Below are 56,381 nucleotides of genomic sequence, written 5' to 3'. Positions count from 1 at the left end.
GCCCTGGGCCCACTCCTCGGCCTTGGCCTGGGCCGCGTTGTCCTGGCGGAAGTCGCGATTGAAGTAGAAGTTACGCAGTTCCAGGCTGGCCTTGCTGTCCTTGATGAACTCGGCCTGGGCAATGCCGGGCAGGGTGATACTGGCGCCAATCGTGGCCAGGGCCACAGCTCGCGCAAGCGAGGTCTTGCTCATTGTTATTGTCTCCTCGTTGGATTGCAGGTCGGTCGGGTCGTCCTGTTACAACGAGGTGACTAAAGCATTTCGTTACAGATTCTGCAGTTAGACGATGGTCGGCCGCTCACTGGACCCACTGCGGGTAGTAGCCGAGCGCGTCCTGCACCTTGGCGTCGTGGGCCGGAACCACAGTGAGCCCGGGTTCGCGCTGGAGTAGATCGTGAACCTTCTGTAGCTGGGCGCGGGTGGCTGTGCGGTCGTTGTCGACCATTCTGCGGCTGACCCAGAACTTCTCCTTCGGCCCGGTGAAGCCTTCCAGGCGCCAGCTGGCATCGCCGGTGAAAAAGAATCGTCGCCCGTCGTCCAGGGTCAGGAACAGACCCACCGAACCGGGTGAATGGCCGTTCAGCGGCACCAGCACCAGACTACGGTCGCCGAACAGGTCGAGGCTCTCTTCGAAACCCATGAACGGAATGGGCAGGAAAGTGAAGGGGTGCCATTTGACACCGTGGGCGAACTGGCTGGGCAGTATTGCCGGCGGCGTCGCGATTTCGGTGAACTCGATCTCTTCATAAGGCGCCCAGGCCGGAACTTCGGGGAAGTCCGCCAGCGCCGAGGCGTGATCCCAGTGAGCGTGGCTCAGGACGATGCGGTCGATGCGGATGCCGTCCCGGTCGAGCTGGTCGCGGGCCGGGGTTACGCTGCCGTACTGCATCAATGGTTTGTTCCACCAGGGCATCTCCCGGCTGAACTGGCTATCCACCTGGCGCCCGAGGCCAGTATCGAACAGCAGGGTGGCGGCATGGTGCTGGATCAGCAGCGCGACATGGTTGGCCTTCACCTTCTCGGTCCACTTTCCGTCGGTCACGGTAAAGGCATCCAGGGTTTCGGTTTCAGAGGTCTTCACCAGGGCGAAGCGCAGGCCCTCTGCCTGGGCGAAGAAGCTGAACGTGCTGAGTAGGAGCAGCAGGACGTACGAACGCGGGGGCATGGATTCAGTTTCCTAGGGGCAGGAAAGGGGAGGGGCGTGGCGAGTCGAAGCTCAGCGGCAGGCGGCTTCGACGCAGGTGCCAGCGGCCTGGGGTCAGGGCCACCAGGCGCTCCGCGCCGGGCAGATCTGGCAGCTCGCCCGAGCCGGTCTGGTCCGGCCAGAGGATTTCCGCACGGGCTTCCAGGTGCAGCAGGTCACCGCTGTTGAAGTCGACCCAGAGCAGGCCGCATCGGGGCTCCAGCAGCAGGTTGCCGAGGGTATTGAACATCTGGTTGCCGCTGTAGTCCGGCAGCCAGAGGCGACCGTCATCACCCAACTGCGCGAAGCCCGGCGTACCGCCACGGTGGGAGATGTCGACGCCGCCGGTTTGCGGGTCCAGGTGTTGGCTGGCAATGAACAGGGTATCGCTGCCTTCCACCAGCCCCATCCAGCGCGGATCCAGACCATTGCCTTGTTCCAGGGGGCCTGCCGGGCGCGCTTCCCAGTGCCAATCGCGAGCCTGGATGTACTTTGGGCAATTGCCGAATGACTGTTGCACGGCGACGCTGAAGCCTTCTTGGTCGCTGTCTACCAGCGGGCCGTTCAGGCGATTGCGCCTCCGTGTCGGCAGTTCCAGGCCGAGCAGGCCCAGACGTGCGGCACCGTGCAGATTGGCGGTCAAAGGGTCGTCGGCTTCCGGGCGGGCGTTGATCCGCAGCAGGCTGGGCTCTGGCGAATGAGCAAAGCCCGGCTTGCCCCAGAGCACCGAGGCCTGCGGTTGGCCGTCGCTGTCCAGACTGCCGACCAGCATCCAGGGCAACTGGGCGAAAAACTGCCGATGCTGCTCCGGCATATGGTCGCGGATCATCCGGCTGCCCATCGCTTCCACCTGCTCGAGCACACCAATACGGCTCTGAATCGCTTGTTCGCCGGGGTGGAAAGGACTGTTCATGGTGACCTCCAGATCGCTTAGAAGTGGGGCAGCTCGACATAGCCGGGCAGGGCACGAATGCGCGCGAACCAAGTGTGCAGGTGCGGGTAGGGCGCCAGATCCAGGCCGCCCTCGTTGGCCATGGCCAGGTACGGGTAGACCGCTACGTCCGCGATGGTGGGTTGTTCGCCGACCAGCCATTCACGTTCGGCCAGATGCGCGTTTACCAGTTCCAGTGTCTGGCGGCCACGGGCCTGGGCGTCCTCCAGAACAACCGGGCGACCGAACTTCAGCCCGATTCGCGCCCTTGCTACGCCGTTGTGGATCTCGTTGGCTGTCAGGCTCAGCCAGCCGGCAATCTGGGACTGGACAACGGCGTCCAGCGGGTACCAGTGCGTATCCGCGTAGCGTCTCGCCAGATAGACCAGGATGGCCTGGGAATCGACCAGCGGCTGGCCGTCGTCTACCAGCACAGGAACCTGACCGCGTGGGTTGAGCGCGAGGAACTCGGCGCACTTCTGCGCGCCTTTGGGCAGGTCCACCGTCAGTAGTTCGGCCGACTGACCAATCAGGCCAAGGAACAGGCGGACCTTGTAGCAGTTGCCGGAGAGGTAGAAGTCGTGGAGTTGCATGACGAGTCCTTCGCGTTGGATTGTGAGCTGGAGAATAGACAGACAGGTCTGTATATTTCAAGCGCAAGTTTTGCGTTGCCCTGCGATTCCGTGCCCTGTGTGGTTTGAGCCGGCCAGGGCGGATGCGCATAATGCGTCGGTTCAGGAGGCTGCAATGGCATCGAGCAAACGCGATCAACTGGTCAACACCGCCCTCGCGCTCTTCTATCGCGAAGGCTTCCATGCCACCGGAATCGACCGCATCCTGGCTGAGTCCGGCGTGGCGAAGATGACCCTCTACAACCACTTCAAGTCCAAGGATGAGCTGATCATCGCCGCCTTGGAGTCCCGCTTCGCGCCTGCGGCCGAGCGTTTGGCTTGGGCGTTCGAGCACCTGCCACCGCGGGAAGCCATCCTGCGGGTGTTCGACGGACTGGCCGAGTGGCTCAGGCAGGAGGAATTCTGCGGCTGTGCCTTTATCAACGCCGCTGCCGAATTCCATGATCGAGAGCACCCGGTGCATCGCCTCGCCGCGTCCTACAAGATCGCCACGCAAAATTACTTCCGCGATGCCCTGGTACGCCTGGAGGCCGCCCAGCCTGATCGCCTGGCGCGTCAGTTGCAGTACTTGATGGAAGGGGCGATCAGCATGGCCCACATCCAGGGGCCGGGCGATCAGGCGCTGGAGGCCAAGGACGCTGCCAATGTGCTGCTTGAGGCGGCTGGTCTTTGATCAGTCGCTGCCTGTAAGCAGCAGGGCTTCACCGGCTTCTATGGCCTGCAGGCCACCGCAGATCAGCACCGCATCACCGTCCTGCAGCAGTGTCTCGTCGGCGGACTGCAAGGGCGCGCCAAGGCGACGTATGCCCTGCACTTCGAGACCCAGTTGTTCGAGACGCAGATCGCCCAGGGTGCGGCCGCACGCATAAGCGCCTTCGTTCAGGTTCACAGCATGCAGCAGCCGCCGCGGCTGTCCATGGGCATCCGCCAGATTGGCCTGGCCGCCCGGGTAGTAACCGTGGAGCAAGCGATAGCGGTTGCGTCGCACCGCCTCCATATGAGCTTCCACCCGGTTGCGGGGCAGGCCCAGCAGTACCAGGGCATGGGAGGCAAGCATCAGGCTGGACTCCATCACCTCCGGCACGACCTCGGTGGCTCCGGCCTCCTGAAGCCTGGCCAGGTGGCTGTCGTCGCGGGTACGTACAAGTATTGGCAAAGTAGGGTGCAGCTGGCGTGCGCTTTGAACCACCTTCAAGGCGATGTCGGCATCGTTCACTGCGACCACCAGCAGTCGCGCTCGCAGGGTGCCCACAGCTTCCAGTAGATCCGCCCGGCGGGAGTCGCCAAAGTGCACGTTGCGCTCGCCGGCAGCGGCTTCTTCAATCCGGACCGGATCGTCGTCCAGTGCGACAAAGGGAATTGCCTGTTGCTCCAGGATGCGCGCGATGGATTGGCCAACGCGGCCATAGCCGCAGATCACCGCATGGTCATTCAACGTTGTGCTGTGCGCCGCGATCGCTTCCAACTGGTCGGCGCCCCTCGCGCGTCGTTGCAGGTACGCCGCCAGCCTTGGGGCGGAGCGCAAGAGCGGCGGCGTCAGGACCATGGAACAGAAGATTGCGCTGAGCAACAGGCTGGCCTGCTGCCCGTCCAGGAGGCGGCCATGCTGCGCCTGGGTTACCAGGGCGAAGCAGAACTCACCGCCCTGTGCCAGTGCCACGCCGGTGCGCCAGGAGGTTTCGAGATCATTTCCCCGCAGCCTTGCCAGCAGGGCGATGACGCTGCCCTTTAACAGCAGCAGGGTGAGCGCGATGCCGGCAATCAACCCACCGTGCTCGGCGAACTGGTTCAGGTCGATGAGCATCCCCACGCTGACGAAGAACAATCCGAGGAGGATGTCGCGAAAGGGGCGGATATCGGCTTCCACCTGATGGCGATAATGGCTTTCGCCCAGGAGCATCCCCGCCAGGAAGGCGCCGAGCGCCATGGACAGGCCCAGCAGGTGGGTGATCCAGGCTGTCAGCAGCACGATGACCAGCGCCAGCATGACGAACAGTTCTGCCGAGTGGGCCTGGGCCACCTCGCGAAACAGCCGGGGCAGCAGCCAGCGACTGACCGCCAGCAGGCCAACGAACAGCAGCAACGTCTTGCCAAGGGTGGTGGCTACCGCCCAATACCAGGCGTCCTGCCGGTCACCGGTGAGGGCGGGCACCAGCGTAAGCAGGAGCACCGCAACGAGGTCCTGGAAAATCAGTACGCCGATGGCGTTCTGGCCATGAGGGGAAAACACTTCGCCCAGGCTGCCCAACTCTTTGCCGACAATCGCTGTCGACGAGAGCGCGAGGCCGGCACCTAACAGGCAGGCCACGCCAATATCCATTCCGATCCATAGCAGCAGGCCTGTCAGTGGCAAGCCGCAGGCCAGAACCTGCAGGCTGCCGAAACCGAAAACCACCCGGCGCAGGGCGATCATCTTCGGCAGCGAAAACTCCAGTCCCAGCGTGAACAGCAGGAACACCACTCCCATCTCCGCCAACTGAGGCAGGTTGTGGTCATAGTCGACCCAGCCGAAGGCTGAGGGGCCCAGCAGCAGACCCACGCAGAGGTAGCCCAGAACCGGGGGGAGCCGCAGGCGGTGGAATAACGCAATGACCAGTAGCGAGGTCGCCAGGATGATCAGCAGGTTGCCGGGCAAGAGTGCGGCCTCCGGAGCCTATGGGGACGCTTTCAGTTATAGCCCTTGGTGATGCGGGCGGGACGATTCCTCGAGTGAGCCGGCCGTCGCCTTCGATTCAAGTTTTGCAGGGCCCGGCCGCCACAGAGGGACACCGCTGACTCCGGATGCCCCGTCATGAATGCCCTGGCTTCTCTCGCTTCTTCCGCCCAACGTTCCGCGTTTCCCGGTCTTGCTTCCGCCTTCGCGCGCAAGCAGGTGGATGCGCAAGAGACCCTGGCCAACCGTCTCGGTGAGCGCCTGGGGTTGGAGCCGGGCGCCCTCAACGAAAAGGCGTCCAATTACACCCCGGAGAAAGTCGCGGACCGTGTGCTCGGTTTCATCGACCAGCGCCTGAGCAAAGAGAAGGCTGAAGGTGCAGACCCGGCCAAGCTGCAGGGCCTGCTCGATCAGGCGCGCGCCGGGATACAGAAGGGATTCGATGACGCGCGGAAGATTCTTGATGGGCTGGGTGTGCTCGGCGGCAAGGTGGCTGAGGACATCGACGACACCTTTGGCCGTATCCAGGACGGCCTGGATAAGCTGCAGAAGACCTACACCCAGCCCGTACAGGCCACCCAGGGGGACGGGGCCGTGGCGGTTGCCGGCTACAGCGAGCGTTTTGCTGCAAAGGCTGAAACCTTCGACCTGGAAGTGAAGACCCGCGACGGCGACAGGCTGCGTATCTCAATCGCCCAGGCGTCGGCCAGTTGGTCGCGCAGCAGTGTGGTGGCGGCGAGCGATGGCAAGAACGCCCTGGTGGCCGCCAGCAGCCAATCGTCCAGTCTGCAGATCGGTGCCTGGCAGATCGAAGTCGACGGGGAGCTGGACGACGAGGAAAAAGCCGCCTTGAGTGAACTGCTCGGCCAGGTCCAGGACATCTCCAGCAAGTTCTACTCCGGCGACTTGGCCGGCGCCTTCGACCGCGCCATGGCCCTGGACATGGACGGTGAGCAACTAGCCTCCATGTCGATGCGCCTCACCCAGACCAAGGTCATGCAGGCGACCGATGCCTATGGCGCCGTCGCCCAGCAGGGCGGCCAGGCGGCCAGCGCGGTCAATGGCAACCTCAAGGACTACGCCAATAGCCTGCTGGATGCCCTGCGCAGCGCCGGTGAGCTTGCGGACAATGGCCGCGACACCCTGGAACAATTGCTCAAGGGCAGTTTCGCTCTCGACGAACGTTTCGACCCAAGTCAGCTGGCCAAGGCCGAAGCCTTCAACAGTCGCCTGCTGGACGGCCTACAGCCCTTGCTGGACAAGGCTCAGGGTCAATCCACCGACGCCTGACGCGTGCTAGAATTCGCGCCTCGCTGATCTTCGAGGCGCGTCGCAATGCTTCCTGAATGCCAACTTTTCGGCACCCTCGGCTGCCACCTGTGCGAGGTGGCGGAAGGTGTGCTCATGCCCTTCGTCGAACGCGGACTGATGGTGGAGCTGGTGGACATTGCCGACCGCGAAGAGTGGGTCGAGTCCTACGGGCTGCGCATCCCAGTCCTGCGCCGCTGTGATACCGGACATGAGCTGGGCTGGCCTTTCGATGCGACGTCCGTGGCATCCTTCCTGTCCAGCTGAACGCTTCTTCACCTTTCGGGCAGCGTGAAGGGATGGGGCGGCGAGGTTCGGCCTTTGGGCTGGACGTTCACGACCCCACAGCGCTCAGCCGGGCCGCGGCGATCGAAAAGCAATAGCCCCGGCAGCACATGATGCTCCGGGGCTTTCTTGTATCCGCGGAGCGGGAGAAATCGCAGGCAATAAAAAACCCGCCGTTAAGGCGGGTTTTTCGGGATCTGGTCGGAGCGACTGGATTCGAACCAGCGACCTTCTCGTCCCGAACGAGACGCGCTACCAAGCTGCGCTACGCTCCGTTGTGTGGCGCGCATTCTACAGAAAAACTTTTGGCCTACAAGGGGTTAGCAGAAATTTTTTTAAATTTTTGCGCTGGGAATTGGCTGACGAGTGGAAGGCTAAGAACGGCGCGGGGTCGCCGGGGGAAGGCCCGCTTCGCGATGAAGGCGGAAGCGGGCCGGGCGAATCAGAGTTCCTTGATGGTACGGACCTGATCCTTGTTCACCTTGGCGCGTTTGCCATCCAGTTGTTCGAACTCGTAAAAGCCCGAATCTTCGTCGTAGTCGGGTTTGTCCACGGCCTGGATCTCGCGCCCGTCATTCAGGGTGATCACGGTCGGCGAGGAGCAGCCGGCCAGAGTGAAAAGGCCCATTGCGAGCAGGAAAGCGGGGACTATCCGCTGGTTCATCGTCATCTCCTTGATGGTTACGCGGGTTGTACGCAGCTTCTGACGAAGAACTTCCCGGCAAAGTTCCAGGAATCTGACTCAATCCTTCAGATCCAAACCGTCGAGCAGGTCGGGGGTGTTCAGGTTCGCCAGCCGTGGATCGCCCTCCGGGCAAACCACTTCGACGGGCGCCAACTGGCGAAGGATGCGCTGCGGGCTGCGCTCTCCGGCCTGCCAGCCGGCTTCCAGCAGCGGCAACACGGCGCGGGGCAGGACGCAGAATAGTGGCTCCCAGAATGCACCTTGGCGGACCATCACGGGGCGTTCGCAGGCCGCTTCGAGAAGGCTGGTGATCAGCGCCTCATCTACCCGTGGGGCATCGCAGGGGAGGATCAGTACATGCTCGTGGCGGGCTGCCGCAAGGCCCGCGCGGATGCCGGCCAGTGGTCCTTGGTGGTCGGGGCTATCGTCCTGCACCAGTTGGTCGGCCCAGGTGGCATAGCGCTCGGCGTTGCGGTTGCAGGAGATGATGAGGTCGTCCGTGAGGGGGCGCACCCGCTCATGCAACCAGGCGATCAGGGGGCGGCCCTGCCATTCCACCAACCCCTTGTCGCGACCACCCAGACGCTGACCACGGCCGCCGGAAAGCAGCAGTACGGAGAAGAGTGGTAAAGGCTTGTCGGACATGGCGCGGTCTCTCTGGCGGCGCTGTGATATAACACCGGGCATTCACTCCTACAACTGGAAGCCTGTCATGAGTCACAAGGCCGAGGCGGTATTCGTGCCGCTCAACATTGCCGTTCTTACTGTCAGTGATACCCGCAGCCTGGAGACCGATACCTCCGGTCAGCTCTTCGTCGATCGCCTCACCGTCGCCGGTCATAACCTGGCCGCGCGGGTGTTGCTGAAAGATGATCTGTACAAGATCCGCGCCCAGGTTGCCACCTGGATCGCCGACGACGCTGTGCAGGTGGTGTTGATCACTGGCGGTACCGGCTTTACCGGCCGCGACAGTACCCCCGAGGCGGTGGCCTGCCTGCTGGACAAGCAGGTAGACGGCTTCGGCGAGTACTTCCGGCAAATTTCCGTGGCGGACATCGGCACCTCCACCATGCAGTCCCGCGCACTGGCCGGCCTGGCCAACGGCACCCTTGTGTGCTGCCTGCCAGGTTCCACCAATGCCTGCCGCACTGCCTGGGACGGCATCCTTGCCGAGCAGTTGGACAACCGCCATCGCCCCTGCAATTTCGTACCGCACCTGACCCAGGCCAACGCCTGCGAGAGCCGCGGATGAGCGGTTGCGATCATCCCGGCCTGATGCCTGTCGAGGACGCCCTGGCGCGCCTGCTCGACTTGGCTGCGGCTGCGCCGATCGACGCGCGTGAAACCGTTGCATTGGCCGAGGCCGATGGCCGGGTGCTGGCTTTTCCACTCGTGGCGGGCCTCGACCTGCCGCCGTGGGACAACAGCGCCATGGACGGTTATGCCCTGCGCCTGGCCGACTGGCAGAGTGAGCCGCTGGTGGTGAGTCAGCGAATTCTCGCTGGCAGTGCGCCCGGACCGCTGCAACCGGGCACTTGCGCGCGAATCTTCACCGGTGCGCCGTTGCCTGCGGGTGCGGACCTGGTGGAGATGCAAGAGAACGCCGAAGTCCTGGCCGATGGCCGGGTGCGTTTCCTTGAGCCGCTGAAAGCTGGACAGAACGTCCGCCCCCGTGGCCAGGAAACCCGCACCGGCGAAACCGTGCTACCCGCCGGTACCCGTCTGGGGCCGATCGAGATGGGCCTGTGTGCTTCCCTGGGCGCCGCCGAGCTGGTGGTGCGCCGTCGTCCTGTCGTTGCTGTGATATCCACGGGTGACGAACTGGTACCGCCCGGCCAGCCCCTGGGGCCAGGGCAGATCTACAACAGCAACCGCAGTCTGCTGATTGCCTGGCTGAGGCGCTTGGGATGCGCGGTGGTGGATGCCGGCATCCTGGCCGACGACCTTCAGCTCACCCGAAAGGCGCTGGCGGACCTGGGCCAGGTGGACCTGATTCTCTCCACCGGCGGCGTTTCCGTGGGCGAGGCTGATTTCCTCGGCGCGGCGCTGCGTGAAGAGGGCGAGCTTTCGCTGTGGAAGCTGGCGATCAAACCGGGCAAGCCGCTGACCTTCGGGCACTTCCGCGGTGTGCCGGTGATTGGCCTGCCAGGCAATCCGGCTTCCACCTTGGTGACCTTCGGCCTGTTGGCGCGGCCCTACCTGTTGCGCCGCCTTGGCGTGGAAGAAGTTGAGCCGCTGGGCTTCGTTGTGCCGGCCGGTTTTACCTGGAAGAAGCCCGGCAACCGTCGCGAGTACCTGCGTGCACGGCTGGAGAACGGCCGCGCGGTGATCTACCCGAACCAGAGTTCCGGCGTGCTGCGCAGCGCGGCCTGGGCTGAGGGGCTGGTGGAGGTGCTGGAAGGCACCACCTTGGCCGAGGGTGATACCTTGCGGTTCATTCCACTGAGCGAGTTGCAGGCCTGACAACCGGGCCTCGGTACAGGTTACGTGTTGCAGTCAGCTGCATGGCCCGTAGGCTGGCTTGCCTGCGAATGGCGCTGGAAAGCCAGCTCCTACAAGGCTCTTGGCTGGATGGTAAATCTCTCGCAACAGCTAACGCAGACATAGCCAATTCATTCGCCAAGCAGGCCGAAGGTCTGACCTTCAGTTGTTTGGGGCCGCTTCGCGTCCCAGGGCGAATGAATTCGTCCCTGCAGGGTTTCTGCCTTCAGCCCTGACGTTTCGCCTCGCGGTACTCCCCCGGCGTCTGCCCCGTCCAGGCTTTGAAGCTGCGGTGGAAGGATCGCGATTCGGTGAAGCCCAGGTAGCAGGCGATGTCCTGGATCGGCAGGTCGCTGCGCAGCAGGTAGTGCTCGGCCAGGTCGCGGCGCAGTTCATCGAGTATTTGTTGGTAGCTGGTGCCGGCTTGCTGCAGGTGGCGCTGCAGGGTGCGCACCGTCATGTGGAACTTCTCCGCCACGCGTTCCTTGCGTGGCAGACCGTCCTTGAGCAGTAGGCGCAAGGCGTTCTTCACCCGTTGCGGCAGCGGCTCGTCGTTATCCAGCCCCGCCATCAGTGCCAGGGCGTGCTCCTCCAGGGTGCGCAGCAGGTTGGCATCCGCCTGGCGCAATGGCACTGCCAGGTATTCGAAGGGAACCAGCAGGGCGTTGCAGGGCTGCTCGAAGCGTACCGGGCAACCGAAGACCTCTTCGTAGTCTTCGACTCGAGTCGCTTCTGGCTGGACGTGTTCAAACCAGACCTCCTTCGGTGAGCGCTGCATATCGGCGATCCAGCGGGCATAAAGCAGCCAGGAGGCGAGTACGTTTTCCACCATGTGGCGACGGATCGCCGGGTCCTGGTGGCGGCAGGTCCAGATCATTCGCACCAGCTCGCCTTCGGCCTCCATGCGGCTCACGCCCATGTCCCCCACCAGCTTCTCGTAGGGCGCAATGCGGCTCATGGCTTCGCCCAGGGTGGCGCAGTTCATGGTGATGTAGCCCAGCACGCTCCAGGAGCCGGGCTGCACGTAACGCGCCGAATGCAGGCCGAAGAGGGCGTCGCCGGATTCGCGAATCAAGTAGCCCAGCAGCCGCTCGTGGATTTCACTGGGCAGGCGCCGGCCGTTGTCCGCGAGGTCCTCCGGACGAATGCCCGCCGCGGCGAGCGTGGAAGCCTGATCCAGGCCAAGCTGTTCCGCATGGCGCAGGTACTTGAGAAGGGCGGGAACCGAGGTATAGCCGAGGGCGTGCATGCGTTTTCTTGTTATGTCCTGATTGGCGATGGCCACTGTCCCGATTCGACAGTGACGTCTTTGGGCGGCTGGCTAGTATAGGCAGCCATCGAAATCCTCCGAAACAACCCGAACAAGGAGAATGGCATGCGACGCTGGAACGGCTGGGGCGATGAGGCGACGGTGGTGGAACTGCCCGCCAATGGAGCGGCTTTCCTGGCCGAGCGCATCGGTGAAGGTCAGCCCCTGCCTGATGCCAGTCTGGAGCAGGTATTGGCCCGCGTGCCGGCCTCCCGCCTGGACGCCCACCCGCTGATCAGCCTGGATGCCGAAACACGCGTCCGTCACGCCCGTGGCCAGAGCCTGCCGGACTGGCTGGCCATGCGCGAAGGCGACTTCGGTCAGTTTCCCGATGGCGTGGCTTTTCCAGAGACTCCGGAGCAGATCCGCCAGTTGCTGGCCCTGAGCGTCGAGCGCGACTTGGTGGTGATTCCTTATGGCGGTGGCACTTCGGTAGCCGGCCACATCAATCCCCAGGCCAGTGCTCGGCCGGTGCTTACGCTTTCCCTGGAGCGCATGAGCCGCCTGCTGGAGCTGGACGAGGAAAGCCAGATCGCCACCTTCGGCCCCGGTGCCAGTGGCCCGCAGGTGGAGAGCCAGCTTCGTGCTCGTGGCTATACCCTCGGCCATTTCCCGCAGTCGTGGGAGCTGTCCACCCTTGGCGGCTGGGTCGCCAGTCGCTCCAGTGGCCAGCAGTCCCTGCGCTATGGGCGCATCGAGCAGCTCTTTGCCGGCGGCACCCTGGAAACCTTTGCCGGTCCCATGGAGATGCCGACCTTCCCGGCGTCGGCTGCGGGGCCGGACCTGCGCGAGCTGGTGCTTGGCTCGGAAGGACGCTTCGGGGTGATTTCCGAAGTGCGCGTGCGGGTGACCCGATTGGCCGAGCGGGAGTCCTTCTACGCGGTCTTCCTGCCCAGTTGGAGCCAGGCGCTCAAGGGGATTCGCAGCCTGGCCCAGGCGCGGGTGCCGCTGTCCATGTTGCGCCTGTCCAATGCCATCGAGACCGAGACGCAACTGGCCCTGGCCGGGCATCCGGGGCAGATTGCCCTGCTGGAAAAGTACCTGGCCCTGCGCGGCGCCGGGGCGGGCAAGTGCATGCTGACCTTCGGCGTGACCGGCAATCGCGTGCAGAACGCCGCGTCGCTGAAGCAGGCAAAGAGACTGCTGAAGGGCTTCGGTGGCGTGTTTACCGGCACCTTGCTGGGCAAGAAATGGGAGCACAACCGCTTCCGTTTCCCGTACTTGCGCCACGCCCTCTGGAGCGCCGGCTATGTGGTGGACACGCTGGAAACCGCGACCGACTGGGTCAATGTCGACAGCCTGCTCGGCAAGATCGAGAACAGCTTGCGCAACGGTTTGAGCGACAAGGGTGAGCGGGTGCATGTGTTCACTCACCTGTCCCACGTGTACGGCGAGGGTTCGAGCATCTACACCACCTACGTCTACCGTCCCGGGGGCAGCTACGCCGAAGCCTTGGCACGCTGGAGCAAGCTGAAGCACGCGGCCAGTGATGTGATTGCGCAGAATCGCGGCACCATCAGCCACCAGCATGGCGTCGGTCGCGACCACGCACCCTGGCTGCCGGTAGAGAAGGGCCCGCTGGGCATGGCTGCCCTGCGTACCTTGGCTGTGCATTTCGACCCCGAGGGCCGTCTCGCCCCGGGTGTGCTGCTTGAGGATTGAGCATGGGCGTCTGGAACGCCGAGTGGCGCACGGCTGCGTTGCCGGAACTGGCCAGCCGCGACTGGGACCTGATCGTGGTCGGCGGCGGTATCTGCGGCGCGGGCATCCTGCGGGAGGCGGCGCGCCGAGGCTGGAAATGCTTGTTGCTGGAGCAGCGCGACTTCGCCTGGGGCACGTCCAGTCGCTCGTCGAAAATGGTCCATGGCGGTCTGCGCTACATCGCCAAGGGGCAGTTCGGCCTGACCCGTGCCTCCGTGCGTGAACGCCAGCGCCTGTTGGCCGAGGCGCCGGGGCTGGTGGAGCCGCTGAGCTTCGTCATGCCTCATCGGGGCGGTTTCCCGGGGCCGAAGGTGTTCGGCGGTCTGCTGGCGGTTTATGACGCCCTGGCAGGACGACGCAACCACCTCTACTACCCGCTGCAGCAGTTGCGCTACCTGGTGCCAGGCCTGAGTGAAGGCGGCCTGCAAGGCGGCACCCGATTCTTCGATGCCGTGACGGACGATGCCCGTTTGGTGATGCGGGTGCTGGGCGAAGCCCGCAATGATGGCGGCGAGGCGTTGAATGGTGTGCGCGTCGTGACATTGCAGCGGGAACAGGGCCGGGTGACTGGCCTTGAGGCCGAGGACCTGGAGAGTGGTCAACGCTTTACGTTCCGCACTCGCGCCGTCGCCCAGGCGACCGGTGCCTGGGCGGATCGCCTGCGTGACACCCAGGGTACGGAGCATATCCGCCCCCTGCGGGGCAGCCATCTGCTGCTACCGGGTTGGCGTTTGCCTCTGGCCCACGCGATCAGTTTCATGCATCCGGCGGATGGGCGCCCGGTGTTCGTCTTCCCCTGGGAGGGGGCGACAGTGATCGGTACCACTGACCTCGACCATGGGGATGGGTTGGACCAGGATGCGCGCATCAGTGAAACGGAAGTGGACTATCTGCTGCAGGCTTGTGCGCTGCAGTTCCCTGCATCCGGGATTGGCCGGCGCGATGTACTGTCCACCTGGGCGGGCGTGCGGCCGGTGGTGAGCGATGGTGAGGCGCGGCTGAAACCTTCGGATGAGAAGCGTGAGCATGTCCTCTGGATCGAGCCCGGCTGTGTGACCCTGGCCGGCGGCAAGCTGACCACTTTTCGCCTTCTGGCGCTGGAGGTGCTGCGTACCTGCGCAGGCTTTGTCGGTCGCGCCCTGGAGGAGGGAGATGGCCCGGTATTCCGGCGCTGTGCGGAACCTCTAGTCCCCGCCCTGTCGCCCGCCCAGCGTCTGCGCCTGGTGGGCCGCCATGGGCGCGGCTTAGCGGAGCTGGTGCGTTGGGTCGAGCTGCTGGGTAATGAACGCGTCGGCGCCACCGATACCCTATGGGCCGAGCTGGCCTGGGCGGCTGAGGGTGAACTGGTGCTGCACCTGGATGATCTGCTGCTGCGCCGGACCCGCCTCGGCCTGCTGCTGGCGGAGGGAGCTCGTGCCGAGCTGCCGCGAGTACGCGCGCTGTGCCAGCCGCTGTTGGGCTGGGACGATGCTCGCTGGGTGCGGGAGGAGGCCGATTACCTGGCCCTCTGGCGGCGCTGCTACAGCCTGCCTGAATAACAAGAACAAGGACGCATCGTGAGCGAGAAGAGTTATCTGCTGGCCATCGACAACGGCACCCAGAGCATACGGGCCCTGTTGTTCGACCTGGAAGGCAACCTGGTGGGCAAGGGCAAGGTGCCGCTCGAGGCCTATTACTCCAGCCAGCCCGGCTGGGCCGAGCAGGACCCGGAGTACTACTGGAGCAGCCTGGGCGAAGCTTGCCGGCTGCTGTGGGAATCGGTGGACATCGACCGCAGCCTGATCCGTGGTGTCTCGCTGACCACCCAGCGCGGCACAGTCATCAACGTCGACGAACAGGGTCGACCGCTGCGCCCGGCCATTCTCTGGCTGGATCAACGCCAGGCAGAGGTGCAGGGGCGCATCAAGGGGCCCTGGGGCTGGCTGTTCAAGGCCATTGGCCTGGAGGGCACGGTGGACTATTTCCGCGCCCAGGCCGAAGCCAACTGGGTAGCGCAGAACCAGCCTGAGGTCTGGGCAAGAACCCACAAGGTCCTGCTGCTTTCAGGTTTTCTCAGCCATCGGCTGTGCGGGCGCTTCGTCGATTCGGTGGCCTGCCAGGTGGCCTATCTGCCATTCGACTACAAGCGCCTGCAGTGGGCCGCGCCACGGGATTGGAAATGGCAGTCGATGCCGGTGCGTCGCGAACAGTTGCCCGAGCTGTTCAAGCCGGGACAGCGTCTGGGGAGCATCACGGCCGATGCCAGTCGCCACACCGGCATTCCGGAAGGGCTACCGCTGATTGCCGCGGGGGCCGACAAGGCCTGCGAAGTAATCGGTGCCGGCGGGGTGGAGCCGAGCGTCGCCTGCCTGTCCTATGGCACCACCGCCACCATCAATACGACGCGGCGCAAGTACCTGGAAACCATTCCGCTGATACCGCCGTATCCGGCGGCCATTCCCGATCACTTCAACACCGAAGTGATGATTTATCGCGGCTTTTGGATGGTCAGCTGGTTCAAGCAGGAGTTCGGCCTGCGCGAGATGCAGCGGGCCAAGGAGCTGGGCGTGGAGCCCGAGGTGCTGTTCGACGAGTTGGTCAACAGCGTGCCACCCGGCTCCATGGGACTGATGCTGCAGCCCTACTGGTCCCCCGGCATCCGTGAGCCGGGTCTGGAAGCCAAGGGTTCGATCATCGGTTTCGGCGATGTACACACCCGCGCGCATATCTATCGCGCCATCCTCGAAGGGCTGGCCTATGCCCTGCGCCAGGGCAAGGAACAGATCGAGAGGCGTTCTGGTACGGGGATCACGCGTTTGCGGGTGTCGGGCGGTGGCTCACAGAGCGATGCGGCCATGCAACTGACCGCTGATATCTTCGGTCTGCCGGCGGAGCGGCCCCATGTCTACGAAACCTCCGGCCTGGGAGCGGCCATCGATTGCGCGGTGGGTCTGGGCCTGCATCCAGACTTCACTACGGCGATCCGCGCCATGACGCGGGTGGGGCAGGTTTTCCAGCCCGATCCGCAGGCGCAGCGCACCTACGAGCGGTTGTATCGGGAGGTTTACCAGGGAATGTACAAGCAGTTGAGGCCGCTGTACCGGAAGATCCGGGATATCACCGGTTATCCGGCATAGGAGCGGGCTTGCTCGCGAAAGGCGCCGCTTGGTGCGTCTTCGCGAGCCAGCTCGCTCCTGCATGAGCCCGCGTCAGGCCACATCCACGAGGACGATTTCGCTGTCCTCGCTGGCGGTGAAGCTGAGCACCTCCACATCGCGTACCGCCACGCCGTCGCGGGCTTCGGCGGCGACGCCGTTCACCTCGTAGCGACCCTTGGCGGCCACCAGATAGGCCTGGCGGCCTTTCTCCAGACGGTACTCGGCGCTCTGTCCAGTCTTGAGTGTGGCGGCTGCAAGCCGGGCATTGGCGCGGATATGCAGCGCGTCGCCACCTTCATCGATACCGCTGGCCAGGGTCACGAAGCTGCCGGCACGCTCGCCCTTCGGGAACGGACGGGCACCCCAGGAGGGGGCGGCGCCGTATTCGGTTGGCATGATCCAGATCTGGAAGATTTTGGTGGTTTCGTCTTCCAGGTTGTACTCGCTGTGGGCGATACCGGTGCCCGCACTCATCACCTGCACGTCGCCGGCCTCGGTACGGCCTTTGTTGCCCAGGTTGTCCTGGTGGGTAATGGCACCTTCGCGGACGTAGGTGATGATCTCCATATCCTGGTGCGGGTGCGGCGGGAAGCCGGAGTGGGGGGCGATTTCATCGTCGTTCCAAACGCGCAGCTGGCCCCAGTTCATTCGCTGGCTGTCGTAGTAGCTGGCGAAGGAAAAGTGATGTCGAGCATTGAGCCAGCCGTGGTGAGCACCACCCAGTTCGGCGAAGGGGCGTACTTCGATCATGTTCGAGTCTCCTGTCTGCTCGCGGAGGGGGTTCTCCGGGAGGAATGGGCGGCATGATCAATCATCATATAACGCTATAAAAGCGCAAATTATGCGCTTTTCATATCTATAAAGTTGATTGTTTGTCCGTCCAGTAGACTGCCGATGACGCCTTCGGTGGGGGCTTGCGGTCCTATACTCCGGCCATTCCCGAACGACGGAGGTGAGCATGGATGAGCGCAAGGCCTTGCTGATCCTGCATGGCAAGCAGGCGGCCAACGATGAGGTGCGGGCGGCCGTCCAGGCGCGCCGTAAAGCGGGGTGGGAGCTGGTTGTGCGGGTCACCTGGGAAGGCGGCGATGCTCGGCGCCTGGTGGACGAGGCCCTGGCGAGAGGGTATCGCACGCTCATTGCCGGGGGCGGCGACGGCACCCTGCGCGAGGTGGCCGAAGCTATGACCCTGGCAAAGGCCGACGCCAGCCTGGTGCTGTTGCCGTTGGGGACGGCCAACGACTTCGCCCGTGCGGCCGGCGTGCCCCTGGACCCGCAGGAAGCATTGGCGTTGCTCGACGTGGCACCGCGCGCGATCGATCTGGGCGACGCCGATGGCCACCTGTTCCTCAATATGGCTACCGGCGGTTTCGGCTCGAAGATCACGGCTAGCACCTCGGAAGACCTTAAGAAGGTGCTGGGTGGGGCCGCTTATTTTCTCACGGGGCTGACGCACTTTTCAGAGGTGCACTCGGCTTTCGGGCGCTTCCGTGGGCCGGACTTCGCCTGGGAGGGGGAGTTCCTTGCGCTCGGCATCGGCAATGGGCGCCAAGCGGGCGGCGGTCATCCATTGTGTCCGCAGGCGGTGGTGAATGATGGCCTGCTGGACCTCTGCATCATTCCGGCGCCGCAGGATGTGGTGGGAACCCTGGCCACGTTGCTCTCTGGCGGCATCCTCGGGCTGGAGTCGGTGTCAGTCAGCGCGCGCTTGCCTTGGGTAGACGTTGAGGCGGTGGAGGGACTGGACCTGAATCTCGATGGCGAGCCGCTGGAAACGGTGCGCCTGCGCATCGCCGCGCGTGCCAGTGTGCTGCGAGTGCATCTGCCGGAGCATTCTCCGCTGTTGCTGCCGACTTGAGCGTCGGTGTGCTGGCGTCATGGGTTTGCCTGCGGCATGATGGCTCAGTGCCATGTATTCAGGTTTCTGGCCTCCTGCCGAAATACTGCCAAGGCACTCATGCCCACCACCGCATTGAAGCAGAGGAAGTTCCATGGCCGGCATTCTCGACACCGTCGATCAACGCACCCAACTGGTGGGTGAAAACCGGCTGGAAATCCTGATGTTCCGCCTCAGCGGCCGCCAGCTCTTCGCCATCAACGTGTTCAAAGTGCAGGAAGTGCTGCAGCTGCCGAAGATGACCCTGATCCCCCAGCGGCATCCGGTGGTGTGCGGTGTGGTCAACTTGCGCGGTCAGACGCTGCCGGTGATCGATCTGTCCCAGGCCATCGGCATGCGTCCGCTGGTGCCGGATGAGCGCAGCACCATCATCGTCACCGAGTACAACCGTTCGGTGCAGGCCTTCCTGGTAGGGGGCGTGGACCGCATCCTCAATCTCAATTGGGAATCCATCATGCCGCCGCCAGGCGGCGCCGGTCGCCAGCACTATTTGACGGCCATCACCAAGGTGGATGAGCAGATCGTCGAAGTCATTGACGTCGAGAAGGTGCTGTCCGAGATCGTGCCCATGAGCACCCGTGTTTCCGCGGATCGCCTGGAGAACCCGCTGCTGCAGATGGCGGTAGGGCGCGAGGTTCTTTTGGTGGATGACTCCAATGTCGCCTTGACCCAGTTGCGGGAAACCCTGTCGCAGCTCGGAATGCGCACGCATATGGCCAGTGATGGCCTGAAGGCCCTGAAGATGCTCAAAGCCTGGGCCGATAGCGGCGAAGACATGACCGAGAAACTGCTTATGATCTTCACGGATGCGGAAATGCCGGAGATGGACGGTTACCGTCTGACCACGGAAATACGCAACGATCCACGCCTGCGCGACCTCTATGTGGTGATGCACACCTCGCTGTCAGGCAGCTTCAACGACGCCATGGTGAAAAAGGTCGGTTGCGACAACTTCCTCTCCAAATTCCAGCCCGACAAACTGGTGGATGTGGTGATGGATCGCCTCAATCGGGATCAATGAGCTTGAGCTGAGCCGGGGCGGCTGAGTATAAGGGGGGCTCGCTCGAACGCCGATCAGGAAGCTGGCCATGCTGCGTCTCTCCGCCCTCTATCGTTTTCCCATGAAATCCGCCATTGGCGAACCCCTTCAGCAGGCTCGGGTTGATGCCCTGGGCCTGGCGGGCGATCGCCGCTGGATGCTGGTGGATGCCGAAAATGGCCGATTCCTGACCCAGCGCGCCTTTTCCAGGATGTCCCAGCTTTCGGCGCGCTGGAACGATGTCGGTGGTCTGACCCTGAGTGCCGAGGGGCTGCCAGCCCTGGATGTCGCGCTGCCCGAACCCGATGCGAACCTGCGTGGGACCTTCGTCTGGGGTGCCCCTATGCATGTGCCGGATGCAGGCGACGAGGCGGCGCAATGGCTGAGTGACTTCCTCGGCAAGGCGTGCCGCCTGGTGCACGTGCCGGACCACCGCGCACGGGATATTCCCGGCAGTCTGCTGCCCGAGGAGAAAGTAGGCTTCGCCGATGGCTTTCCGCTGCTGCTGATTGGTCAGGCCTCGCTGGATGACCTCAGTGAGCGGGTTGGGCGGCCGCTGGAAATGCTGCGCTTCCGCCCGAACCTGGTGGTGGAGGGCAGTGCAGCCTACGCCGAGGACGGCTGGAAGCGCATTCGCATTGGCGATATCGAATTCAGTGTGGCCAAAGGGTGCAGCCGCTGCATCCTGACCACGATCAACCCGGTCACCGGCGAACGCAGCGCCGACCGTGAGCCGCTCACTACCCTCAAGACCTACCGCGAACGCGATGGTGAAGTGTACTTCGGGCAGAACCTGATCAATCGCAGCGCCGGCGTGCTGGATGTGGGGATGGAAGTCGAGGTTCTGGAGTAGTTCGAACCCCGTCAATGAAGAAGGGCGCTGATTTGCGCCCTTTCTCATGCATCACTGATCGTCGAAGTAGCGCTCGTGCCAATCCACCAAGGGCTGCGGGGCGTTCAGTTTGTGCCCGTAGATCACCGAGTAGGACAGCACGTTCTGCACGTATTGGCGGGTTTCGTCGAAGGGAATTGTCTCGACCCAGACATCGTAGGCCAGGTGGTCGGCCCCTTTCAGCCACTGGCGCACGCGGCCGGGTCCGGCGTTGTAAGCCGCTGAGGCCAGTACGCGGTTGCCGTTGAACTGGCCGTGCACCTGGCTCAGGTAGGCGGCGCCGAGCTGGATGTTGACGTCGGGGTTGAATGCCTGTTTCGGCGAAGCCAGCGGAATGCCGAACTTGCGCGCGGTTTCCTTGGCGGTAGCCGGCATCAGTTGCATCAGACCCATGGCGCCAACACCGGAGCGGGCATCGGCCATGAAGGCGCTTTCCTGGCGAGTGATGGCGAACACCCAGCTGGAGTGCAGGCCGCGAACCTTTGCCTGCTGGGTCAGCGCCGAGCGGTGAGCCATGGGGAAGCGGATATCCAGGTCGTCCCAGTATTGGGCCTGGCTGATGGTGCGAATGGCCGGGAAGTACCATTGCATGTCGTAGGCGATCTTGGCCTGGGCCACCAGTTCGTCGCGGTCGAACAGGCGGCTGACGTGATACCACTCGCGCCGACCGTTGACGATCTCGCCGCGATCATGGAACTCCAGCGCACGGCGGATGCCAGCGGTGTTGCGAACTTTCTGCATCACCTTGGGATCGAGGGCCAGCGGCTTGTTGTTCAGTTGGTAAGGTGCCTTGATGTGGTCGGCGGCCATGAAGCCGTAGAAGTCGCGCTCGCGAGCGACCGGCTGATAGAGCGGGATCGGTTGCTGGCTCTGTGGCTGGGCCAGCTGCAGGCTGCGCGCCTGCCAGTAGCGCCAGCGGTTGGTCTTGGCCAGGTCTTCGGGCATCTGACGGGTCAACTGGTAGGCGTCGTCCCAGCGGCCCAGGCGCAGCAACAGACGCGCGCGCCATTCGCTGACCGTGTTGTCACGCAGCTCCGGGTCGTACTGGGTCATGATCTTGAGGGCGCGGGAGTCGAAACGCTTGGCCAGAGTCAGGCCGATTTCGCGAGCGATGGCCACCTTCTCTTCCTTGGAGAAGGGCAGGCGCGCGGCATAGACCTCCAGCAGGCTCAGGGCCTTTTCCGGGTCCTGGCGAGCCAGGCGGCGCAGGCCAAGGCCGGCGGCATCCGCCGTGTGTCGGTCAGCCGGCGTGAAGCGGGCGGTCTGGCTCAGCAACTGCGGCTTCTGCGCCACTTCCACCATGAGTTTGCCCTGGGCGCCAAGGCGCGGCATGGCCTTTACCAAGTGATTGGCCAGGCCATAGTTGCGCGCTTCAGCAGCCAGCTTGGCGCGCTTCCAGCGCAGTTCCTCGCTCAACTGCCCTTCGGCTTGCCACATACCGAAGAGCACGTCGCAGGCCTCGGGTTGGGACTTGCCCACCAGCCAGAGCTTTTCGGCAGTGGCATAGCCTTCCTTCTTCATGCCGTGTTTGAGCTGGTACTGGCCGAACAGGCAGTCCAGTTCGGTGAAGTTGAGCTTGGGGTCGTAGTAGTTGACGAAGGTCTGCCATTCGCCGCGTTCGGCCAGCCAGCGCAGCCAGCGCAATTTCATCCAGCCGGCCTGCGGCAGGTCACCGTGCTCGGCGAGGAACTTCTCGATCTCCTCGTTGCTTGCCCATTTCAGACGGGCGGTCAGCTCGTCATAAGCCAGGTAGGGCTCCAGCGGGTAGTCGCTCAGGGCGTTGGCGTAGCGCTGATAGGGGCCCGAATCACCCTTGGCCAGGGCTCGCTTGGCCTCGTCGTACATCAAGCGCTGCTGGGCGAGGGGGGCCGAGGAGGCCTGAGTGGCGTGCAGGCCTACCGTGGAAAGGAGCAAGCAGGAAAACAGGTTGAACAGACGACCGCGCATGACACTTCCGGGGCAGATAGATCGTTATGAATGCCCGTTTCGGGGCATCGAATAACGCCTAGCTTAGCCGTTAGGCAGGGGCGGTTAAAGCATTGCGCCAGCAGGAGAAACCGGCGGTAAAAAATGCCTGAGAGACGGTACCGCAAGTCGGGTAGAATGCGCGCCCTGATCCAGGAGGCCCCCCATGACACTGCTCAAGTTCACCGATGTATCCCTCGCCTACGGCGCCATGCCGCTGTTGGATAAGGTGTCCTGGCAGATCGCCCGTGGTGAGCGGGTGTGCATCATTGGCCGCAACGGCACCGGCAAGTCCAGCCTGCTGCGATTGGTGAAGGGTGATCAATTTGCTGATGATGGCGAAATCTGGCGTGCACCGGCGCTGAAAATCGGTGAGCTACCGCAGGAGCTGCCGCTCGCCGATGATCGCACTGTATTCGATGTGGTGGCCGAAGGCCTGGCAGAGGTCGGCAAGCTGCTCGCCGAGTACCACCACCTGAGCCTGCATATCAACGACGAGAATGACCTGACGCGCCTGTCCCGGGTTCAGCAGGACCTGGAGGCTCGCGACGGTTGGCGACTGCAGCAGTTGGTGGACAGCACCCTGAGTCGCCTGCAACTACCTGCTGACAAGACCCTGGCGGAGCTCTCCGGTGGCTGGCGCCGTCGCGTGCTGCTGGCTCAGGCATTGGTGGCCGAGCCGGACCTGCTGCTGCTCGATGAGCCCACCAACCATTTGGATATCGGCGCCATCGCCTGGCTGGAAGAGGCCCTGCTGGGCTTCAACGGCGCCGTGTTGTTCATTACCCACGACCGTTCCTTCCTGCAGAACCTGGCCACTCGTATCCTCGAGCTGGACCGTGGTCATCTGATCGACTGGAACGGTGACTACGCCAGCTTCCTGGTGCACAAGGAGCAGCAGCTGGCAGCGGAAGAAGTGGCCAACGCCCTGTTCGACAAACGCCTGGCTCAGGAAGAAGTCTGGATTCGCCAGGGCATCAAGGCCCGTCGTACCCGTAACGAAGGCCGGGTGCGTGCGCTCAAGGCGATGCGCAATGAGCGTTCCGAGCGCCGTGAGCGTCAGGGCAAGGCTACGTTCCAGTTGGAGGCAGCGGAAAAGTCCGGCAAGCAGGTGATGGTGGCGGAAAACGTCAGCTTCGCCCATGCAGGCGGGGAGCCGCTGATCCGCGATTTCAACCTGGTGCTGCAGCGCTCCGATCGTATCGGTCTGCTGGGTGCCAACGGTACCGGCAAGACCACCCTGCTCAAGCTGCTGCTGGGCGACCTCCAGCCCACCGGTGGCAGCATTGAGGTCGGCACTCGCCTGGAAGTGGCGTATTTCGACCAGCTGCGTCACCAGCTGGATCTGGAAAAGACCGTAATCGATAACCTTTCTGAAGGTCGCGATTTCATCAGCATCGACGGCCAGAACCGCCATGTACTGAGCTACCTGGGTGACTTCCTGTTCAGCCCGCAACGCGCCCGCACGCCGGTAAAGGCGTTGTCTGGCGGCGAGCGGGCACGACTGTTGCTGGCCAAGTTGTTCAGCAAGCCGGCGAACCTGCTGGTGCTGGACGAACCGACCAACGACCTGGATGTGGAAACCCTGGAGCTGCTCGAAGAGGTGCTGCTGAATTTCCCCGGCACCGTGCTGATGGTCAGCCACGATCGGGCCTTCCTTGATAACGTGGTCACCAGCACGCTGGTGTTCGAGGGGCAAGGCCGCGTTCGCGAGTACGTCGGTGGCTACCAGGACTGGCTGCGCCAGGGCGGCTCGCCGCGTCTGCTAGGCGTGGGGGACGCGCGGGAGGCCAAGGCCGAAGCGCCCAGGGCTGCCGAGCCTGCTCCTGTTGCCGTTGAGGTACCCAAGAAGAAGCTGAGCTACAAGTTGCAGCGTGAGCTGGAGGCCATTCCCGGGCAGATCGAGGCCCTGGAAGCGGAGCAGGTGAGGGTGCAGGCGGAAGTCTCCGATCCGGCCTTTTATCAGCGCCCAGCGGAACAGACCCGCATGGTGCTGGAGCGCCTGGATGACTTGCAGAAGGAGCTGGACCGTCTGATCGAGCGTTGGGCGGAGCTGGAAGACAGTTGAGGAAGTGAGCCGGAGAGCCCATGGCCATCGAATACCGCATCAGCCTGGATGACCTGCATGAGTTCAGCTATCGCATCGAGCTGGACCGTGCGTATGACCCGGCGCGAGCAGAAGTCGCGCCGAAGTGGACGCGACTGGAGCATCAGCAGTGCAGCAACTGCCCGCTAAGCCGGAATGCCTACAGTCATTGCCCGGCGGCGGTGGATTTGCACCGGGTGATCGAGGATTTCCAAGGCCTGCCAGCCTTCAAGAAGGTACAGGTCTGGGTGCGTACCCCGGAGCGCGAGTACACCAAGCTGGTGGGGCTGGAGGAGGGGTTGCGTGCCCTGTTGGGCGTGATCATGGCCACCAGCGCCTGTCCGGTGCTGGGCAAGCTCCGGCCCATGGCGCAGCAACACTTGCCGTTCGCCAGCAACCAGGAGTTCATTCTGCGGGCCGTCTCGCTCTACCTCGCGCGGCAGTATTTCAATCTCCGCGAAGGACGCCATGCGGACTGGGAGCTAAAGGGGCTTGTACGGCTGTTCCAGCAGCTGCAATTGGTGAATCAGGCGTTCTGGCAGCGTATCCACGATACCTGCGAGGGTGACTCGAACCTCAAGGCGTTCCTGACTTTCTTTTCCATGGCTTCCAGCATGACTTACTCGCTGGAGACTCAGTTGCAGAAAATCCGGCCACTGGTGATGAGCGCGGGCGAAGGCTTCGACTGAAGCCCGCGCCCGTCAGATTGTCAATCTATTCAGGGTTCTTCAGGCGCACCGCCAGCACGTCGCAGGGGGCGCCATGGAGGACGTCATTGGCGGTGGAGCCGAGCAGCAGGGCGAGACCGTGACGACCGTGGCTGCCAACGACGATAAGGTCGCAGCCCTGTTCCTCCGCGAGGCGGTGGATTTCCTGCCGTGGCTGGCCGTACGCCAGGTGGCGCTGGTCAGCGGTCAGCTCGGAGTAGATGCCGGCGAAGGTCTGTAGCCGTTCGCGGGCCTGCTCGAACTGCTGCTGCTGGAGCATGGAAAGGTCCATGGGTACGTCACCGCCGAAGGCCATGGCCATGGGCTCGACTATGTGCACCAGCGACAGCTTGGCATGGCTGGCCTGGGCCAGCGCCTGGGCACGACGCACCACCGGATGGCATTCATCGGTCAGGTCGACAGCGACCAGAATGTGCTGGTAGGTCATGGGTGACTCCTCCTCAAGGTTGCGCATGATCACAAGTATGGCTGGCCGGAACGTTTAACACAGGCTTTTGCGCGGGGATAACCGATATGACCTTCTGGATCGTCCTATTGCTCCTCCTGGCGGTGGTCAGCCCCTTGGTCTGGCTGGTTCCGTCGAAGGGGCAGCGGGGGCGCATGGAGCTGCGCCTGCAGGCGCGGCGCATGGGGTTGGCCATGCAGCTGTCGCGCCAGGACTGGCCTCACTGGCTGGTCCAGGAGCCGCCGCATTCCTGCGCCCAGTACCACCGGCCGCGTCTGCGTGGTCGCGAGGCCTGGTGCTATTGGCAGAGCGAGCCCGGCACGTGGCTGAACCAGTGGCGTGAGCCCTGCGAGGACGCGACATTGCTGGCACATCTGGGCGGTCTGCCGAAGGATGTCTACAAGGTTGAAGCAAGTTCGCAGATGGTTGCCCTCCACTGGGGCGAGCATGGCACGGTGGAAGACCTGCAACGCATCGCCGACACGCTGAAGGCGCTGGCCTGAGGAGTGGGCGCAACGGTGTTGCCGTTGCGCCGATTGCCGGCGCTTCAGCTCTGGGTGGCCGAATAGCGGGCGGAGACGTCTTCGAGGCCGTCGATGATGCGGTCCGAGTACTTGTTGATAAGGAACGGAACGCTGTTCTCGTTGTAGTGCTTCAGCGATTTTTCGATGTAGCGCCACTTGGTACTGATGCCATCCAGCGCCTGGCGGATTTCCGGAGTGTTCTGCGGTGCCTGTTCCAGGCTGGCGAGCTGGCTGGCGAACTCTCCGGCCAGTTCGTCGATGGCCTTGCCGCCGTTGCCACCAATGAAGCTGCCACCGATGGAGGCGCTGCGTGAGGCGTAGTCCACTGCTATGGACTGCATCAGCAGACTCTGGTCGCGGCTGCGCTGGGTCAGGGGTGGTACCTGGGTGGCGCTTTCTTGTTGGATTCTCGTGTAGAGCTCGTTGGAGATATCCAAAAGGCGCTTGTTGCGCTCGGTCAGGTCGGCCACCGGCTGCAGGTCGGTATAGCCCTGCTGCTTGAGGGAGGCGACCAGGCCGGTCAGTTCACGGTTGTAGCTCTGCCATTCCTGCGCCAACTGCGCTCGCAGGGCCTTCGAGGCTTCTCCGGGCATTTCCCCCAGCTCGTTCAAGCGGGCATTCGCTTTCTGCACCGACTCGTCTATCAGGCGCGCGTAGCGCTGGTCGCCTTCCATGCCGTTGTACATGTAGAAGTCGCCAAGGCTGCGTTGGGCGGCGAGGCGCATCTGATGGAGCTTGAGGAGGCTGTCCGCGGGGGTGGTCTGGGCGGAAGCGAAGGCGGGTAGGGTAAGCAGGGTACCCAGCAGAATGGCAAGCAGGCGGCTCGTCATTAGTACGACTCCGTGGGCCATTGGCCTTGATTGTTGTTGTTATGGTGCTCGAAACCTGACGGGTGCGAGTGGCACGAATGTACCCGTGGCGCAGGCAATTTGCCAGCGGCGTTCCGGGGACTTTTCCGTCTATCAACGGTGATCGTGATAGGTCGCGATCATTCGCGTGAATCTTCGCCTGATTTCGTGTCCACCTGGTGGCGAAGCTGGGGGCAGAGCCTTTCTATCGTGGCTGGTCGGTCACGTTGCGAGATTGACAAGAGCAGACTTTTCCCTGAATCTCCGCTCACCCAAATCAAACGGGCGTATGAATCGAGCGTTTGTCTTGTCAGACGCTTCCGATGCAGCCCGAATATCGCGTCGGTGGGTGTGCCGGACCGATCGGGACTATGCTCCGGCAGCGCCGGAGGCGAGTCCGCCGGCTGGCTCCGACGCGTACAGTCCAGTTTCCCAAACCGTGGAGATCAGTTGATGATTTACGAAGGTAAAGCCATCACGGTTAAGGCTCTTGAGGGCGGTATCGTCGAACTGAAGTTCGACCTCAAGGGTGAGTCCGTCAACAAGTTCAATCGTCTCACCCTGAACGAACTGCGTGATGCAGTCGCAGCCATCAAGGCCGATGCTTCGGTCAAGGGCGTGATCGTCAGCAGCGGCAAGGACGTATTCATCGTCGGCGCCGATATCACTGAATTCGTCGATAACTTCCAGCTGCCTGACGAAGAGCTGGTGGCCGGCAACCTCGAAGCCAACAAGATCTTCAGCGCTTTCGAAGACCTCGAAGTTCCCACCGTCGTCGCTATCAACGGCATTGCCCTGGGTGGCGGCCTGGAAATGTGCCTGGCAGCCGACTACCGCGTGATGAGCGCCGTCGCCAAGATCGGCCTGCCTGAAGTCAAGCTGGGCATCTACCCAGGCTTCGGCGGTACCGTGCGCCTGCCACGCATCATCGGCACTGACAACGCCATCGAGTGGATCGCCTCCGGTAAGGAGAACCGCGCCGAAGACGCCCTGAAAGTCGGCGCCGTCGACGCCGTGGTCGCTCCCGAGCTGCTGCAGGCCGGTGCCCTGGACCTGGTTAAGCGCGCCATTGCCGGCGAGCTGGACTTCAAGGCCAAGCGTCAGCCGAAGCTGGAAAAGCTCAAGCTCAACGCCATCGAACAGATGATGGCCTTCGAGACCGCGAAGGGCTTCGTTGCCGGCCAGGCCGGTCCGAACTACCCGGCCCCGGTAGAAGCCATCAAGACCATCCAGAAGGCCGCCAACTTCGGTCGCGAGAAGGCGCTGGAAGTCGAGGCAGCCGGTTTCGTGAAGCTGGCCAAGACTTCGGTCGCCACCAGCCTGATCGGACTGTTCCTGAATGACCAGGAACTGAAGAAGAAGGGCAAGCAGTACGACGAAGCTGCCAAGGACGTGAAGCTGGCTGCTGTTCTCGGCGCTGGCATCATGGGTGGCGGCATCGCCTACCAGTCCGCTTCGAAGGGCACTCCGATCCTGATGAAGGATATCCGCGAAGAGGGTATCCAGATGGGGCTGCAGGAAGCGTCCAAGCTGCTCGGCAAGCGCGTCGAGAAGGGCCGCATGAAGCCTGAGAAGATGGCTGAAGCGCTGAACGCGATTCGTCCGACCATGTCCTATGGCGACTTCGGCAATGTCGATATCGTGGTCGAGGCTGTGGTCGAGAACCCGAAGGTCAAACACGCCGTGCTGGCCGAAGTGGAAGGCCATGTGCGTGAAGACGCCATCATCGCCTCGAACACCTCCACCATCTCCATCAGCTACCTGGCCCAAGCCCTGAAGCGTCCGGAGAACTTCGTCGGCATGCACTTCTTCAACCCGGTGCACATGATGCCGCTGGTGGAAGTGATCCGTGGCGAGAAGTCCAGCGAAGTGGCCGTTGCGACCACCGTTGCCTTCGCCAAGAAGATGGGCAAGAACCCGATCGTGGTCAACGACTGCCCCGGCTTCCTGGTCAACCGCGTCCTGTTCCCGTATTTCGGTGGCTTCGCCAAGCTGCTGGAGTTCGGCGTCGACTTCGTACGCATCGACAAGATCATGGAGAAGTTCGGCTGGCCCATGGGCCCGGCCTACCTGTCCGACGTAGTCGGCATCGACACCGGCCACCACGGCCGCGATGTGATGGCCGAAGGCTTCCCGGACCGTATGGCGGTGGAAGGCAAGACGGCCGTCGACGTGATGTACGAAGCCAATCGTCTGGGCCAGAAGAACGGCAAGGGCTTCTACGCCTACGAAACCGACAAGCGTGGCAAGCCGAAAAAGGTTACCGATCCGGTTGCCTATGAAGTGCTGAAGTCGATCGTCAAGGAGCAGCGCGAGCTGACTGACGAAGACATCATCAACTTCATGATGATCCCGCTGTGCCTGGAAACCGTACGTTGCCTGGAAGATGGCATCGTGTCGACCGCTGCCGAGGCCGACATGGGTCTGATCTACGGCATCGGCTTCCCGCCCTTCCGTGGTGGTGCACTGCGCTACATCGACAGCATCGGTGTAGCCGAGTTCGTGGCCCTGGCCGACAAGTACGCCGACTTGGGCGCGCTGTATCACCCGACCGCCAAGCTTCGCGAAATGGCCAAGAACGGCCAGAAGTTTTTCGGCTAATTGAGCGAGAGTGAAGAATATGAGCCTGAATCCTAGAGATGCAGTCATTGTCGACTTCGGTCGCACCCCGATGGGTCGCTCCAAGGGTGGCATGCACCGCAACACCCGTGCCGAGGACATGTCGGCCCACCTGATCAGCAAGCTGCTGGAACGCAACACCAAGGTCGACCCGGCGGAAGTCGAGGACGTGATCTGGGGCTGCGTGAACCAAACCCTGGAGCAGGGTTGGAACATCGCACGCATGGCGTCGCTGATGACCCAGATCCCCCACACCAGCGCCGGCCAGACCGTAAGCCGTCTGTGCGGTTCGTCCATGAGCGCCCTGCACACCGCCGTGCAGGCTATCCAGACCGGCAACGGCGACGTGTTCGTAGTGGGTGGCGTGGAGCACATGGGCCACGTGGGCATGATGCACGGCGTCGATCCGAACCCACATATGTCCCTGTATGCCGCCAAGGCCTCGGGCATGATGGGGCTGACCGCCGAAATGCTCGGCAAGATGCACGGCATCAGCCGTGAAGCCCAGGATCAGTTCGGTGTGCGTTCGCACCAACTGGCCCACAAAGCCACCGTCGAAGGCAAGTTCAAGGATGAAATCATCCCGATGCAAGGCTTTGATGAGAACGGCTTCCTGAAGGTGTTCGACTTCGACGAAACCATTCGTCCGGAGACGACGCTGGAAAGCCTGGCCAGCCTAAAGCCGGCGTTCAACCCGAAAGGCGGCACTGTGACTGCGGGTACTTCCTCGCAGATCACCGACGGCGCTTCCTGCATGATCGTCATGTCCGCCCAGCGCGCTCAGGACCTGGGCATCCAGCCGATGGCCGTGGTTCGTGCCATGGCGGTTGCCGGTGTTGACCCGGCGATCATGGGTTACGGTCCGGTGCCATCCACTCAGAAGGCGCTCAAGCGCGCTGGCCTGACCATGGATGACATCGACTTCGTTGAACTCAACGAAGCCTTCGCCGCTCAGGCACTGCCGGTGCTGAAAGACCTCAAACTCCTCGACAAGATGGAGCAGAAGGTTAACCTGCATGGCGGTGCCATCGCCCTGGGTCACCCGTTCGGCTGCTCCGGTGCCCGTATTTCCGGCACCCTGCTGAACGTGATGAAGCAGAACGGCGGTAATCTGGGCGTGTCCACCATGTGCGTGGGCCTCGGCCAGGGCATCACCACTATCTTCGAGCGCGTCTGAGCGTAGTGGAGATGAGGAAACCGGGGCCTTGTGCCCCGGTTTTTGCTTTTATGTGGAGAAACTTCGAAGGAAATTTCTCTCAAGGGCTGGCCTCGGGCCGAATGAAGCGGCACCATGCGCAACCTTTGCGGGATAGCCTGCATTCATCACTGTGAGGCAACCATGAGCCTGCAACCGGGTCTCTATCGTCACTACAAAGGTCAGCAATACAGGGTCATAGGTATTGCCCGGCACTCCGAAACCGAGGAGGCGCTGGTGGTTTACCAGGCCCTTTATGGCGAGTACGGCCTTTGGGTGCGCCCGCTCAGCATGTTCACTGAAACGGTTCAGGTGGACGGCGAGCAGATCGCGCGCTTCGCTTTGGTGAGCGCCGAGCCAGATCCCTTTCCGCAGCCCTGAGGGGCGTGGACACGGCCAGGGGCGCGCTTGACCGCGCTGCGCTGGCCACTATATATAGCGGTGCCGCGACAGGCGGCTCCCGCTTTTTACATATTTCATTCAGGAACAGACCGATCCATGGGCAAATCGCTGGTCATCGTGGAATCCCCGGCCAAGGCCAAGACCATCAACAAGTACCTGGGCAACCAGTACGTGGTGAAGTCGAGCATCGGCCATATCCGTGACCTCCCCACCAGCGGTTCGGCGAGTACCGCCAAGGAGCCGGCCAAGCGTGGCAAGGCCGCTGCCGAAGCTCCCGCCCTGTCCGCCAAGGAAAAGGCCAAGCGCCAGTTGGTTGCCCGTATGGGCGTCGATCCGGACCACGGCTGGAAAGCCAAGTACGAGATCCTGCCCGGCAAGGAAAAGGTGATCGAGGAACTGCGCCGCCTGGCCAAGGATGCCGACACCATTTATCTCGCAACCGACTTGGACCGCGAAGGGGAGGCCATTGCCTGGCACCTGCGGGAATCCATCGGTGGCGATGACAGCCGCTACAAGCGCGTGGTGTTCAACGAAATCACCAAGAAGGCCATCCAGGAGGCTTTCTCCCAGCCCGGCGATCTCGATATCAATCGTGTCAACGCCCAGCAGGCTCGCCGCTTCCTCGATCGTGTAGTGGGCTACATGGTCTCGCCGCTGCTTTGGCAGAAGATCGCCCGCGGCCTGTCCGCTGGCCGCGTGCAGTCCGTAGCAGTGAAGCTGGTCGTGGAGCGCGAGCGCGAGATTCGCGCCTTCGTTCCAGAAGAGTACTGGGAAGTGCATGCCGATCTCGCCACCACCAAGGGCGCCAAGGTGCGCTTCGAAGTGACCCGAGAGAATGGCGAGGCCTTCAAGCCGCTCAATGAAGCCCAGGCCATGGCTGCCTTGGAGAAGCTCAAGGCCTCCAGCTACACCGTGGCCAAGCGCGAGGACAAGCCGACATCCAGTCGCCCGTCCGCGCCCTTCATCACTTCTACCCTGCAGCAGGCCGCGAGCAATCGCCTGGGCTTCGGGGTGAAGAAAACCATGATGATGGCCCAGCGTCTCTATGAGGCCGGCTACATCACCTATATGCGTACTGACTCGACCAATCTCTCGGCCGACGCCATTTCCATGGTGCGAGGCTTCATCGAGGGTGAGTTCGGTCAGAAGTACCTGCCGGCCAAGGCGAATGTCTATTCCAGCAAGGAAGGCGCCCAGGAGGCTCACGAGGCGATTCGCCCATCTGATGTCAACCTGCGCCCGAACCAGCTGTCCGGCATGGAGCGTGACGCCGAGCGCCTTTACGACCTGATCTGGCGCCAGTTCGTGGCCTGCCAGATGCCGCCGGCCGAGTACCTGTCCACCAGCGTCAGTGTCAGCGCGAGCAAGTTCGAGCTTCGTGCGAAGGGCCGCATCCTCAAGTTCGATGGTTACACCCGCGTTCTGCCGCAGCAGAGCAAGCCGGGCGAGGACGATGTGCTGCCGGAAATGACAGAGGGCGAGCTGCTCAAACTGCTCACTCTGGAGCCCAGTCAGCACTTCACCAAGCCGCCAGCGCGCTATTCCGAGGCCAGTCTGGTCAAGGAACTCGAAAAGCGTGGCATCGGCCGTCCGTCCACCTATGCGGCGATCATCTCCACCATCCAGGAGCGTGGTTACGTGGCGGTGCATAACCGCCGTTTCTACGCGGAGAAGATGGGTGATATCGTCACTGAGCGTTTGAGCGAAAGCTTCGCCAACCTGATGGACTATGGCTTCACCGCCGGTATGGAAGAGCATCTTGACGATGTGGCTCAGGGCGAGCGCGACTGGAAGCATCTGCTGGACGAGTTCTACGGCGACTTCAAGAAAAAGCTGGAGCTGGCCGAAGGCGCCGACAATGGCATGCGCGCCAACCAGCCGACATTGACCGATATCGCCTGCCGCGATTGCGGTCGCCCGATGATGATCCGTACTGCGTCCACTGGCGTGTTCCTTGGCTGCTCCGGCTACAGTCTGCCGCCGAAGGAGCGCTGCAAGGCCACCATCAACCTGGTGCCGGGTGATGAGATCGCCGCGGATGATGAGGGGGAGTCCGAATCTCGCGTGTTGCGTGGCAAGCACCGTTGCCCGATCTGTTCCACCGCGATGGACGCCTATCTGCTGGACGAGACCCGCAAGCTGCATATCTGCGGTAACAACCCGGATTGCTCGGGCTACGAGATCGAGCAGGGTCAGTATCGTATCAAGGGCTACGAAGGTCCGAGCCTTGAGTGCGACAAATGCGGCAGCGAGATGCAGCTCAAGACAGGTCGTTTCGGCAAGTTCTTTGGCTGCACCAATGCCAGTTGCAAGAACACCCGCAAGCTGTTGAAGAGTGGCGAGGCTGCGCCGCCGAAGATCGACCCGATCCGGATGCCTGAGCTGAAGTGCGAGAAGGTCGACGATATCTATGTGCTGCGTGATGGCGCTTCGGGGCTTTTCCTCGCAGCCAGCCAGTTCCCGAAGAATCGTGAAACCCGCGCTCCGTTGGTGAAGGAGCTGATCCCCCACAAGGATGAGCTGGACGCCAAGTACCACTACTTGCTGGATGCGCCGACGAAAGACCCTGAAGGGCGTCCGTCGGTGATCCGATTCAGTCGCAAGACTAAGGAGCAGTACGTACAGACCGAGGTCGAGGGTAAGCCCACTGGCTGGCGCGCCTTCTACGATGGCGGCAAGTGGAAGGTCGAAGACAAGCGCTGACCGACTGCAGCGCGCCCGGCTCCGGGCGCGCATATACTGCCCGAGTCACCTGTGGAGGGTGCCGTCATGGCCCATGAGCTTTATACCCGCACCAACCAGAAACTCTTTTTCGCTGGCCTGTCGCTTGAGTCCTGGCGCAAGGCGGAAGAGGGTAGAGCGATGAATGCCCAGGCGTTGGTGCAGTCCGAGCGTGAGGCTTCGCTCTTCCACCTTTATGGTGCGTTGCTAGGTCTTTGCCATGAGATCGCGGGATACTACCGCCTTCCCGAGGCCAATTCGCCGCGCGTCGAGCTTGTATTAACCCCAGAGGTGCTGGCCGTCGCGCCCAGTCCGGAACTGGCTGAACTGGTGGAGCTGGCTCAGCAAAGCGAAACCTGGTTGGCTGAGCTTTTGGCGGCGTATCGAGGACTGTTCCAGCCGCCGCAGGCGCCAAAGCAGGCAAAAGTCGATCCCACGCTGCCGCTGATTACCGCCGTCAGTCTGGAAGAAGGGGCGGCGCCTCTGTCGCGGGAGACGCTGGAATCCTGGCGGCAGAATCTGAAATCCCTTGCCTTGCGTTTCCGCGAAACCCTGAGCGAGTGCTGATTTGATCGACGGGCTAGGGCGTACTGGCGGCTCGCTGTTACAATGGTCGCCTTTCGTGGAGATTTGAACTTATGCCTACGTCCTTTCTGGAAATAGTCGAGCTGCCTGATGGGCGCATTATTCTGCGCCGGGCTGAGGACGAGGAGGCGTTGGTGACGCTGGACTTCTCTGCCGATGCCAAGGCTTTCCTTCAGGGACATCACCTGGAAGTCGCCAAGGCCATGCTGAACGTCGGCGTGCAGATGGCTGGCCGACTGGCCGAAGGCGACATGGATCATCAAGACGGTCCGCGCGTTCTGCATTGATTTCTGGAGCTGAATCTACCTTTGATTCGGTTACCGTCTGATGTCAAAGGCCCTAGGAATCACCTAGCGCCTGCTGTCTTTATCACCCCAGAAGAATGTTAAGGCTTTGCGCGCTACCCTCGCGTGCAGCTTGGGCCAGCCTGCGCTTGGCCTTTTGCCCAAGTTGCAGCCAGCTCACTACTGTGTGGCTGCGGCCCAGTCGCAGGGCCTCGCATGCCAGTTCCAAGGCGCTTTGTTCGCCGCGCGGTTGCAGTAGCAGGATGCGTTCGCGGTTCAGGCCGGATTCGCGCAACCAGTCACGGGTCAGGCCGGAGGGGGCGCCGATCAGTGTCAGCCAGCGTGCGTCCTGTTCTTCGCTGAGTTCCCGAAGCACCGATCCCAGCAGGCTTCGGCAGTGCCCGGTGGCGCCTCGTAGCGAGAGCTCGCTGAAGGCTTCCGGTTCTTCCAGATGGGGTTCTTCCACTACATCGGTCAGCATCGGGACCACGGGGGTGGCCAGGATGGCGTCGTGGAACAGGGGGAGCTGAGACCGGCCAAGCGACTGCGGGAACTGCATAGAGCCTCCTTTAGCGGCGGATCACGCCGACACTCAAACCTTCGATCACCAGGTCCTGCTCATCCAGGTTCACTTCGATGGGGGCGAACTCGGGGTTCTCTGCGATTAACCAGACCTTGTCACCTTCGCGCTTGAAGCGCTTGACCGTGACTTCTTCGCCGAGTCGAGCTACCACCACCTGGCCGTTGCGGGCTTCACGGGTGCTGTGTACGACCAGTAGGTCGCCGTCAAAGATGCCGATGTCCTTCATGGACATGCCGCGAACGCGCAGCAGGTAGTCGGCGCGCGGATGGAAGAAGCCAGGGTTGATACGGCAGGATTCTTCGATGTTCTGCTGGGCGAGGATCGGCGCTCCAGCAGCGACCCGGCCGATCACCGGCAAGCCATCGTCTTCGTTGCTGCCAGGTTCGAAGCCAGGAATGCGGATGCCGCGAGACGCGCCCGGGGTCATCTCGATGGCGCCCTTGCGGGCGAGGGCCTTGAGGTGCTCTTCGGCGGCGTTGGGCGACTTGAAACCGAGTTCTTGGGCTATTTCCGCCCGGGTCGGGGGGAAGCCGTTATCTTCAAGGCAGCGCTTGATGAATGCGAGAATCTCGGCTTGGCGGGGCGTCAGTTTCAGCATGGCGGCGCTCTGTTTTTTTATACAGTGACTGGAATTATATACAGTGGCGTGACCTTGGCAACGCTTCTTTTTACGGAGAGAAAAGCGATTACGGTTCGGGGCCGGCAGGGCTGCTGTTGCGCAGGCTGCGGGGAGGATGACCATTGCGTCAGATAGTGGGGCGCACGACTTGACAAGCTGACCGGATGAAACGTATGTTTCAAACAAGTGTTTGTCAGGCGGAGGAGCCATGGCCCAGTCGGAAACCGTTGAACGCATTCTGGATGCTGCGGAACAGCTGTTCGCGGAGAAAGGCTTTGCTGAGACTTCGTTGCGCCTGATCACCAGTAAAGCTGGGGTCAACCTGGCGGCCGTGAACTATCATTTCGGCTCTAAGAAAGCGCTGATCCAGGCAGTTTTCTCGCGTTTCCTCGGCCCTTTCTGCCAGAGCCTGGAGCGCGAACTGGACCGCCGCCAGGCCAAGGCGGAGAGCAAGGCCAGCCTTGAAGAGTTGCTGGAGATGCTCGTAGAGCAGGCGCTGGCGGTAAAACCCCGCAGTGGCAATGACCTTTCCATCTTCATGCGTCTGCTTGGGCTTGCATTCAGTCAGAGCCAGGGGCACTTGCGCAAGTACCTCGAAGAAGTTTACGGAAAGGTTTTCCGCCGTTACATGCTGCTGGTGAACGACTCCGCTCCCAAGGTTCCGCCACTCGAGCTGTTCTGGCGAGTGCATTTCATGCTCGGAGCTGCTGCTTTCAGTATGTCGGGTATCAAGGCATTGCGCGCCATGGCAGAAAACGACTTTGGCGTGAATACTTCGATCGAGCAGGTCATGCGTCTGATGGTGCCGTTCCTGGCTGCCGGTATGCGTGCCGAAACCGGGGTCACTGACGAAGCCCTGGCTAGTGCGGTGCTCAAACCGCGTAGCAAGGCCCCGGCGCCTGCCAAGGCTTAAAACCATATGGGCGCAGGCGAGCTGATCGGCTAAGCTTGCGACCCATGCAAAACCTCGATCTTCTGCATATCTCTATCGCTGACCAACAGCTCTACGGCTTTGCCGGGGGGCAGTTGGTTCTGCGCATGTCTGTGTCTACTGCCCTGAATGGTGCAGGTGAGACGAATGGTTCCAACTGCACCCCCCGTGGGCTGCACCAGGTCCGTGCCCGGATCGGCGAGGGCCTGCCCCTCGGTGCAGTGCTTCGTGGTCGGCGCTGGACCGGTGAAGTCTGGAATGCCGAACTCCACGAGCGCTTTCCGGGGCGGGACTGGATTCTTAGTCGTATCCTTTGGCTGAGCGGTTGCGAGCCTGGTCACAATCGACTTGGCAAGGTGGACAGCTTCCGCCGTTATATCTATCTGCACGGTACGCCGGATACCGAGCCCATGGGGGTAGCCCGCTCGCATGGGTGCATTCGTCTGCGTAATGTCGATGTGCTGGAACTCTTCGACCGCGTACCCGTCCACTGTGCGGTACGCATTGACGAAGCACCTTGCCCGGTCTGGGCGACGGCACAACTCTCTTAAGGATTTTTCATGCAAGGTTCCCTGATGCTGGATATCGGCGGCACCTGGCTGACCGCCGAGGATCGGCAGATCCTCCGTCAGCCGGAAGTCGCCGGTCTTATCATCTTTGCCCGCAATATCGAGAGTCCGCGCCAGGTGCGCGAACTCTGCTCTGCGATTCGCGCTATTCGGCCAGACCTGATTCTTGCCGTCGATCAGGAAGGCGGCCGTGTACAGCGCTTGCGCCAAGGCTTCCTGCGCTTGCCGGCAATGCGTGCCCTGGCTGATAACGACAATGCCGAGCAACTGTCCGAGCAGTGCGGCTGGCTGATGGCGACCGAAGTGCTCGCAGTTGGCCTGGACATCAGCTTCGCCCCGGTGCTGGACCTCGACCACCAGCGCAGCGCCGTCGTCGGCAGTCGTGCCTTCGAGGGCGACCCTGAGCGTGCCGCGCGCCTGGCTGGCGCTTTCATTCGCGGATTGCGACAGGCGGGGATGGCTGCCACCGGCAAGCATTTCCCTGGCCACGGCTGGGCAGAGGCGGACTCTCATGTGGCGATTCCCACTGATGAGCGCAGCCTGGAGCAGATTCGCCAGACCGATTTGATTCCCTTCGGCCGCCTGGCCTCGGAACTGGACGGCATGATGCCTGCCCACGTCATCTACCCGCAGGTAGACACCCAGCCTGCTGGATTCTCCCGGCGCTGGTTGCAGGACATCCTGCGGGGCGAATTGAAGTTCTCCGGCGTCATTTTCAGTGATGACCTGTCCATGGCCGGCGCCCACGTGGTGGGCGATGCCGCCGAGCGCATCGAAGCTGCGCTGACAGCCGGTTGCGACATGGGGTTGGTGTGCAACGACCGCGCTTCCGCGGAGTTGGCCTTGGAGCGACTGCAGCGCTTGAGAGCCAAACCGCCGACCAGCCTGTCGCGAATGCGCCGCCGCGCCTTCCCTGGCACTGAATACCGCCAGGATCCCCGCTGGTTGCAGGCTGTTGCCGCCCTGCGCGAAGCCCAGTTGATCGATTGAGGAACTGACATGACCGTCTACGCCATTATTGGTGGTACAGGCCTGACCCAGCTCGATGGCCTGAGCATGAAAGCCCTGCTCAACCCTGATACCCCATACGGCGCGCCGTCGGCCGGTATCGTCCATGGCGAGTACGCCGGGCACGACGTGCTGTTCCTCGCTCGCCATGGCCATCCGCATCGCATTCCGCCGCACCAGGTGAACTATCGCGCCAACCTCTGGGCGCTCAAGCATGCCGGAGCGCAGGCGGTAATCGCGGTGAATGCCGTGGGCGGCATTCACTCGGCCATGGGCAGCGGCCACTTGGTGGTGCCCCATCAGATGATCGACTATAGCCATGGTCGTGTCGGCACCTTCTTTGAGGGCGATCTGGACCATGTCACCCATATCGACTTCAGCCATCCCTATGACGAAGCCCTGCGTGCCAAGCTGCTAGCGGCGCTGAACGCGTGCGACTACCCGCACAGTGATTTCGGCGTTTATGGCTGTACCCAGGGTCCGCGCCTGGAAACCGTGGCCGAGATCGCCCGCCTGGAGCGCGACGGCTGTGACATCGTTGGCATGACTGGCATGCCCGAAGCAGCGCTGGCCCGCGAGCTGAACCTCCCTTACGCCTGTCTGTCCCTGGTGGTGAACCCGGCTGCCGGCAAGTCGGAAGGCATCATCACCATGGCGGAGATTGAAGCTGCGCTGGCCGAGGGTATTGGCAAGGTACGCAATGTCCTTGCTCATGTGCTGAAAGGCTGAGGCCATGTCTTCCGCCGGCAGGTATCACGCGGTGATGGCTGTCGGCGGCTGTACCGTTCGCAAAGGGGCGTGTTAGCGCTCAGCCACGTGAGCTGCCAATCACGCGAGGCGGGGCAGTGGGGCGAAGAGGGCGTCGAGATCCGCTTCCTGCAGTCTCCAGCCTTCTTTCTCGCGACCGTCGAGAATACCTCGCGCCAGCGCGTCCTTCTGAGCCTGAAGTTGCTGGATTTTTTCTTCCACCGTTCCTCGTGAAATTAGCCGATAGACGAATACCGGCTTGTCCTGGCCAATGCGATAGGCTCGGTCGGTTGCCTGGCGCTCCACGGCCGGGTTCCACCAGGGGTCGTAGTGGATCACGGTATCGGCCGCGGTCAGGTTCAGGCCGGTGCCACCGGCCTTGAGACTGATCAGGAAAAGCGGCACCTCGCCCGCCTGGAAGCGCTTTACCGGCGTGCGTCGGTCCCGGGTGTCGCCGGTGATCTGCACATACTCGATGGCGCGCTTGTGAAGTTCGTCTTCTATCAGCGTCAGCATGCTGGTGAACTGCGAGAACAGCAGCACCTTGCGGCCCTCGGCGATCAGCTCCTCCAGCATTTCCATCAGGCTGTCCAGCTTGCCTGAGCTGCTGCCCCGTGAGCGGACGCCGCTTTCTTCGATCAGTCGGGTGTCACAGCACACCTGACGCAGCTTCAGCAGGGCTTCCAGGATCACGATCTGGCTGCGTGCCAGGCCCTTGCGGTCGATCTCGTCGCGCACCTTGTGGTCCATTGCCAGGCGCACCGTTTCGTAGAGATCGCGCTGGCGGTCGCTGAGTTCGACCCACTGAGTGATCTCGCTCTTGGCCGGCAATTCGGTGGCCACGGCTTCCTTGCTGCGGCGCAGCAGGAAGGGCTTGAGACGGGCATTGAGATGGGCAAGGCGGGTGGCGTCGCCATGTTTCTCGATGGGGTTGCGGTAGTTCCGCAGGAAGCTCTGGCTGTCACCCAGCCAGCCGGGCATCAGGAAGTGGAACAATGACCAAAGTTCGCCCAGGTGGTTTTCCAGTGGTGTGCCGGTGAGGCAGAGTCGCTGGCGTGCTTCCAGTTGGCGCGCTGCCTGGGCCGCTTTGCTGGTGGGGTTCTTGATGTACTGCGCCTCGTCGAGGATCAGCAGGTGCAGCGGAAGTTCCGCGAACTGCTCCAGGTCTCGGGGCAGCAGGGCGTAGGTGGTCAGTAGCAAGTCATACTCGGCCATTCGCTCGAAGGCTTTCTTGCGGCCAGGACCGTGCAGGGCTAGGGCGCGCAGATCGGGCGCGAAGCGTTCGGCTTCGTCCAGCCAGTTGGGAATCAGACTGGTGGGCATCACCACCAGGGTCGGGCGATCCAGGCGGCCGGCTTCCTTCTCCAGCAGTAGGTGGGCCAGGGTCTGCAGGGTTTTGCCCAGACCCATGTCGTCCCCGAGGATGCCTCCGGCACCAACCTCCCGCAGGGTCTGCAGCCACGCGATGCCCTCGAGCTGGTAATGACGGAGTTCGGCATTCAGGCCCTTGGGTGGATTGATAGTGGCCTTGCCGCTGTCACGCAGCTTTCGCGCCAGGTCGCGTAGCTCATCGCCGCCTTGCCAGTGCAGGTCCAGGCCTTCCAATTGGCTCAGGTGTGCTGCGTCGGGCCGGGCCAGGTGCAGACTCTGGGTTGGGTCCTGATCGCGTTGATAGAGCTCGCCCAGGGTGGTCAGTACGGGCTTGAGGCGGGAAAACGGCAGCATCACCTGCAGCGGGCGACCATCCGCGGCGCGGGTGGCGTCCAATTGTAAGCGCAACTGGTCATCGTCCTTGCGTCGTTGGAGGTTCTGCGGGTCGAGCAGCTCAGGGTTGCGTTGGATCAGGCGCAGAAGGACCGGTAACAGGCTGATGCGGCGACCCTCGACGACAATGCCCAGCTCCAGGTCAAACCATTCGCGGCCGGGCGATTCGTCCACTTCGGCGTACCAGCCTTCGACCTGAGTGAGGTCAAACTGGAATCCCGGGCGAATGTCGATGTGCCAGCCCTGCTCGCGAAGTGCGGGTAAGTTCTCTCGCATGAAGTGCAGCCAGTCTTCGTCGCTGGGCAGCTCGAACATCTCCGCGCTGTTGGCAGGCAATGCCAAGCTCTGCCGCAGGGCTTCCTTGAAGCCCAGTTGGCGCAGCGTGTCACGCCAGGCCTGCTCAGCCTTCGGGTGGCGGGCAATGGCAAGGCGCTCGCCATTGCTGCGGTGATGCAGTCGTTCCGGTTTCGCCGGCTTGCCGTGGGTGTGGGCGCCACCATAGTCGAACACCAGTCCGGCGCGGTGTTGCTGGCTGCCGACCATGCGTCCGCTGCGCAGGTCGTACTGGCTCTGGGCATGGCTGCCGAGGATCAGGTGCGGAAGTGGCTGCAGGTCGTCCACCTGGCGCTCGCTAGGTGGCGTTGGGATTTGCCAGCCCGTGGCGGACTGATTGAGCAGATGGGTGATGGCGGCGACGCAATGCTTGCAGTTGAAACTCACCGGGCAGCTGCAGCGGCCGACCACTCCGAGCCCCTTCGGTGCCAGGCGGATCAGTTGGGTGTAGACGTGGCCTGCGGAGCCTTCGCAGCTCGTCTCGATGGCCTTGTCGCTCAGGCTCAGTAGGCGGATGCGACCTTCCGTTGCGTACTTGATACCACGGGAAAGGGCGCCCGGATCGAAATCCAGGCGCCATTCCAGCTGTCTCAATTGGTCGAGCAGGGCACTCATGGTGCCTTAGAGCGGGCTAACGCGAATCAGGATGCCCAGGTTTCCGTGGTCAAGGTAGGTAAGTTCGCCGTTCTTCAGGCGAGTACCCTGGCGCAGGCGTTCGCTGCTGCTGATCAGGCCACTGCTGTCGAATTGGTTGATCCAGAAGTCGGCCTGGGCGTCGACACTGCGATCGAGGGTGAGTGCCAGGGTACCTTCCACGGGGTAATGCCCCAGCTGCGGTTCGCCGGACGTCACCGATACCGTGTTCGGAATCGCGGACAGGTTTTGCGACCAGGCCTTGTGCATTAGCACTTCGTAGCCGGCGTTGGGGTTCAGCTTGGCCGCTTCGCCATCCAGTGCGGTGCCGCGCTCGCTGCCGGAGATGGATTGGCTGCCTGCGGCCCAGTCGTCCGGTGCTGGCTGGCTGGCCGGGATGGGATCGCCTGCCTGGCGGAAGAGGATCATCTCCACCGAGTAGAGACCGTCGGCAAAGGCCGCCGGGGCCAGCAGGGCGAGCAGCAGGGCGAGGTTTCGGATAGCACGCATGGGTTGTTCCTTATAGGGGCAATCATTCCGCAGACTACTGCGGGGTCAGGCGTTCGAATAGCGCCTCGAGTGTGTTGAAGCGTTCTTCCGGGCGCTCCATGGGCACCTGGAATTTGAACAGGGTGGCGCCTTCGAACTTGTAGCGCTTGGGCTGGCCCTGGATCAGTTTGATCAGTACCAGCGGGTCGACGCAGGTCGAGGCGTCGAACTCGATGCGACCACCTTGGGGGCCGGCATCGACCTTCTTGATGCCGAGTTTCTCGGCCTGCAACTTGAGCAGGGTCGTGCGCACCAGGTGCTTGGTGGGCTCGGGCAACAGGCCAAAGCGATCGATCATCTCGACTTGCAATTCCTTCAGGCCGTCTTCGTCAGCCGCTGAGGCAATGCGTTTGTAGAGGATCAGGCGCGCATGCACGTCGGGCAGATAATCCTCGGGAATCAGCGCCGGCACCCTCAGGTTGATTTCCGGCCCGCCGCCCAGCGGCTGCTCAAGGTTCGGTTGCTCGCCCTTGCGTATGGCCTTCACCGCACGTTCGAGCATTTCCATGTAAAGGGTGAAACCGACGGCCTGGATCTGCCCGCTCTGGCCTTCGCCCAGCAGTTCGCCGGCGCCGCGGATTTCCAGGTCGTGGGTGGCAAGAACGAATCCGGCGCCCAGGTCCTGGGCGTTGGCGATGGCCTCCAGGCGCTTTTCGGCATCCGGGGTCATCTGCTTGCGCGGTGGTGTCAGTAGGTAGGCGTAAGCCTGGTGATGACTGCGGCCGACCCGACCTCGCAACTGGTGCAGCTGGGCCAGGCCGAATTTGTCGGCGCGTTCGATGACGATGGTGTTCGCGCTGGGTACGTCGATGCCGGTTTCGATGATGGTCGACGCCACCAGCACGTTGAAGCGCTTGTGGTAGAAGTCGCTCATCACCTGTTCGAGATCGCGTTCGCGCATCTGGCCGTGGCCAACGGCAATGCGCGCTTCAGGGACCAGTTCGGCCAGTTCGGCCGCGCACTTCTCGATGGTCGCCACCTCGTTGTGCAGGTAGTAGACCTGGCCGCCGCGCAGCAGCTCGCGGAGCAGGGCCTCCTTGATCGCAGTGTTCTGTCGCTCCATGACGAAGGTGCGCACCGACAGGCGGCGCGCTGGCGGCGTGGCGATGATCGACAGGTCGCGCATGCCCGCCACCGCCATGTTCAGGGTGCGCGGGATGGGCGTGGCGGTGAGGGTGAGGATGTCCACTTCGCTGCGCAGGGACTTCAGCTGTTCCTTCTGGCGCACGCCGAAACGGTGTTCCTCGTCGATAATCGCCAGGCCCAGGTCCTTGAAGCGCACGTCACCCTGCAGCAGCTTGTGGGTGCCGATGATGATGTCGATCTTGCCTTCGGCCAGTTGCTGCGCAGCGCCTTCCACTTCTTTGGCCGACTTGAAGCGGCTCATCACTTCCACGCTGACCGGCCAATCGGCGAAGCGGTCGCGGAAGCTGTTGTAGTGCTGCTGGGCGAGCAGGGTGGTGGGCACCAGCACCGCCACCTGGCGGCCGCTGTGCACGGCGACGAAGGCGGCGCGCATGGCGACTTCGGTCTTGCCGAAGCCAACGTCGCCGCAGACCAGGCGGTCCATGGGTTTGGGCGCCAGCATGTCGGCCAGCACGGCTTCGATGGCGGCCTGTTGGTCCGGCGTTTCCTCGAAGGGGAAGCCGGCGGAGAAGGTGGCGTAGTCGGCCTTCGGGTCCTTGAATGCATAGCCTTCGCGGGCGGCGCGGCGGGCATAGACGTCCAGCAGCTCGGCGGCGACATCGCGCACCTGCTCGGCGGCCTTGCGCTTGGCTTTCTGCCAGGTTTCCGAGCCAAGGCGGTGCAGCGGTGCCAGGGCATCGTCGCTGCCGGTGTAGCGGGCGATCAGGTGCAGGCTGGCCACCGGCACGTAGAGCTTGGCTTCCTCGGCGTATTGCAGGGCGAGGAACTCGGCGGCCTGGTCATCGATCTCCAGGGTGATCAGGCCAAGGTAGCGGCCGACGCCATGGTCGATGTGTACCACGGGTGCGCCCTCGCGCAGCTCGGCGAGGTTCTTGATCACGTTGTCGCCGGCGTCGCTGCGGCGTTCGCGGCGGCGTCGCTGCATCACCCGCTGGCCGAACAGTGGGCTTTCGGCGATCAGGGCCAGGCCCGGGTCGTCCAGTAGCAGCCCTTCATCCAGCGGCGCGATGGTAATGGCCAGGCGTTCGGAGCTGGCTACGAACTCCGGCCAGCCCTCGACCTCCTGTGGGCGCAGCTTGAGGCGCGCCAGCATTTCCAGCAGCACCTCGCGGCGGCCGGCGGACTCGGCGCTGAACAGCACGCGGCCGGGGAAGTCCTCGATAAAGCGACGCAGAGCTGCAAGGGGTTCGGTGGCCTTGGCCTGGATCGCCAGGTCGGGCAGGGCGCGGGCGGAGAAACGTTCGCGACCGACGCCGGGTTCGACGTCTTCCTGGCTCAGCACCAGCCTGGGCGAGCCTTTCAGGCGGGCGAAGCAGTCTTCCACCGGCAGGAACAGCTCGGCGGGTGGCACCAAGGGGCGTTCTGGGTCGACGCGACGCTCCTCGTAGCGATTGCGCACGTCGGTCCAGAACTGCTCGGCAGCCTGCTCGATGCCCGGCAGGGAAAACACCTGGGTGTCGGTCGGCAGGTAGTCGAAGAGCGTGGCCGTTTCCTCGAAGAACAACGGCAGGTAGTACTCGATGCCGGCCGGCGTGATGCCGCTGGCCAGGTCCTGGTAGATAGGGCAGCGGCGGAAGTCGACGTCGAAGCGCTCGCGGAAGCGGCCGCGAAAGTCGGTCACGGCCTTCTTGTCCAGTGGGAACTCGCGGGCCGGCAGCAGGCGGATCGATTCCACCTTGTCCACCGAACGCTGGGTTTCCGGATCGAAGGTTCGCAGGGTTTCGATCTCGTCGTCGAACAGGTCGATGCGATAGGGCAGGTCGCTGCCCATGGGGAACAGGTCGATCAGCGCGCCACGCACGGCGAACTCGCCGTGTTCGTACACCGTATCCACGCAGCGATAGCCGGCTGCTTCCAGGCGCAGGCGCATCTGCTCCACGTCCAGCTTCTGGCCGACATCCAGCACCAGGCTGGAACCCAGCAGGAAACGTGTCGGCGCAAGGCGGTGCAGGGCAGTGGTTATGGGCACCACAAGCACGCCGCGCTTGACCTCGGGCAGTCGGTAAAGGGTATCGACGCGCTGGGAAATGATGTCCTGGTGCGGCGAGAAGAGGTCGTAGGGCAGGGTTTCCCAGTCAGGAAAGTGCAGAACGTCGAGGTCAGGGGCGAAAAAGGCCAGCTCCTGTTCCAGGCGTTCGGCGGTCTGGCTGTCTGCCGTCAGCAGCAGCGTGAAACGCTTGCCGGCGCTGGCGGCTTCAGCGATCGCCAGGCTCAGGGCGGCACCAGGCAGATTGCCCCAGTGCTGCTTTCCGGCGGCGGAGGGGAGGGACGGGAGGCGCAGTACGGACACGGGCAAGAGGCTCCGGTCGGAAAAAGATCGGCGGATTGTAACTATCCCGACTAGCGGATGTCAGTGTTGAGGCTGCTGCTGATTGCCGGCTCCTGCGCGCGCCGTCATAATGTAGCCCCTTTTTTCATCCCCTACATATGTGGAAGGTACTGCCCGTGACTCAGAAGCCCGACCAGTGTCTCGGTGAATGGATCGATCGTGAAGCCCTCGCGGAAGCCATGATTCCGATGATCGGCCAGCTCTATCGCAACAACAACGTTGTGACTTCGATCTATGGCCGTGGCCTGATCAACCGCTCCGTGATTGCCATCCTCAAGGCCCATCGCTTTGCGCGTCACCGCCTGACCGACGAGGCCGAGCTGTCGGTCCACGAAACCTTCCCGATCCTCAAGGCCATGAGCGAGCTCAAGCTGGGCGCCGCTTCCGTGGACCTGGGCAAGATGGTTGCCAAGTTCAAGGCCGAGGGTAATGGCCGCAGCATCGAGCAGTTCACTAAGGACGAGCTGGTCGACGTGGTCGGCAAGCAGAACGGCGCTGCCCGCGAAGGCACCGACGTCGTTCTCTACGGCTTCGGCCGCATCGGCCGCCTGCTGGCGCGCATCCTGATCGAGAAGACCGGTGGCGGCGACGGCCTGCGCCTGCGCGCCATCGTCGTCCGCAAGGGCGCCGAGAACGATCTGGTCAAGCGTGCCAGCCTGCTGCGTCGCGACTCGGTGCATGGTCCGTTCGACGGCACCATCGTCATCGACGAAGCCAACAACACCCTGAGCGCCAACGGCAACCTGATCCAGGTGATCTACTCCAACGATCCGGCCTCGATCGACTACACCGCCTATGGCATCAAGAACGCCCTGCTGGTGGACAACACCGGCAAATGGCGTGACGCCGAAGGCCTGGGTCAGCACCTGAAATGCCCGGGTATCGACCGTGTCGTCCTGACCGCTCCGGGCAAGGGCGCGCTGAAGAACATCGTTCACGGCATCAACCACGGCGAAATCTCGGCCGACGACAAGATCATCTCCGCCGCTTCCTGCACCACCAACGCCATCGTGCCGGTGCTCAAGGCAGTGGACGATCAGTACGGCATCGTCAACGGCCACGTCGAAACCGTTCACTCGTACACCAACGACCAGAACCTGATCGACAACTTCCACAAAGGCAGCCGTCGCGGCCGCAGCGCTCCGCTGAACATGGTGATCACCGAGACGGGTGCTGCCACCGCAGCTGCCAAGGCTCTGCCGGTTCTGAAGGGCAAACTGACCGGTAACGCGATCCGCGTTCCGACGCCGAACGTCTCCATGGCGATCCTGAACCTGAACCTGGAGAAGGCCACCAGCCGCGAAGAGATCAACGAATACCTGCGCCAGATGGCCATGCATTCGGACCTGCACAAGCAGATCGATTACGTCTCTTCCCAGGAAGTGGTGTCCAGCGACTTCGTCGGCTCACGCCATGCTGGCGTGGTAGACGCCGAGGCCACCATCTGCAACGACAACCGCGTTGTGCTGTACGTCTGGTACGACAACGAGTTCGGTTACAGCTGCCAGGTGGTTCGAGTGATGGAAGATATGGCTGGTGTTAACCCGCCAGCTTTCCCGCGCTAAGCCTGTGTAATCGGAAAACGGGAGCTTTCGGGCTCCCGTTTTTCATTTTTGCGTCTGTAATCGGATAACAAGAATCGCTTGGGGATTTCCCAGATGGAAGGACATCACCTTCACCAAGGGCCGCTCAAAAGGGGTCTGAAAAACCGCCACATCCAGCTAATCGCGCTGGGCGGCGCCATCGGTACCGGCCTGTTCCTGGGCTCGGCCGGGGTGCTCAAGTCGGCGGGTCCGTCGATGATTCTCGGCTACGCCATTGCCGGCTTCTTCGCATTCCTGATCATGCGCCAGTTGGGCGAGATGATCGTCGAGGAGCCGGTTGCCGGTTCCTTCAGCCACTTCGCCCACAAGTACTGGGGCGGTTATGCGGGCTTCCTTTCCGGCTGGAACTACTGGGTGCTCTACGTGCTGGTAGGCATGGCTGAGTTGACTGCGGTAGGCAAGTACATCCAGTTCTGGTGGCCCGAGGTGCCGACCTGGGTGTCGGCTGCTGTGTTCTTCGTGCTGATCAACCTGATCAACCTGGCCAACGTGAAGGCGTTCGGCGAGACGGAGTTCTGGTTCGCGCTGATCAAGGTGGTGGCCATCATCGGCATGATCGTCCTCGGCATCTACCTGCTGGTCAGCGGTGAAGGTGGCCCGCAGGCTGCGGTCGACAACCTCTGGAGCCATGGCGGCTTCTTCCCCAATGGCCTGGAAGGCCTGGTGATGGTGCTGGCCATCATCATGTTCTCCTTCGGTGGTCTGGAGCTGATCGGCATCACTGCGGCCGAGGCCAGCGAGCCGAAGAAGGTGATCCCCAAGGCGATCAACCAGGTCATCTACCGCATCCTGATCTTCTACATCGGCGCGCTCAGTGTGCTGCTGATGCTCTATCCGTGGGACAAGCTGCTGGAGACCCTGGGGGCTGCTGGCGATCCGTACAGCGGAAGTCCGTTCGTGCAGATATTCTCGCTGATTGGCAGCGATACGGCGGCGCATATCCTCAACTTCGTGGTGCTGACTGCTGCGCTGTCGGTCTACAACAGCGGTGTCTACTGCAACAGCCGTATGCTCTATGGTCTGGCGGAGCAGGGTGATGCACCCAAGGTGCTGATGAAGGTGGACGACCGTGGTGTGCCAGTGTTGGCAATCGGTCTGTCGGCGCTGGTTACGCTGCTCTGTGTAGTGGTCAACTACCTGGTCCCGCAAAAGGCCCTGGAGCTGCTGATGGCGCTGGTGGTGGCGGCGTTGGTGATCAACTGGGCGATGATCAGCCTGTCGCACCTGAAGTTCCGCAAGTCCATGGACGAGCAGGGTGTCCAGCCGTTCTTCAAGGCACTCTGGTATCCGGTGGGCAACTACCTGTGTCTGGCCTTCGTGGCGTTGATCCTCGGTGTGATGCTAATGATTCCGGGTATCAACGTCTCGGTCTATGCCATTCCGTTCTGGCTGGCACTGATCGGCGTCTGCTATTACTTCAAGCGCTCTGCCGGGCGGGCTACCGCCCACTGATACAGCTTGCGGGTCGAATGGAAGCGGGAGCCACTGGCTCCCGTTTTTTATTGTGCACAGATTTGACCCAACGCTTCGCGGTCAAGGCGTGAATCGGTTATCGCCGTCTGACTCATTGTTCAGATTCGGACGCTTTGTTGCCTGAGGTTTCCTAAGTCGCTGAAAGAAAAGGACTTGGGTGGCAGGTGTGGGGATAGCTCTCTATAATCCGCCGCCTAACCGTTCGAAATGCAGCTCACTCGTACCAGCCGGCGCTGGGGCGATGCTGAGCATTTGGGTCTTGGGCCCAAGGCATTTCGGACAGAAATCCTGTTTCAGGCGAAACCAATGATCAGAATCAAGCGAGGGCTGGACCTGCCGGTGGCGGGTGAGCCAGCTCAGCGAATCGAGGCTGGGCGCCCGGTTCGGAGCGTTGCCGTCATCGGCTTCGACTACCACGGCATGAAACCGACCATGGACGTTCAGGTGGGGGATCGGGTCAAGCTCGGCCAGCCGCTGTTCTCCGACAAGAAAACCCCGGGGGTGATCTACACCGCTCCGGGGGCTGGTGTGATCAGCGCCATCCATCGCGGCGAGCAGCGCGTGCTGCAGTCCGTGGTGATTGATCTCGAAGGCGATGACGAGGTCAGCTTCGCGCACTATCCCGCCGAGCAACTCGACCAGCTCGACGCCCGGCAGGTGCGTGACAACCTGATCAGTTCCGGTCTGTGGACCGCCTTGCGTACTCGGCCGTTCAGCCGTGTGCCGGCCGTCGACGCCACGCCCAGCTCCATCTTCGTCACCGCCATGGATACCCATCCGCTGGCCGCTGATCCCGCCGTCGTGATTGCCGGACATGTGGCGGATTTCGAACATGGCCTCAAGGTCCTCGCCAGGCTGGCCCGTGTGTTCCTCTGCAAGGCCGAAGGCGCCGCGCTGCCGGGTGAAGGCCTGGCTCAGGTTCGCAGTGAGTCGTTTGCCGGCCCGCATCCCGCCGGACTGCCCGGAACCCATATCCACTTCCTCGATCCGGTCAGTGCCAGCAAGAGTGTCTGGTCCATCGGTTATCAGGACGTGATCGCCATCGGCAAACTGTTCACCACCGGCCACCTCTGGGTTGAGCGCGTAGTTTCCCTGGCGGGGCCCGTGGTGGAAAAACCTCGTCTGGTGCGTGCCCGCCTTGGCGCCAGTCTCGATGAGCTCACCGCTGGCGAACTGCAGCCAGGTGCCAACCGCGTGGTGTCCGGCTCCCTGCTGGGGGGGCGTACATCTCGTGGCGCCTGCGCCTATCTGGGCCGCTACCACCTACAAGTGTCCTGCCTGCGCGAAGGCAACGACCGCGAACTGCTGCATTACCTGCGCGCCGGGGTGAACAAGCACTCGGTGCTGAACATCTTCGTCTCCAAGCTGCTGGGTGGCCGCAAATTTGCCTTCAGTACCAGCACCAACGGCAGCCCGCGCGCCATGGTGCCGGTGGGCAACTACGAAGCAGTAATGCCCCTGGATATTCTGCCTACCCAACTCCTGCGCTACCTGATCGTCGGCGATACCGAGATGGCGCAGAAGCTCGGCTGCCTGGAGCTGGATGAAGAAGACCTGGCGCTGTGCAGCTATGTCTGCGCCGGCAAGTACGAGTACGGCCCCATCCTGCGGGACAACCTCAGCCGTATTGAGAAGGAGGGCTGACATGGGCCTGCGTAAATTCCTCGACCGGATCGAGCACAACTTCGAGCAGGGCGGCCGCTATGAAAAGTGGTACGCCCTGTACGAGGCGGTAGACACCTTCTTCTATCGTCCCGCCAATGTGACCCGAACCACCGCACATGTGCGCGACGGCATCGACCTCAAGCGCATGATGATCACCGTTTGGCTCTGCACCTTCCCGGCCATGTTCTTTGGCATGTGGAACGTTGGCTACCAGGCCAATCTGGTCTTTGCGCAGAGTCCTGACCTGCTGGCTGCGCAGGAAGGCTGGCGCTTCGCCTTGATCGGTTCCCTGGCCGGGTTCGACCCGAATAGCCTGTGGGACAACTTCATCCAGGGGGCCGCCTGGTTCCTGCCGATCTACGCCGTGACCTTCATCGTCGGCGGCTTTTGGGAAGTGCTGTTTGCCTCCATTCGCCGCCATGAAGTGAATGAAGGCTTCTTCGTCACCTCTGTGCTGTTCGCCCTGACCCTTCCGCCAAGCATCCCGCTCTGGCAGGTCGCGCTGGGCATCAGCTTCGGCGTCGTGCTGGGCAAGGAAGTCTTCGGCGGCACCGGCAAGAACTTCCTCAACCCGGCGTTGGCCGGCCGCGCCTTCCTGTTCTTCGCCTACCCGGCGCAGATTTCCGGCGATGCGGTCTGGACCGCAGTAGACGGATTTGCTGGCGCGACTTCGCTGAGCCTCGGGGCTGCCGGCGGCGTCGACAACATCATTGGCCACGGCATCACCTGGATGGATGCCTTCCTTGGCACTATTCACGGCTCCATCGGTGAAACCAGCACTCTGGCCATCCTGATCGGTGGTGGTGTGCTGCTGGTCACCCGCATTGCGTCCTGGCGTATCGTCGCCGGCGTGATGCTGGGCATGATCGCTACCACCTGGCTGTTCAATGCGATTGGTTCAGATACCAACCCCATGTTCGCCATGCCCTGGTACTGGCACCTGGTTCTGGGTGGCTTCGCCTTCGGCATGATGTTCATGGCGACCGACCCGGTGTCCGCGTCCATGACCAACACCGGCAAGTGGCTGTTTGGTGCGCTGATCGGCCTGATGGTAGTGCTGATCCGTGTGGTCAACCCGGCCTTCCCGGAAGGCATGATGCTGGCGATTCTCTTCGCCAACCTGTTCGCGCCGCTGATCGACCATTTCGTCGTCCAGGCCAATATCAAGCGGAGGCTGGCACGCAATGGCTAATCAGAAAGAATCCACTGTCCGCACCCTGATGGTGGCCCTGGTGGTCTGCTTGGTGTGTTCCGTATTCGTGGCAGGCGGAGCCGTTGCGCTGAAGCCGATTCAGGTGGAAAACCGCGAGCTGGATAAGCAGCGCAGCATTTTGACCATCGCGGGTCTGGCGCAGCCGGGCATGTCTGCCGATGAGGTCAAGAAACTCTACGCTGAACGCATCTCCGCCAAGGTGGTCGACTTGAACAGCGGCGACTTCTCTGTCGACATCCAGGCCGCCGGGTTCGACCCGCTGAAAGCCGCCAAGGACCCGAAGCTGTCCGACGCGCTGTCGGCTGAGCAAGACATTGCCTCCATCAAGCGCCGCGAGCGCTTTGCCACCGTTTACCTGGTGGAGCAGGATGGCCAGCTGCAGACGCTGATCCTGCCCGTACGTGGCTACGGTCTCTGGTCGACCCTGTACGGCTTCCTCGCGCTCAAGGGCGATCTCAATACCGTGGTCGGCCTCGGCTTCTACCAGCACGGCGAAACCCCGGGCCTCGGTGGCGAAGTGGACAATCCTAAATGGAAGGCGCTGTGGAACGGCAAGAGCCTGTTCGATGAGCAAGGCCAACTGGCCATCCAGATCATCAAGGGCAGTGTCGACGCGCAGTCGCCGAACGCCAGTCACCAGGTCGACGGCCTGGCCGGCGCCACGCTGACCAGCAAGGGCGTCAACAACCTGCTGCATTTCTGGCTGGGCAAGAACGGCTTCGGCCCATTCCTGGTCAAGCTGAATAACGGGGAGGCATGAGCATGGCGCAACCCACTATCCGGTCGGTCCTGCTGGACCCGATCCTGCACAACAATCCCATCGGCTTGCAGATCCTCGGGATCTGCTCGGCGCTGGCGGTCACCTCCAACCTGAAGACCGCGCTGGTGATGTCCATCGCCCTGACGCTGGTGACCGGCTTCTCCAACCTGTTCATTTCAATGATCCGCAGCCAGATCCCCAGCTCGATCCGCATGATTGTGCAGATGGTGATCATCGCCTCGCTGGTAATAGTGGTGGATCAGGTGCTTAAGGCCTACGCCTTCAGCCTGTCCAAGCAGCTGTCAGTGTTCGTCGGCCTGATCATCACCAACTGCATCGTGATGGGGCGTGCGGAAGCCTTCGCCATGGCCAACCCGCCGCTGTTGTCCTTCTTCGATGGCATTGGTAACGGCCTTGGCTACAGCGCCATGCTGATCGTCCTCGGCATCGTTCGCGAGTTGTTCGGTGCTGGAAAGTTGCTGGGCTACGAGATCCTGCCGGTGATCAACGATGGCGGTTGGTACCAACCCAACGGGCTGTTGCTGCTGCCGCCCTCGGCGTTCTTCCTGATCGGTCTGATCATCTGGGCCCTGCGTAGCTGGAAGACTGAACAGAAGGAGGCACCGGCCTACAAGATCGCGCCCCAGGTATCCAACAAGGAGGCCTACTGATGGAGCATTACCTCAGCCTGTTCGTGAAGGCCGTATTCGTCGAGAACATGGCGCTGGCCTTCTTCCTGGGCATGTGCACCTTCATCGCCATCTCGAAGAAGGTAGAAACGGCCATTGGCCTCGGTATCGCGGTGATCGTGGTGCAGGCCATCACCGTGCCGGCCAACAACCTGTTGTACAGCCTGCTGCTGAAGGATGGCGCGCTTGCTTGGGCCGGCCTGCCGGATGTGGACCTGTCCTTCCTCGGCTTGCTCAGCTACATCGGTGTGATCGCGGCCATCGTGCAGATCCTCGAGATGCTGCTCGACAAGTACGTACCCTCGCTCTACAACGCCCTCGGTGTGTTCCTGCCGCTGATCACGGTGAACTGCGCCATCATGGCCGGTTCGCTGTTCATGGTAGAACGCGACTACAACCTGGGTGAGAGCATGGTCTACGGCGTCGGCTCCGGTTTCTCCTGGGCCCTGGCCATCGCGATGCTGGCTGGCATCCGTGAGAAGCTGAAATACAGCGATGTCCCCGATGGTCTGCAGGGCCTCGGCATCACTTTCATCACCATCGGCCTGATGTCGCTCGGCTTCATGTCATTTTCTGGTGTGCAGCTCTAAGGACCGGACATGCTGAGTTTCGAAATCTTTCTCGCCATCGGCATGTTCACAGCCATCGTCCTGGGACTGGTGGTGATCATCCTGGCGGCTCGCGCCAAGCTGGTGTCCAGCGGCGACGTGAACATCGTGATAAACGGCGAGCGGACCATTACCGTGCCCGCCGGCGGCAAGCTGCTGCAGACCCTGGCATCCAACAACGTCTTCCTGTCTTCCGCCTGCGGCGGCGGTGGCACCTGCGCCCAGTGCAAGTGCGTCGTCGAAAGTGGTGGCGGTGAGATGTTGCCGACCGAAGAATCCCACTTCACCCGTCGTCAGGCGAAAGAAGGCTGGCGCCTCTCCTGTCAGACGCCGGTGAAGCAGGACATGCACATCGAAGTGCCGGAAGAAGTCTTCGGCGTGAAGAAGTGGGAATGCACGGTGGAGTCCAACCCCAACGTCGCCACCTTCATCAAGGAGCTGACCTTGCGCCTGCCGGAAGGGGAAAGCGTGGACTTCCGCGCCGGCGGTTATGTGCAGCTGGAATGCCCGCCCCACCAGGTGGCCTACAAGGACTTCGACATCCAGCCCGAGTACCGTGGCGACTGGGACAAGTTCAACCAATGGAAGTACGTATCCAAGGTCGACGAGACCGTGATCCGTGCCTATTCCATGGCCAACTACCCGGACGAAAAGGGCATCGTGAAGTTCAACATCCGTATTGCCTCTCCGCCACCGGGCAAAGATGACCTGCCGCCGGGGCAGATGTCGTCCTGGGTCTTCAGCCTCAAGCCGGGCGACAAGGTCACCGTGTACGGCCCCTTCGGCGAGTTCTTCGCCAAGGACACCGATGCCGAGATGGTCTTCATCGGCGGCGGTGCAGGCATGGCGCCCATGCGCTCGCACATTTTCGACCAGCTCAAGCGTCTGGGTTCCAAGCGCAAGATCAGCTTCTGGTACGGCGCACGCTCACTGCGCGAGGCTTTCTACACTGAAGAGTACGACCAGCTGCAGGCAGAGAACCCCAACTTCCAGTGGCACCTGGCGCTGTCCGATCCGCAGCCGGAAGATAACTGGACCGGCCTCAAGGGCTTCATCCACAACGTGCTGTTCGAGAACTACCTCAAGGACCACCCGGCCCCTGAGGATTGCGAGTTCTATATGTGCGGCCCGCCGATGATGAACGCCGCCGTGATTAAGATGCTGCTGGATCTGGGCGTTGAGCGGGAGAACATCCTGCTGGACGACTTTGGTGGCTAGGGCGCTCGTTTCGCTGCTCGCGGCCAGCCTGCTATTGGCTGGCTGCGATGGCGACTCGCTGGAGCAGTTCGGTGGCCCGACCATGGGCAGCAGCTACTCGGTGAAGTACGTACGCAGCGCTTCCGGCCCTACGGTCGAACAGGCCCGTCGCGAGGTGGAAGGCATCCTGGCGGAGATCGATCGTCAGATGTCCACCTACCGCGCCGATTCCGACGTGGAGCGCTTCAATGCCTTGCCGAGCGGCAGTTGCATGGCACTGCCGGCCCCGATGCTGGAACTGGTGTCGTTCGCAGCTGAATTGTCGAAGGACAGCGACGGCGCCTTCGATATGACCGTGGAACCGCTGCTCAACCTTTGGGGCTTCGGCTCGCAATCCCGTGGCGAGCAGGTACCCACTGCCGAAGCTATCGCTCTCGCGAAGGCCGGGGTCGGCCAGCAGCACTTGTCGATTCGTGGCCAGGAGCTGTGCAAGGACGCGCCGGTGCAACTGGACTTCAACAGCATTGCCGCCGGCTATGCGGTCGATCGCGTGGTTACGCGCTTGGGAGAGTTGGGCGTTGGCAGCACCCTGGTGGAAATCACCGGCGAGTTGAAGGCTGTTGGCCGCAAACCTGATGGCTCGCCCTGGCGAATCGCCATAGAAGCGCCGCGGGACGATCGCCAGGTAGCGCAGAAAATCATCCAGCTCGATGGGCTCGGCGTATCTACCTCGGGCGACTATCGCAACTATTTCGAGAAGGACGGCAAGCGATTTTCCCACACCCTCGATCCGTCTACGGGGGCGCCGATCAGCCACAACCTGGCTGCGGTCACGGTGGTGGATCAGTCCGCGCTGAGGGCGGACGGTCTGTCCACCTTGTTGATGGTGCTGGGGCCGGAGGCGGGCGAAGCCTATGCTGAGCGTCATGGCATCGCCGCCTTTTTCGTGACCCGCGTAGGGCAGGGCTTCGCCAGCCATGGCAGCAGCCGCTTCCGCGAGCTGTTCGAGAATGAGGAGAACTGAACATGACCTTTTTGCTGGTATTTCTGATCATGCTGTTGGTAGTGCTGGGCATGGCCGTGGGCGTGATCATGGGGCGCAAGCCCATTGCCGGATCCTGCGGTGGTATCGCCAACCTCGGCATCGAGAAGGAATGCTCGATTTGTGGCGGCAATCGCGAGAAGTGCGAAGAGGTAAGCCGCGAGGGCGATGTAGTGGATTCAAACCTCGCCTACGACGCGACCAAGCGCTAATGTGCAGCGCCAAGCGGCTCGGCTAAGCTGCACGCCAGTTCAAGGTCCCGCCCGGGATCGTCGAAACAGGTTCCGAATTCCGCGGTATCGAGAGCCGCGGACCTTGCCGGGGGGGGGGGGGGGGGGGGGGGGGCGGGGGGGGGGGGGGGGGGGGGGGGGTTGGGATAGGTCC

General features: G+C 62.6%; 51 protein-coding genes and 1 tRNA gene. 34 read left to right on the top strand and 18 right to left on the bottom strand.

Annotated elements, in window-relative coordinates:
* From AAHM40_RS21215 to AAHM40_RS21200, 4 genes are all read right to left on the bottom strand, one after another.
* The coding region (locus tag AAHM40_RS21215) for an OprD family outer membrane porin (protein WP_342246415.1) at positions 1-192 on the bottom strand (192 nt) is incomplete at its 3' end.
* A gap of 106 nt (positions 193-298) precedes the next feature.
* A complete protein-coding gene (locus AAHM40_RS21210; protein WP_342246414.1) occupies positions 299-1,165 on the bottom strand; it encodes an MBL fold metallo-hydrolase in 867 nt (288 codons plus the stop codon).
* Positions 1,166-1,169: 4 nt separating this feature from the next.
* A complete protein-coding gene (locus AAHM40_RS21205) occupies positions 1,170-2,096 on the bottom strand; it encodes a pyridoxamine 5'-phosphate oxidase family protein (RefSeq protein ID WP_342246413.1) in 927 nt (308 codons plus the stop codon).
* 17 nt (positions 2,097-2,113) lie between these two features.
* On the bottom strand, positions 2,114-2,707 hold the full coding sequence (locus AAHM40_RS21200; protein ID WP_342246412.1) for a glutathione S-transferase family protein: 594 nt from the start codon (positions 2,705-2,707) through the stop codon (positions 2,114-2,116).
* A 154-nt stretch (positions 2,708-2,861) separates the two neighbouring features.
* On the opposite strand from AAHM40_RS21200, the gene AAHM40_RS21195 reads away from it, so the two are divergent.
* The gene (locus AAHM40_RS21195) at positions 2,862-3,419 is read left to right on the top strand and encodes a TetR/AcrR family transcriptional regulator (RefSeq protein ID WP_342246411.1); all 558 of its coding nucleotides are present in this window, start codon (positions 2,862-2,864) and stop codon (positions 3,417-3,419) included.
* On the opposite strand, the gene AAHM40_RS21190 is transcribed toward AAHM40_RS21195, so the two are convergent.
* Positions 3,420-5,381, bottom strand: coding sequence for a monovalent cation:proton antiporter-2 (CPA2) family protein (locus tag AAHM40_RS21190; RefSeq protein WP_342246410.1), 1,962 nt, complete (start codon positions 5,379-5,381; stop codon positions 3,420-3,422).
* A gap of 156 nt (positions 5,382-5,537) precedes the next feature.
* Here AAHM40_RS21190 and AAHM40_RS21185 point away from each other — a divergent pair, with 156 nt between their 5' ends.
* Together AAHM40_RS21185 and AAHM40_RS21180 are read left to right on the top strand one after the other, a co-directional pair.
* The gene (locus AAHM40_RS21185) at positions 5,538-6,689 is read left to right on the top strand and encodes a DUF5610 domain-containing protein (RefSeq protein ID WP_342246409.1); all 1,152 of its coding nucleotides are present in this window, start codon (positions 5,538-5,540) and stop codon (positions 6,687-6,689) included.
* Positions 6,690-6,734: 45 nt separating this feature from the next.
* Positions 6,735-6,974: a glutaredoxin family protein gene (locus AAHM40_RS21180; protein ID WP_028629503.1), complete on the top strand. Its 240-nt coding sequence runs from the start codon at positions 6,735-6,737 to the stop codon at positions 6,972-6,974.
* Positions 6,975-7,190: 216 nt separating this feature from the next.
* Here AAHM40_RS21180 and AAHM40_RS21175 read toward each other — a convergent pair.
* The 3 genes from AAHM40_RS21175 to mobA all read right to left on the bottom strand — a co-directional run bounded on the left by AAHM40_RS21175 (position 7,191) and on the right by mobA (position 8,322).
* Positions 7,191-7,267 (bottom strand) — tRNA-Pro (locus tag AAHM40_RS21175).
* A gap of 167 nt (positions 7,268-7,434) precedes the next feature.
* Entirely contained in the window at positions 7,435-7,656 is a 222-nt protein-coding gene (locus tag AAHM40_RS21170) for a YgdI/YgdR family lipoprotein (protein ID WP_342246408.1), read from the bottom strand.
* Positions 7,657-7,734: 78 nt separating this feature from the next.
* Positions 7,735-8,322, bottom strand: coding sequence for a molybdenum cofactor guanylyltransferase MobA (gene mobA / locus AAHM40_RS21165; RefSeq protein ID WP_342246407.1), 588 nt, complete (start codon positions 8,320-8,322; stop codon positions 7,735-7,737).
* 67 nt (positions 8,323-8,389) lie between these two features.
* Here mobA and moaB point away from each other — a divergent pair, with 67 nt between their 5' ends.
* Both moaB and AAHM40_RS21155 read left to right on the top strand, forming a co-directional pair.
* The gene (moaB, locus tag AAHM40_RS21160) at positions 8,390-8,929 is read left to right on the top strand and encodes a molybdenum cofactor biosynthesis protein B (RefSeq protein WP_028629500.1); all 540 of its coding nucleotides are present in this window, start codon (positions 8,390-8,392) and stop codon (positions 8,927-8,929) included.
* Positions 8,926-10,140: a molybdopterin molybdotransferase MoeA gene (locus AAHM40_RS21155; protein ID WP_342246406.1), complete on the top strand. Its 1,215-nt coding sequence runs from the start codon at positions 8,926-8,928 to the stop codon at positions 10,138-10,140. The genes moaB and AAHM40_RS21155 overlap by 4 nt, the downstream gene beginning before the upstream one ends.
* 244 nt (positions 10,141-10,384) lie before the next feature.
* Here AAHM40_RS21155 and gliR read toward each other — a convergent pair whose 3' ends face one another.
* On the bottom strand, positions 10,385-11,407 hold the full coding sequence (gene gliR, locus AAHM40_RS21150; RefSeq protein WP_342246405.1) for an AraC family transcriptional regulator GliR: 1,023 nt from the start codon (positions 11,405-11,407) through the stop codon (positions 10,385-10,387).
* Between the two features lie 126 nt (positions 11,408-11,533).
* Between gliR and AAHM40_RS21145 the strand changes: the two genes are divergently transcribed.
* The 3 genes from AAHM40_RS21145 to AAHM40_RS21135 are packed head-to-tail and all read left to right on the top strand — an operon-like array spanning position 11,534 to position 16,284.
* Complete coding sequence (locus tag AAHM40_RS21145) at positions 11,534-13,129, top strand: FAD-binding oxidoreductase (RefSeq protein ID WP_342246404.1); 1,596 nt, start codon at positions 11,534-11,536, stop codon at positions 13,127-13,129.
* 2 nt (positions 13,130-13,131) lie between these two features.
* Positions 13,132-14,706, top strand: coding sequence for a glycerol-3-phosphate dehydrogenase/oxidase (locus AAHM40_RS21140; RefSeq protein ID WP_342246403.1), 1,575 nt, complete (start codon positions 13,132-13,134; stop codon positions 14,704-14,706).
* 18 nt (positions 14,707-14,724) lie between these two features.
* Positions 14,725-16,284: an FGGY-family carbohydrate kinase gene (locus AAHM40_RS21135; RefSeq protein ID WP_342246402.1), complete on the top strand. Its 1,560-nt coding sequence runs from the start codon at positions 14,725-14,727 to the stop codon at positions 16,282-16,284.
* Between the two features lie 72 nt (positions 16,285-16,356).
* On the opposite strand, the gene AAHM40_RS21130 is transcribed toward AAHM40_RS21135, so the two are convergent.
* Positions 16,357-17,055 (bottom strand): pirin family protein, encoded by a 699-nt coding sequence (locus AAHM40_RS21130; protein WP_342246401.1) that lies wholly within the window; start codon positions 17,053-17,055, stop codon positions 16,357-16,359.
* Positions 17,056-17,263: 208 nt separating this feature from the next.
* Between AAHM40_RS21130 and yegS the strand changes: the two genes are divergently transcribed.
* The 3 genes from yegS to AAHM40_RS21115 all read left to right on the top strand — a co-directional run bounded on the left by yegS (position 17,264) and on the right by AAHM40_RS21115 (position 20,094).
* Positions 17,264-18,163 carry a lipid kinase YegS gene (yegS, locus tag AAHM40_RS21125; RefSeq protein ID WP_342246400.1) on the top strand — a complete coding sequence of 300 codons (900 nt, stop codon included), beginning with the start codon at positions 17,264-17,266 and terminating at the stop codon, positions 18,161-18,163.
* A 133-nt stretch (positions 18,164-18,296) separates the two neighbouring features.
* Positions 18,297-19,223: a chemotaxis protein CheV gene (locus AAHM40_RS21120; RefSeq protein WP_342246399.1), complete on the top strand. Its 927-nt coding sequence runs from the start codon at positions 18,297-18,299 to the stop codon at positions 19,221-19,223.
* Between the two features lie 67 nt (positions 19,224-19,290).
* Positions 19,291-20,094: an MOSC domain-containing protein gene (locus AAHM40_RS21115; protein WP_342246398.1), complete on the top strand. Its 804-nt coding sequence runs from the start codon at positions 19,291-19,293 to the stop codon at positions 20,092-20,094.
* 51 nt (positions 20,095-20,145) lie between these two features.
* Here AAHM40_RS21115 and AAHM40_RS21110 read toward each other — a convergent pair whose 3' ends face one another.
* Entirely contained in the window at positions 20,146-22,080 is a 1,935-nt protein-coding gene (locus tag AAHM40_RS21110) for a transglycosylase SLT domain-containing protein (RefSeq protein ID WP_342246397.1), read from the bottom strand.
* A gap of 184 nt (positions 22,081-22,264) precedes the next feature.
* On the opposite strand from AAHM40_RS21110, the gene AAHM40_RS21105 reads away from it, so the two are divergent.
* Positions 22,265-24,166: an ATP-binding cassette domain-containing protein gene (locus AAHM40_RS21105; protein WP_342246396.1), complete on the top strand. Its 1,902-nt coding sequence runs from the start codon at positions 22,265-22,267 to the stop codon at positions 24,164-24,166.
* Positions 24,167-24,186: 20 nt separating this feature from the next.
* Complete coding sequence (locus tag AAHM40_RS21100) at positions 24,187-24,873, top strand: DUF6901 family protein (RefSeq protein WP_342246395.1); 687 nt, start codon at positions 24,187-24,189, stop codon at positions 24,871-24,873.
* A 25-nt stretch (positions 24,874-24,898) separates the two neighbouring features.
* Here the strand turns inward: AAHM40_RS21100 and AAHM40_RS21095 are convergent, their stop codons facing one another.
* Positions 24,899-25,339, bottom strand: a complete 441-nt coding sequence (locus AAHM40_RS21095; protein WP_342246394.1) for a universal stress protein — start codon at positions 25,337-25,339, stop codon at positions 24,899-24,901.
* Between the two features lie 86 nt (positions 25,340-25,425).
* Here AAHM40_RS21095 and AAHM40_RS21090 point away from each other — a divergent pair, with 86 nt between their 5' ends.
* Positions 25,426-25,860, top strand: a complete 435-nt coding sequence (locus AAHM40_RS21090; protein WP_342246393.1) for a hypothetical protein — start codon at positions 25,426-25,428, stop codon at positions 25,858-25,860.
* Between the two features lie 44 nt (positions 25,861-25,904).
* Here AAHM40_RS21090 and AAHM40_RS21085 read toward each other — a convergent pair whose 3' ends face one another.
* Positions 25,905-26,711, bottom strand: a complete 807-nt coding sequence (locus AAHM40_RS21085) for a hypothetical protein (protein WP_342246392.1) — start codon at positions 26,709-26,711, stop codon at positions 25,905-25,907.
* A 471-nt stretch (positions 26,712-27,182) separates the two neighbouring features.
* On the opposite strand from AAHM40_RS21085, the gene fadB reads away from it, so the two are divergent.
* The 6 genes from fadB to AAHM40_RS21055 all read left to right on the top strand — a co-directional run bounded on the left by fadB (position 27,183) and on the right by AAHM40_RS21055 (position 34,538).
* A complete protein-coding gene (fadB, locus tag AAHM40_RS21080; protein ID WP_342246391.1) occupies positions 27,183-29,330 on the top strand; it encodes a fatty acid oxidation complex subunit alpha FadB in 2,148 nt (715 codons plus the stop codon).
* Positions 29,331-29,349: 19 nt separating this feature from the next.
* Positions 29,350-30,525, top strand: a complete 1,176-nt coding sequence (fadA, locus tag AAHM40_RS21075; RefSeq protein WP_342246390.1) for an acetyl-CoA C-acyltransferase FadA — start codon at positions 29,350-29,352, stop codon at positions 30,523-30,525.
* 162 nt (positions 30,526-30,687) lie between these two features.
* Entirely contained in the window at positions 30,688-30,924 is a 237-nt protein-coding gene (locus AAHM40_RS21070; protein WP_028629482.1) for a DUF1653 domain-containing protein, read from the top strand.
* A 117-nt stretch (positions 30,925-31,041) separates the two neighbouring features.
* The gene (gene topA / locus AAHM40_RS21065) at positions 31,042-33,648 is read left to right on the top strand and encodes a type I DNA topoisomerase (RefSeq protein ID WP_342246389.1); all 2,607 of its coding nucleotides are present in this window, start codon (positions 31,042-31,044) and stop codon (positions 33,646-33,648) included.
* A 66-nt stretch (positions 33,649-33,714) separates the two neighbouring features.
* The gene (locus tag AAHM40_RS21060) at positions 33,715-34,233 is read left to right on the top strand and encodes a DUF6586 family protein (protein ID WP_342246388.1); all 519 of its coding nucleotides are present in this window, start codon (positions 33,715-33,717) and stop codon (positions 34,231-34,233) included.
* Between the two features lie 71 nt (positions 34,234-34,304).
* Positions 34,305-34,538, top strand: coding sequence for a hypothetical protein (locus AAHM40_RS21055; RefSeq protein WP_028629479.1), 234 nt, complete (start codon positions 34,305-34,307; stop codon positions 34,536-34,538).
* An 82-nt stretch (positions 34,539-34,620) separates the two neighbouring features.
* On the opposite strand, the gene sulA is transcribed toward AAHM40_RS21055, so the two are convergent.
* Complete coding sequence (gene sulA / locus AAHM40_RS21050) at positions 34,621-35,094, bottom strand: SOS-induced cell division inhibitor SulA (RefSeq protein ID WP_342246387.1); 474 nt, start codon at positions 35,092-35,094, stop codon at positions 34,621-34,623.
* Between the two features lie 10 nt (positions 35,095-35,104).
* Positions 35,105-35,716 (bottom strand): transcriptional repressor LexA, encoded by a 612-nt coding sequence (gene lexA, locus AAHM40_RS21045; RefSeq protein WP_342246386.1) that lies wholly within the window; start codon positions 35,714-35,716, stop codon positions 35,105-35,107.
* 229 nt (positions 35,717-35,945) lie between these two features.
* Here lexA and AAHM40_RS21040 point away from each other — a divergent pair, with 229 nt between their 5' ends.
* From AAHM40_RS21040 to AAHM40_RS21025, 4 genes are read left to right on the top strand one after another with little or no spacing between them, the layout of a single operon-like run.
* Entirely contained in the window at positions 35,946-36,650 is a 705-nt protein-coding gene (locus tag AAHM40_RS21040; protein ID WP_342246385.1) for a TetR/AcrR family transcriptional regulator, read from the top strand.
* Between the two features lie 44 nt (positions 36,651-36,694).
* Positions 36,695-37,219: a L,D-transpeptidase gene (locus tag AAHM40_RS21035; RefSeq protein ID WP_081668104.1), complete on the top strand. Its 525-nt coding sequence runs from the start codon at positions 36,695-36,697 to the stop codon at positions 37,217-37,219.
* A gap of 9 nt (positions 37,220-37,228) precedes the next feature.
* Complete coding sequence (gene nagZ / locus AAHM40_RS21030; protein WP_342246384.1) at positions 37,229-38,227, top strand: beta-N-acetylhexosaminidase; 999 nt, start codon at positions 37,229-37,231, stop codon at positions 38,225-38,227.
* 9 nt (positions 38,228-38,236) lie between these two features.
* Entirely contained in the window at positions 38,237-38,974 is a 738-nt protein-coding gene (locus tag AAHM40_RS21025; protein WP_342246383.1) for an S-methyl-5'-thioinosine phosphorylase, read from the top strand.
* 99 nt (positions 38,975-39,073) lie between these two features.
* On the opposite strand, the gene AAHM40_RS21020 is transcribed toward AAHM40_RS21025, so the two are convergent.
* From AAHM40_RS21020 to mfd, 3 genes are read right to left on the bottom strand one after another with little or no spacing between them, the layout of a single operon-like run.
* On the bottom strand, positions 39,074-41,704 hold the full coding sequence (locus AAHM40_RS21020) for a DEAD/DEAH box helicase (RefSeq protein ID WP_342246382.1): 2,631 nt from the start codon (positions 41,702-41,704) through the stop codon (positions 39,074-39,076).
* Between the two features lie 6 nt (positions 41,705-41,710).
* The gene (locus tag AAHM40_RS21015) at positions 41,711-42,232 is read right to left on the bottom strand and encodes a CsiV family protein (RefSeq protein WP_342246381.1); all 522 of its coding nucleotides are present in this window, start codon (positions 42,230-42,232) and stop codon (positions 41,711-41,713) included.
* Between the two features lie 34 nt (positions 42,233-42,266).
* A complete protein-coding gene (mfd, locus tag AAHM40_RS21010) occupies positions 42,267-45,707 on the bottom strand; it encodes a transcription-repair coupling factor (RefSeq protein WP_342246380.1) in 3,441 nt (1,146 codons plus the stop codon).
* Positions 45,708-45,844: 137 nt separating this feature from the next.
* Here mfd and AAHM40_RS21005 point away from each other — a divergent pair, with 137 nt between their 5' ends.
* The 10 genes from AAHM40_RS21005 to nqrM all read left to right on the top strand — a co-directional run bounded on the left by AAHM40_RS21005 (position 45,845) and on the right by nqrM (position 56,209).
* Positions 45,845-47,311: a glyceraldehyde-3-phosphate dehydrogenase gene (locus AAHM40_RS21005; protein ID WP_342246379.1), complete on the top strand. Its 1,467-nt coding sequence runs from the start codon at positions 45,845-45,847 to the stop codon at positions 47,309-47,311.
* 93 nt (positions 47,312-47,404) lie between these two features.
* Positions 47,405-48,802, top strand: a complete 1,398-nt coding sequence (locus tag AAHM40_RS21000) for an amino acid permease (protein WP_342246378.1) — start codon at positions 47,405-47,407, stop codon at positions 48,800-48,802.
* A gap of 327 nt (positions 48,803-49,129) precedes the next feature.
* Positions 49,130-50,467 (top strand): Na(+)-translocating NADH-quinone reductase subunit A, encoded by a 1,338-nt coding sequence (locus AAHM40_RS20995; RefSeq protein WP_342246377.1) that lies wholly within the window; start codon positions 49,130-49,132, stop codon positions 50,465-50,467.
* A 1-nt stretch (position 50,468) separates the two neighbouring features.
* Positions 50,469-51,680: an NADH:ubiquinone reductase (Na(+)-transporting) subunit B gene (locus AAHM40_RS20990; protein ID WP_342246376.1), complete on the top strand. Its 1,212-nt coding sequence runs from the start codon at positions 50,469-50,471 to the stop codon at positions 51,678-51,680.
* On the top strand, positions 51,673-52,461 hold the full coding sequence (locus AAHM40_RS20985; RefSeq protein WP_342246375.1) for a Na(+)-translocating NADH-quinone reductase subunit C: 789 nt from the start codon (positions 51,673-51,675) through the stop codon (positions 52,459-52,461). Before AAHM40_RS20990 ends, AAHM40_RS20985 begins: the two co-directional genes overlap by 8 nt.
* Positions 52,458-53,132: an NADH:ubiquinone reductase (Na(+)-transporting) subunit D gene (locus AAHM40_RS20980; protein ID WP_342246374.1), complete on the top strand. Its 675-nt coding sequence runs from the start codon at positions 52,458-52,460 to the stop codon at positions 53,130-53,132. The genes AAHM40_RS20985 and AAHM40_RS20980 overlap by 4 nt, the downstream gene beginning before the upstream one ends.
* Positions 53,132-53,740 (top strand): NADH:ubiquinone reductase (Na(+)-transporting) subunit E, encoded by a 609-nt coding sequence (nqrE, locus tag AAHM40_RS20975; RefSeq protein ID WP_342246373.1) that lies wholly within the window; start codon positions 53,132-53,134, stop codon positions 53,738-53,740. The genes AAHM40_RS20980 and nqrE overlap by 1 nt, the downstream gene beginning before the upstream one ends.
* A gap of 9 nt (positions 53,741-53,749) precedes the next feature.
* The gene (gene nqrF / locus AAHM40_RS20970; protein ID WP_342246372.1) at positions 53,750-54,976 is read left to right on the top strand and encodes an NADH:ubiquinone reductase (Na(+)-transporting) subunit F; all 1,227 of its coding nucleotides are present in this window, start codon (positions 53,750-53,752) and stop codon (positions 54,974-54,976) included.
* The gene (locus tag AAHM40_RS20965; RefSeq protein WP_342246371.1) at positions 54,969-55,979 is read left to right on the top strand and encodes an FAD:protein FMN transferase; all 1,011 of its coding nucleotides are present in this window, start codon (positions 54,969-54,971) and stop codon (positions 55,977-55,979) included. The genes nqrF and AAHM40_RS20965 overlap by 8 nt, the downstream gene beginning before the upstream one ends.
* Positions 55,980-55,981: 2 nt before the next feature.
* Positions 55,982-56,209, top strand: coding sequence for a (Na+)-NQR maturation NqrM (gene nqrM / locus AAHM40_RS20960; protein ID WP_342246370.1), 228 nt, complete (start codon positions 55,982-55,984; stop codon positions 56,207-56,209).
* Positions 56,210-56,381 lie beyond the last annotated feature (172 nt).

The organism is Pseudomonas sp. OTU5201, assembly GCF_038440135.1.
Lineage (GTDB): Bacteria > Pseudomonadota > Gammaproteobacteria > Pseudomonadales > Pseudomonadaceae > Metapseudomonas > Metapseudomonas resinovorans.
This window is presented reverse-complemented; position numbering and strand designations above follow the sequence as displayed.

Bases quoted from the DNA above. Each gene is read 5' to 3' on its own strand.
- AAHM40_RS21210 (WP_342246414.1), bottom strand. From the start codon at position 1,165: ATGCCCCCGCGTTCGTACGTCCTGCTGCTCCTACTCAGCACGTTCAGC.
- AAHM40_RS21205 (WP_342246413.1), bottom strand. From the start codon at position 2,096: ATGAACAGTCCTTTCCACCCCGGCGAACAAGCGATTCAGAGCCGTATT.
- AAHM40_RS21200 (WP_342246412.1), bottom strand. From the start codon at position 2,707: ATGCAACTCCACGACTTCTACCTCTCCGGCAACTGCTACAAGGTCCGC.
- AAHM40_RS21195 (WP_342246411.1), top strand. From the start codon at position 2,862: ATGGCATCGAGCAAACGCGATCAACTGGTCAACACCGCCCTCGCGCTC.
- AAHM40_RS21185 (WP_342246409.1), top strand. From the start codon at position 5,538: ATGAATGCCCTGGCTTCTCTCGCTTCTTCCGCCCAACGTTCCGCGTTT.
- AAHM40_RS21180 (WP_028629503.1), top strand. From the start codon at position 6,735: ATGCTTCCTGAATGCCAACTTTTCGGCACCCTCGGCTGCCACCTGTGC.
- AAHM40_RS21170 (WP_342246408.1), bottom strand. From the start codon at position 7,656: ATGAACCAGCGGATAGTCCCCGCTTTCCTGCTCGCAATGGGCCTTTTC.
- mobA (WP_342246407.1), bottom strand. From the start codon at position 8,322: ATGTCCGACAAGCCTTTACCACTCTTCTCCGTACTGCTGCTTTCCGGC.
- moaB (WP_028629500.1), top strand. From the start codon at position 8,390: ATGAGTCACAAGGCCGAGGCGGTATTCGTGCCGCTCAACATTGCCGTT.
- AAHM40_RS21155 (WP_342246406.1), top strand. From the start codon at position 8,926: ATGAGCGGTTGCGATCATCCCGGCCTGATGCCTGTCGAGGACGCCCTG.
- gliR (WP_342246405.1), bottom strand. From the start codon at position 11,407: ATGCACGCCCTCGGCTATACCTCGGTTCCCGCCCTTCTCAAGTACCTG.
- AAHM40_RS21145 (WP_342246404.1), top strand. From the start codon at position 11,534: ATGCGACGCTGGAACGGCTGGGGCGATGAGGCGACGGTGGTGGAACTG.
- AAHM40_RS21140 (WP_342246403.1), top strand. From the start codon at position 13,132: ATGGGCGTCTGGAACGCCGAGTGGCGCACGGCTGCGTTGCCGGAACTG.
- AAHM40_RS21130 (WP_342246401.1), bottom strand. From the start codon at position 17,055: ATGATCGAAGTACGCCCCTTCGCCGAACTGGGTGGTGCTCACCACGGC.
- yegS (WP_342246400.1), top strand. From the start codon at position 17,264: ATGGATGAGCGCAAGGCCTTGCTGATCCTGCATGGCAAGCAGGCGGCC.
- AAHM40_RS21120 (WP_342246399.1), top strand. From the start codon at position 18,297: ATGGCCGGCATTCTCGACACCGTCGATCAACGCACCCAACTGGTGGGT.
- AAHM40_RS21115 (WP_342246398.1), top strand. From the start codon at position 19,291: ATGCTGCGTCTCTCCGCCCTCTATCGTTTTCCCATGAAATCCGCCATT.
- AAHM40_RS21110 (WP_342246397.1), bottom strand. From the start codon at position 22,080: ATGCGCGGTCGTCTGTTCAACCTGTTTTCCTGCTTGCTCCTTTCCACG.
- AAHM40_RS21105 (WP_342246396.1), top strand. From the start codon at position 22,265: ATGACACTGCTCAAGTTCACCGATGTATCCCTCGCCTACGGCGCCATG.
- AAHM40_RS21100 (WP_342246395.1), top strand. From the start codon at position 24,187: ATGGCCATCGAATACCGCATCAGCCTGGATGACCTGCATGAGTTCAGC.
- AAHM40_RS21095 (WP_342246394.1), bottom strand. From the start codon at position 25,339: ATGACCTACCAGCACATTCTGGTCGCTGTCGACCTGACCGATGAATGC.
- AAHM40_RS21090 (WP_342246393.1), top strand. From the start codon at position 25,426: ATGACCTTCTGGATCGTCCTATTGCTCCTCCTGGCGGTGGTCAGCCCC.
- AAHM40_RS21085 (WP_342246392.1), bottom strand. From the start codon at position 26,711: ATGACGAGCCGCCTGCTTGCCATTCTGCTGGGTACCCTGCTTACCCTA.
- fadB (WP_342246391.1), top strand. From the start codon at position 27,183: ATGATTTACGAAGGTAAAGCCATCACGGTTAAGGCTCTTGAGGGCGGT.
- fadA (WP_342246390.1), top strand. From the start codon at position 29,350: ATGAGCCTGAATCCTAGAGATGCAGTCATTGTCGACTTCGGTCGCACC.
- AAHM40_RS21070 (WP_028629482.1), top strand. From the start codon at position 30,688: ATGAGCCTGCAACCGGGTCTCTATCGTCACTACAAAGGTCAGCAATAC.
- topA (WP_342246389.1), top strand. From the start codon at position 31,042: ATGGGCAAATCGCTGGTCATCGTGGAATCCCCGGCCAAGGCCAAGACC.
- AAHM40_RS21060 (WP_342246388.1), top strand. From the start codon at position 33,715: ATGGCCCATGAGCTTTATACCCGCACCAACCAGAAACTCTTTTTCGCT.
- AAHM40_RS21055 (WP_028629479.1), top strand. From the start codon at position 34,305: ATGCCTACGTCCTTTCTGGAAATAGTCGAGCTGCCTGATGGGCGCATT.
- sulA (WP_342246387.1), bottom strand. From the start codon at position 35,094: ATGCAGTTCCCGCAGTCGCTTGGCCGGTCTCAGCTCCCCCTGTTCCAC.
- lexA (WP_342246386.1), bottom strand. From the start codon at position 35,716: ATGCTGAAACTGACGCCCCGCCAAGCCGAGATTCTCGCATTCATCAAG.
- AAHM40_RS21040 (WP_342246385.1), top strand. From the start codon at position 35,946: ATGGCCCAGTCGGAAACCGTTGAACGCATTCTGGATGCTGCGGAACAG.
- AAHM40_RS21035 (WP_081668104.1), top strand. From the start codon at position 36,695: ATGCAAAACCTCGATCTTCTGCATATCTCTATCGCTGACCAACAGCTC.
- nagZ (WP_342246384.1), top strand. From the start codon at position 37,229: ATGCAAGGTTCCCTGATGCTGGATATCGGCGGCACCTGGCTGACCGCC.
- AAHM40_RS21025 (WP_342246383.1), top strand. From the start codon at position 38,237: ATGACCGTCTACGCCATTATTGGTGGTACAGGCCTGACCCAGCTCGAT.
- AAHM40_RS21020 (WP_342246382.1), bottom strand. From the start codon at position 41,704: ATGAGTGCCCTGCTCGACCAATTGAGACAGCTGGAATGGCGCCTGGAT.
- AAHM40_RS21015 (WP_342246381.1), bottom strand. From the start codon at position 42,232: ATGCGTGCTATCCGAAACCTCGCCCTGCTGCTCGCCCTGCTGGCCCCG.
- AAHM40_RS21005 (WP_342246379.1), top strand. From the start codon at position 45,845: ATGTGGAAGGTACTGCCCGTGACTCAGAAGCCCGACCAGTGTCTCGGT.
- AAHM40_RS21000 (WP_342246378.1), top strand. From the start codon at position 47,405: ATGGAAGGACATCACCTTCACCAAGGGCCGCTCAAAAGGGGTCTGAAA.
- AAHM40_RS20995 (WP_342246377.1), top strand. From the start codon at position 49,130: ATGATCAGAATCAAGCGAGGGCTGGACCTGCCGGTGGCGGGTGAGCCA.
- AAHM40_RS20990 (WP_342246376.1), top strand. From the start codon at position 50,469: ATGGGCCTGCGTAAATTCCTCGACCGGATCGAGCACAACTTCGAGCAG.
- AAHM40_RS20985 (WP_342246375.1), top strand. From the start codon at position 51,673: ATGGCTAATCAGAAAGAATCCACTGTCCGCACCCTGATGGTGGCCCTG.
- AAHM40_RS20980 (WP_342246374.1), top strand. From the start codon at position 52,458: ATGAGCATGGCGCAACCCACTATCCGGTCGGTCCTGCTGGACCCGATC.
- nqrE (WP_342246373.1), top strand. From the start codon at position 53,132: ATGGAGCATTACCTCAGCCTGTTCGTGAAGGCCGTATTCGTCGAGAAC.
- nqrF (WP_342246372.1), top strand. From the start codon at position 53,750: ATGCTGAGTTTCGAAATCTTTCTCGCCATCGGCATGTTCACAGCCATC.
- nqrM (WP_342246370.1), top strand. From the start codon at position 55,982: ATGACCTTTTTGCTGGTATTTCTGATCATGCTGTTGGTAGTGCTGGGC.